This is a genomic window from Burkholderia aenigmatica (genome assembly GCF_048627025.1).
In the GTDB taxonomy this organism is placed as follows: domain Bacteria; phylum Pseudomonadota; class Gammaproteobacteria; order Burkholderiales; family Burkholderiaceae; genus Burkholderia; species Burkholderia aenigmatica.
The window spans coordinates 57,672-114,621 of the sequence record NZ_CP184469.1 but is presented as its reverse complement, the minus strand read 5'-3'; the positions used below and the strand labels follow the sequence as shown (position 1 = coordinate 114,621).

The 56,950-nt window shown below is 66.6% G+C and carries 50 protein-coding genes and 2 pseudogenes (1 of these 52 running past the window's edge); 22 read left to right on the top strand and 30 right to left on the bottom strand.

All coding sequences use genetic code 11. The annotated features are described in order from the left end of the window. The first annotated feature begins 178 nt into the window (after positions 1-178). Positions 179-2,359, top strand: a complete 2,181-nt coding sequence (locus tag ACN8ZM_RS17555; protein ID WP_420211879.1) for a TonB-dependent siderophore receptor — start codon at positions 179-181, stop codon at positions 2,357-2,359. 513 nt (positions 2,360-2,872) lie between these two features. Further along, the gene (locus tag ACN8ZM_RS17550) at positions 2,873-4,075 is read left to right on the top strand and encodes a multidrug effflux MFS transporter (protein WP_420211878.1); all 1,203 of its coding nucleotides are present in this window, start codon (positions 2,873-2,875) and stop codon (positions 4,073-4,075) included. A gap of 33 nt (positions 4,076-4,108) precedes the next feature. Here ACN8ZM_RS17550 and ACN8ZM_RS17545 read toward each other — a convergent pair whose 3' ends face one another. Beyond that, a complete protein-coding gene (locus ACN8ZM_RS17545; RefSeq protein ID WP_043180728.1) occupies positions 4,109-4,984 on the bottom strand; it encodes a LysR family transcriptional regulator in 876 nt (291 codons plus the stop codon). Positions 4,985-5,373: 389 nt separating this feature from the next. On the opposite strand from ACN8ZM_RS17545, the gene ACN8ZM_RS17540 reads away from it, so the two are divergent. Genes ACN8ZM_RS17540 through ACN8ZM_RS17525 form a run of 4 tightly spaced genes read left to right on the top strand, consistent with a single transcriptional unit; the run spans position 5,374 to position 8,896 of the window. Then, on the top strand, positions 5,374-6,165 hold the full coding sequence (locus tag ACN8ZM_RS17540) for a transcriptional initiation protein Tat (protein ID WP_089451898.1): 792 nt from the start codon (positions 5,374-5,376) through the stop codon (positions 6,163-6,165). A gap of 8 nt (positions 6,166-6,173) precedes the next feature. Beyond that, positions 6,174-7,217: a molybdate ABC transporter substrate-binding protein gene (locus ACN8ZM_RS17535; RefSeq protein WP_420211877.1), complete on the top strand. Its 1,044-nt coding sequence runs from the start codon at positions 6,174-6,176 to the stop codon at positions 7,215-7,217. 60 nt (positions 7,218-7,277) lie between these two features. After that, positions 7,278-7,964 (top strand): c-type cytochrome, encoded by a 687-nt coding sequence (locus tag ACN8ZM_RS17530; RefSeq protein ID WP_420211876.1) that lies wholly within the window; start codon positions 7,278-7,280, stop codon positions 7,962-7,964. Then, positions 7,961-8,896: a c-type cytochrome gene (locus ACN8ZM_RS17525; protein ID WP_420211875.1), complete on the top strand. Its 936-nt coding sequence runs from the start codon at positions 7,961-7,963 to the stop codon at positions 8,894-8,896. The genes ACN8ZM_RS17530 and ACN8ZM_RS17525 overlap by 4 nt, the downstream gene beginning before the upstream one ends. A gap of 43 nt (positions 8,897-8,939) precedes the next feature. Here ACN8ZM_RS17525 and ACN8ZM_RS17520 read toward each other — a convergent pair whose 3' ends face one another. Next, positions 8,940-10,862, bottom strand: coding sequence for an SMP-30/gluconolactonase/LRE family protein (locus ACN8ZM_RS17520; RefSeq protein ID WP_420211874.1), 1,923 nt, complete (start codon positions 10,860-10,862; stop codon positions 8,940-8,942). Between the two features lie 59 nt (positions 10,863-10,921). Between ACN8ZM_RS17520 and ACN8ZM_RS17515 the strand changes: the two genes are divergently transcribed. Continuing rightward, the gene (locus tag ACN8ZM_RS17515; protein WP_155291853.1) at positions 10,922-11,182 is read left to right on the top strand and encodes a hypothetical protein; all 261 of its coding nucleotides are present in this window, start codon (positions 10,922-10,924) and stop codon (positions 11,180-11,182) included. 151 nt (positions 11,183-11,333) lie between these two features. Here ACN8ZM_RS17515 and ACN8ZM_RS17510 read toward each other — a convergent pair whose 3' ends face one another. Beyond that, positions 11,334-11,765 (bottom strand): GFA family protein, encoded by a 432-nt coding sequence (locus tag ACN8ZM_RS17510; RefSeq protein ID WP_205824619.1) that lies wholly within the window; start codon positions 11,763-11,765, stop codon positions 11,334-11,336. Between the two features lie 100 nt (positions 11,766-11,865). Beyond that, on the bottom strand, positions 11,866-13,059 hold the full coding sequence (locus ACN8ZM_RS17505) for a porin (RefSeq protein ID WP_420211873.1): 1,194 nt from the start codon (positions 13,057-13,059) through the stop codon (positions 11,866-11,868). Between the two features lie 303 nt (positions 13,060-13,362). On the opposite strand from ACN8ZM_RS17505, the gene ACN8ZM_RS17500 reads away from it, so the two are divergent. The 4 genes from ACN8ZM_RS17500 (at position 13,363) to ACN8ZM_RS17485 (ending at position 16,053) form a co-directional block, all read left to right on the top strand. Next, complete coding sequence (locus tag ACN8ZM_RS17500; protein WP_420211872.1) at positions 13,363-13,995, top strand: LysE family translocator; 633 nt, start codon at positions 13,363-13,365, stop codon at positions 13,993-13,995. A gap of 12 nt (positions 13,996-14,007) precedes the next feature. Further along, on the top strand, positions 14,008-14,544 hold the full coding sequence (locus tag ACN8ZM_RS17495) for a GNAT family N-acetyltransferase (RefSeq protein WP_420211871.1): 537 nt from the start codon (positions 14,008-14,010) through the stop codon (positions 14,542-14,544). A gap of 109 nt (positions 14,545-14,653) precedes the next feature. Beyond that, positions 14,654-15,388, top strand: a complete 735-nt coding sequence (locus ACN8ZM_RS17490) for a metallophosphoesterase family protein (protein ID WP_043180744.1) — start codon at positions 14,654-14,656, stop codon at positions 15,386-15,388. Between the two features lie 53 nt (positions 15,389-15,441). After that, positions 15,442-16,053 (top strand): alpha/beta fold hydrolase, encoded by a 612-nt coding sequence (locus ACN8ZM_RS17485; protein ID WP_420211870.1) that lies wholly within the window; start codon positions 15,442-15,444, stop codon positions 16,051-16,053. A gap of 132 nt (positions 16,054-16,185) precedes the next feature. Here ACN8ZM_RS17485 and ACN8ZM_RS17480 read toward each other — a convergent pair whose 3' ends face one another. Both ACN8ZM_RS17480 and ACN8ZM_RS17475 read right to left on the bottom strand, forming a co-directional pair. Then, positions 16,186-17,508, bottom strand: a complete 1,323-nt coding sequence (locus tag ACN8ZM_RS17480; protein ID WP_420211869.1) for an ATP-binding protein — start codon at positions 17,506-17,508, stop codon at positions 16,186-16,188. Further along, a complete protein-coding gene (locus ACN8ZM_RS17475) occupies positions 17,505-18,245 on the bottom strand; it encodes a response regulator (protein ID WP_043180749.1) in 741 nt (246 codons plus the stop codon). Before ACN8ZM_RS17475 ends, ACN8ZM_RS17480 begins: the two co-directional genes overlap by 4 nt. A gap of 227 nt (positions 18,246-18,472) precedes the next feature. On the opposite strand from ACN8ZM_RS17475, the gene ACN8ZM_RS17470 reads away from it, so the two are divergent. Next, positions 18,473-19,054, top strand: coding sequence for a thioredoxin family protein (locus ACN8ZM_RS17470; protein ID WP_420211868.1), 582 nt, complete (start codon positions 18,473-18,475; stop codon positions 19,052-19,054). Positions 19,055-19,109: 55 nt separating this feature from the next. Here ACN8ZM_RS17470 and ACN8ZM_RS17465 read toward each other — a convergent pair whose 3' ends face one another. Further along, positions 19,110-19,748: an FMN-binding negative transcriptional regulator gene (locus ACN8ZM_RS17465; RefSeq protein ID WP_043180752.1), complete on the bottom strand. Its 639-nt coding sequence runs from the start codon at positions 19,746-19,748 to the stop codon at positions 19,110-19,112. Positions 19,749-19,871: 123 nt separating this feature from the next. Between ACN8ZM_RS17465 and ACN8ZM_RS17460 the strand changes: the two genes are divergently transcribed. Beyond that, positions 19,872-21,383 carry a PLP-dependent aminotransferase family protein gene (locus ACN8ZM_RS17460; RefSeq protein WP_420211867.1) on the top strand — a complete coding sequence of 504 codons (1,512 nt, stop codon included), beginning with the start codon at positions 19,872-19,874 and terminating at the stop codon, positions 21,381-21,383. Positions 21,384-21,687: 304 nt separating this feature from the next. Here ACN8ZM_RS17460 and ACN8ZM_RS17455 read toward each other — a convergent pair whose 3' ends face one another. Beyond that, on the bottom strand, positions 21,688-22,611 hold the full coding sequence (locus ACN8ZM_RS17455; RefSeq protein ID WP_420212632.1) for a LysR family transcriptional regulator: 924 nt from the start codon (positions 22,609-22,611) through the stop codon (positions 21,688-21,690). Between the two features lie 62 nt (positions 22,612-22,673). Here ACN8ZM_RS17455 and ACN8ZM_RS17450 point away from each other — a divergent pair, with 62 nt between their 5' ends. Beyond that, a complete protein-coding gene (locus tag ACN8ZM_RS17450) occupies positions 22,674-22,958 on the top strand; it encodes a hypothetical protein (protein ID WP_420211866.1) in 285 nt (94 codons plus the stop codon). Positions 22,959-23,321: 363 nt separating this feature from the next. Here the strand turns inward: ACN8ZM_RS17450 and ACN8ZM_RS17445 are convergent, their stop codons facing one another. The 4 genes from ACN8ZM_RS17445 to ACN8ZM_RS17430 form a co-directional block, all read right to left on the bottom strand. Beyond that, positions 23,322-24,755: a PQQ-binding-like beta-propeller repeat protein gene (locus ACN8ZM_RS17445; protein ID WP_301769646.1), complete on the bottom strand. Its 1,434-nt coding sequence runs from the start codon at positions 24,753-24,755 to the stop codon at positions 23,322-23,324. Positions 24,756-24,975: 220 nt separating this feature from the next. Continuing rightward, on the bottom strand, positions 24,976-26,052 hold the full coding sequence (locus ACN8ZM_RS17440; protein WP_420212631.1) for a porin: 1,077 nt from the start codon (positions 26,050-26,052) through the stop codon (positions 24,976-24,978). A 23-nt stretch (positions 26,053-26,075) separates the two neighbouring features. Further along, entirely contained in the window at positions 26,076-27,182 is a 1,107-nt protein-coding gene (locus tag ACN8ZM_RS17435; RefSeq protein WP_043180757.1) for a porin, read from the bottom strand. Positions 27,183-27,317: 135 nt separating this feature from the next. Further along, positions 27,318-27,974 carry a response regulator gene (locus ACN8ZM_RS17430; protein ID WP_420211865.1) on the bottom strand — a complete coding sequence of 219 codons (657 nt, stop codon included), beginning with the start codon at positions 27,972-27,974 and terminating at the stop codon, positions 27,318-27,320. Between the two features lie 362 nt (positions 27,975-28,336). On the opposite strand from ACN8ZM_RS17430, the gene ACN8ZM_RS17425 reads away from it, so the two are divergent. Then, positions 28,337-30,622: a TonB-dependent receptor gene (locus ACN8ZM_RS17425; protein WP_420211864.1), complete on the top strand. Its 2,286-nt coding sequence runs from the start codon at positions 28,337-28,339 to the stop codon at positions 30,620-30,622. 245 nt (positions 30,623-30,867) lie between these two features. Beyond that, the gene (locus ACN8ZM_RS17420) at positions 30,868-33,096 is read left to right on the top strand and encodes a penicillin-binding protein 1A (RefSeq protein WP_420211863.1); all 2,229 of its coding nucleotides are present in this window, start codon (positions 30,868-30,870) and stop codon (positions 33,094-33,096) included. 34 nt (positions 33,097-33,130) lie between these two features. Here the strand turns inward: ACN8ZM_RS17420 and ACN8ZM_RS17415 are convergent, their stop codons facing one another. The 12 genes and pseudogenes from ACN8ZM_RS17415 to ACN8ZM_RS17360 all read right to left on the bottom strand — a co-directional run bounded on the left by ACN8ZM_RS17415 (position 33,131) and on the right by ACN8ZM_RS17360 (position 43,339). Beyond that, positions 33,131-35,017, bottom strand: coding sequence for a WG repeat-containing protein (locus tag ACN8ZM_RS17415; RefSeq protein WP_420211862.1), 1,887 nt, complete (start codon positions 35,015-35,017; stop codon positions 33,131-33,133). 48 nt (positions 35,018-35,065) lie between these two features. After that, positions 35,066-35,236 (bottom strand): hypothetical protein, encoded by a 171-nt coding sequence (locus ACN8ZM_RS17410; protein ID WP_420211861.1) that lies wholly within the window; start codon positions 35,234-35,236, stop codon positions 35,066-35,068. 263 nt (positions 35,237-35,499) lie between these two features. Beyond that, the gene (locus ACN8ZM_RS17405; protein ID WP_420211860.1) at positions 35,500-35,862 is read right to left on the bottom strand and encodes a DUF1493 family protein; all 363 of its coding nucleotides are present in this window, start codon (positions 35,860-35,862) and stop codon (positions 35,500-35,502) included. A gap of 3 nt (positions 35,863-35,865) precedes the next feature. Then, a pseudogene (locus ACN8ZM_RS17400) lies at positions 35,866-36,294 on the bottom strand (STM2901 family protein); the annotation flags it as partial. 208 nt (positions 36,295-36,502) lie between these two features. Further along, a complete protein-coding gene (locus ACN8ZM_RS17395) occupies positions 36,503-36,949 on the bottom strand; it encodes a hypothetical protein (RefSeq protein ID WP_420211859.1) in 447 nt (148 codons plus the stop codon). A 232-nt stretch (positions 36,950-37,181) separates the two neighbouring features. Beyond that, a pseudogene (locus ACN8ZM_RS17390) lies at positions 37,182-38,512 on the bottom strand (hypothetical protein). Positions 38,513-38,943: 431 nt separating this feature from the next. Further along, positions 38,944-40,371, bottom strand: coding sequence for an MFS transporter (locus ACN8ZM_RS17385; RefSeq protein WP_420211858.1), 1,428 nt, complete (start codon positions 40,369-40,371; stop codon positions 38,944-38,946). 166 nt (positions 40,372-40,537) lie between these two features. Further along, on the bottom strand, positions 40,538-41,164 hold the full coding sequence (locus ACN8ZM_RS17380) for a hypothetical protein (protein WP_420211857.1): 627 nt from the start codon (positions 41,162-41,164) through the stop codon (positions 40,538-40,540). Positions 41,165-41,243: 79 nt separating this feature from the next. Continuing rightward, complete coding sequence (locus tag ACN8ZM_RS17375) at positions 41,244-41,819, bottom strand: imm11 family protein (protein ID WP_420211856.1); 576 nt, start codon at positions 41,817-41,819, stop codon at positions 41,244-41,246. A 107-nt stretch (positions 41,820-41,926) separates the two neighbouring features. Beyond that, positions 41,927-42,316 carry a hypothetical protein gene (locus ACN8ZM_RS17370; RefSeq protein WP_089451873.1) on the bottom strand — a complete coding sequence of 130 codons (390 nt, stop codon included), beginning with the start codon at positions 42,314-42,316 and terminating at the stop codon, positions 41,927-41,929. A 49-nt stretch (positions 42,317-42,365) separates the two neighbouring features. Next, on the bottom strand, positions 42,366-42,749 hold the full coding sequence (locus ACN8ZM_RS17365) for a DUF2750 domain-containing protein (RefSeq protein ID WP_420211855.1): 384 nt from the start codon (positions 42,747-42,749) through the stop codon (positions 42,366-42,368). Next, entirely contained in the window at positions 42,749-43,339 is a 591-nt protein-coding gene (locus tag ACN8ZM_RS17360) for a hypothetical protein (RefSeq protein ID WP_420211854.1), read from the bottom strand. Before ACN8ZM_RS17360 ends, ACN8ZM_RS17365 begins: the two co-directional genes overlap by 1 nt. Before the next feature lie 90 nt (positions 43,340-43,429). Between ACN8ZM_RS17360 and ACN8ZM_RS17355 the strand changes: the two genes are divergently transcribed. Next, positions 43,430-45,874 carry a DUF3772 domain-containing protein gene (locus ACN8ZM_RS17355; protein WP_420211853.1) on the top strand — a complete coding sequence of 815 codons (2,445 nt, stop codon included), beginning with the start codon at positions 43,430-43,432 and terminating at the stop codon, positions 45,872-45,874. A 28-nt stretch (positions 45,875-45,902) separates the two neighbouring features. Here ACN8ZM_RS17355 and ACN8ZM_RS17350 read toward each other — a convergent pair whose 3' ends face one another. The 4 genes from ACN8ZM_RS17350 to ACN8ZM_RS17335 all read right to left on the bottom strand — a co-directional run bounded on the left by ACN8ZM_RS17350 (position 45,903) and on the right by ACN8ZM_RS17335 (position 48,965). Next, a complete protein-coding gene (locus tag ACN8ZM_RS17350; protein ID WP_420211852.1) occupies positions 45,903-46,316 on the bottom strand; it encodes a hypothetical protein in 414 nt (137 codons plus the stop codon). A gap of 23 nt (positions 46,317-46,339) precedes the next feature. Continuing rightward, positions 46,340-46,747: a VOC family protein gene (locus ACN8ZM_RS17345; protein WP_420211851.1), complete on the bottom strand. Its 408-nt coding sequence runs from the start codon at positions 46,745-46,747 to the stop codon at positions 46,340-46,342. 35 nt (positions 46,748-46,782) lie between these two features. Then, on the bottom strand, positions 46,783-47,187 hold the full coding sequence (locus ACN8ZM_RS17340; RefSeq protein ID WP_420211850.1) for a hypothetical protein: 405 nt from the start codon (positions 47,185-47,187) through the stop codon (positions 46,783-46,785). A gap of 266 nt (positions 47,188-47,453) precedes the next feature. Then, entirely contained in the window at positions 47,454-48,965 is a 1,512-nt protein-coding gene (locus ACN8ZM_RS17335; protein ID WP_043180790.1) for an aldehyde dehydrogenase family protein, read from the bottom strand. A gap of 645 nt (positions 48,966-49,610) precedes the next feature. Here ACN8ZM_RS17335 and ACN8ZM_RS17330 point away from each other — a divergent pair. The 3 genes from ACN8ZM_RS17330 (at position 49,611) to ACN8ZM_RS17320 (ending at position 53,400) form a co-directional block, all read left to right on the top strand. Beyond that, on the top strand, positions 49,611-51,203 hold the full coding sequence (locus tag ACN8ZM_RS17330) for an amino acid permease (protein WP_043180792.1): 1,593 nt from the start codon (positions 49,611-49,613) through the stop codon (positions 51,201-51,203). Between the two features lie 137 nt (positions 51,204-51,340). Then, complete coding sequence (locus tag ACN8ZM_RS17325) at positions 51,341-52,609, top strand: NAD(P)/FAD-dependent oxidoreductase (protein WP_420211849.1); 1,269 nt, start codon at positions 51,341-51,343, stop codon at positions 52,607-52,609. A gap of 116 nt (positions 52,610-52,725) precedes the next feature. Continuing rightward, positions 52,726-53,400, top strand: a complete 675-nt coding sequence (locus ACN8ZM_RS17320) for a TetR family transcriptional regulator (RefSeq protein ID WP_043180797.1) — start codon at positions 52,726-52,728, stop codon at positions 53,398-53,400. Positions 53,401-53,476: 76 nt separating this feature from the next. On the opposite strand, the gene ACN8ZM_RS17315 is transcribed toward ACN8ZM_RS17320, so the two are convergent. Both ACN8ZM_RS17315 and ACN8ZM_RS17310 read right to left on the bottom strand, forming a co-directional pair. Continuing rightward, positions 53,477-55,270, bottom strand: a complete 1,794-nt coding sequence (locus ACN8ZM_RS17315) for a phospholipase D-like domain-containing protein (RefSeq protein WP_420211848.1) — start codon at positions 55,268-55,270, stop codon at positions 53,477-53,479. A 105-nt stretch (positions 55,271-55,375) separates the two neighbouring features. Further along, positions 55,376-56,134: a DeoR/GlpR family DNA-binding transcription regulator gene (locus ACN8ZM_RS17310; protein WP_089451863.1), complete on the bottom strand. Its 759-nt coding sequence runs from the start codon at positions 56,132-56,134 to the stop codon at positions 55,376-55,378. Between the two features lie 208 nt (positions 56,135-56,342). Between ACN8ZM_RS17310 and ACN8ZM_RS17305 the strand changes: the two genes are divergently transcribed. Together ACN8ZM_RS17305 and ACN8ZM_RS17300 are read left to right on the top strand one after the other, a co-directional pair. Next, positions 56,343-56,528, top strand: a complete 186-nt coding sequence (locus ACN8ZM_RS17305; RefSeq protein ID WP_006480515.1) for a hypothetical protein — start codon at positions 56,343-56,345, stop codon at positions 56,526-56,528. Positions 56,529-56,712: 184 nt separating this feature from the next. Beyond that, a protein-coding gene (locus ACN8ZM_RS17300) for a DMT family transporter (protein WP_420211847.1) crosses the window boundary here: on the top strand, positions 56,713-56,950 show its 5' end (the start). It continues 632 nt past the right edge of the window; the window shows 238 of its 870 coding nt (coding positions 1-238); the start codon lies at positions 56,713-56,715; the stop codon falls past the right edge of the window.

Here is a 56,950-nt window from a genome sequence, read left to right as displayed (position 1 = left end):
CTGATTTTGGTCGCTACGGTAGCAGACGGCCGACGGCCCGGCAACCAAGGCCCGCCTGATGCCGATCGCCTCATTACAATTGCAAATGATTCTCATTACATATATGATCCGCACCCTGGCTGCTGCGAAACGCTGCGGCCCGCGACCCGATCCTTAGCACTCCGTCCTGCATCGATTCATGCCCTCCCGTCGAACACCCCGCCGCGCCCGGACCCTGCGTCCGTGGCGCACGAGCCTGCCCGCCCTGATCACCCTGTGCGTCGCCAGCGGCACGCATGCGTCCGCCTCCGAACGCGCCGACGCCGAGCCCGCCGCCTCTGCTTCCGCCACCACGCCCGCCGCGCGCGAACTCCCGGCCATCAGCGTCAGCGCATCGGCAACCGCCGATCCGACGATCGGCTATCAGCCGCGCACCACGAGCATCGCGGGCGGCGACAACCGTTCGATCAAGGAGATTCCGCAATCGGTCGCGGTGGTCAGCAGCAGCGTGATGCAGGATCAGCAGGCCCGCTCGCTCGACGACGTGCTCGGCAACATCAGCGGCGTCACCCAGACCAACACGCTCGGCGGCACGCGTGATGCGTTCATCAAGCGCGGCTTCGGGTCGAACAACGACGGCTCCGTGCTCGTCGACGGCGTGCGCACGCCGGTGCTGCACAGCTATCTCGCGACGATCGACCGGGTCGAAGTGCTGAAGGGCCCGGCGTCGCTGCTCTACGGGATGCAGGACCCGGGCGGCGTGATCAACCTCGTCACGCGCAAGCCGGAAGACACGTTCGGCGGCTCGATTTCCGCGTCGCGCACGAGCCACGGCGGCAGCAGCGCGACGTTCGACCTCACGGGCCCGCTCGGCAAGCCGGGCCAGGTTGCGGGCGGCACGCTCGCGTTCCGGCTAACCGGCCAGTACGACACGAGCCGCTACTGGCGCAGCTTCGGCCGCCAGCGCGATGCATTGATCGCACCCGCGCTGTCGTGGCACGACGCGAACACGTCGATCGACGTCAGCTATCAGTACGTCGACTACACGACGCCGTTCGATCGCGGCACCGTGCTCGTGAACGGCCAGCTCGACGATGCGCTGCGCTATCGCCGTTACGAAGAAGCGTGGTCGCAGAGCACCGGCATCCAGGAGACGCTGCGCGCGCGTATCGAGCACCGCTTCTCCGATGCGTGGCGCGTGCGCGCGACCTACGGCTGGGGCCGCGATCGCTATGACCAATACATCACTCGCGCCACCGCATTCAACAGCACGACCGGCGCACTGACGCGCTCGTCCGATGCAAACCTCGGGCGCAACGATTCCGACCAGATCGCGACGCTCGGCCTGCTTGGCAACGTGACGCTCGCCGGGATGAATCACGCGATCTACATCGGCGGCGAATACGAGCGCCAGCGCAGCTTCCGCGGCGACACGATCCGCGGCAAGGCAACCAAGGGCTTCAATCTTTACGATCCCGTGTACGACCTGCTCGCACCGGGCGGCGTACCCAACCCGAAGCAAAGCGACTCGCGCTCGGTCGTGCATGCGTATTCGACGATCGTGCAGGACTCGGTGAAGCTCACCGACCGCCTCACCGCGGTGGGCGGGCTGCGCTGGGAAAACTGGCAGCAGGAATCGGGGATGGGCCGGCCGTTCGTGTTCGCCGACCGCTCGCACGGCAACGTATGGCTGCCGCAGTTCGGGCTCGCGTATGCGCTCACGCCGGCGCTGACCGCCTACGCGAACGTGAGCCGCTCGTTCAAGCCGAACGTCGCCACGAACGTCGCCGCGCCGCTCGCACCGGAATACGGTCGCGTGCTCGAGGCCGGGCTGAAGTTCAGCCTGAAGCCGGCGATCACCGGCACGCTCGCGGTCTACCAGATCGACAAGCGCAACGTCGCGGTCACGGTCGGCGACCTGACGTCGACGATCGGCACCGCGCGCTCGCGCGGGATCGAACTCGACATCGCAGGGCAGATCACGCGCCATCTGAGCGTGATCGGCAGCTACGCGTATACGAATGCGACCAATCGCGACAGCAACACGCCGCTCGTCAACGTCGCGCGCCACACGGGCAGCCTGTTCGCGGTGTACGACACGGCGATCGCGAACCTGCCCGGCCGCTGGCGCTTCGGCGGCGGCGCACGCCTCGTCGGCGCACGCTCCGGCGACACCGCGAACAGCTTCACGCTGCCCGGCTACGTGACCGTCGACGCGTTCGCGGCCTACGAAACGACGATCGGCAAGTTCCCGACACGCATCCAGCTCAACGTGAAGAACCTGCTCGACAAGACCTACTATCCGTCGAGCAACAACAACCTGATCGTCGCGGTCGGCGAGCCGCGGCTCGTCACGCTGACGACGACGGTGTCGTTCTGAGGTTCTGAGGTTCTGAGGTTCTGAGGTTCTGATGGCCTGAAGGCCTGGTGTGTGCGTGGGCTGGCCGGAAAGCGGCCGCCCACGCGCAAGCCCAAATCGGCGGCTGCCTTCCACGCGCTGCAGCTCCCTCTCCTCAACGCGGCATCCCGGCCGCTTCACGATCGATCGATTGCGGCAAGCCCGCGCGCGCTGTGCCGAATGACAACACGGCGACGAAACATCGTTCGATCATCCGGCGAATCAAGAACGACGGCGAAACGCGCCGTTGCTCACCGCCAACATCGGCGCCAGATTTTTCTTGACCAGCGTCCCGCGCGACACCCGACGCCGTCCTCCACGCGCCTCCCCGGCAACTGCTTTAACGCCCGCAAAAACGCATCCGAGCGATGCAATTCCGCCGCCTCCCGAACCGCATCACGCGCCGTATGATCGCCCCGGCCTTTTCTCAAGGCGGCCCAACGCGCGTCGCCATTGCCCGCCGTTCACGCGCGCCGCCACCACCACCCAGCGAACATGTCCCACTTCTCACTCATCCTCGTCGTCTCCCTGTTGAGCGCCTTTGGCCTGATCGCGTCCGACGTCTACCTGCCCGCGATGCCGTCGATGGCCCACGAGTTTTCGATCGATGCATGGCAGATGCCGCAGACGGTATCGGCCTACCTGATCGCGCTCGCCTGTGCGCAACTGTTCTACGGCCCCCTCTCCGACCGGTGGGGACGCAAACCCGTGCTGACGGCCGGCATCCTCCTGTACATCCTCGGCTCGATCGGCTGCGCAAACGCCGGCGACTTCGCAAGCTTCCTTGGCTGGCGCGTCCTCGAAGCCCTCGGCGCGGCGTCCGGCCTCGTCATCGGTCGCGCGATCATCGCCGACACCTGCGACAAGAAGGCATCCGCGAAGGTCTACAGCATCGTGTATCCGCTCGTGTCGCTGTCTCCGGCGATCGCCCCCGCGATCGGCGGATATCTGGCTGCATGGTTCGGGTGGCGGAGCGATTTCATGTTCGTCGCCGCGTTTGGCGTCGTCGCGCTCGTGCTCGTTCAGCTGCTTCTGAAGGAGACGCGGCCGCCCGTCACGCCGGGGCAACAGCGCGCCGTGCCGCTGGCCGGCTTCGCCGACGTGCTCGGTGATCGGGCATTCATCCGATACACGCTCGTCGTCTGCGCGATCTATTGCGCGTGGTTCGTGTACCTGACGCAGTCGCCGTTCATTTTCTCGGGCCTGGGCCTGTCGGAACAGCAAAGCGGCTGGCTTTACCTGCCGCTGACCGCCGGCATCATTGCCGCCAACATGATCTCGCGCCGCATGCTCGACCGGATGTCCTACGACGCGATCGTCGTGGCCGGCGTGGGCTGCTTCGTGGCCGGCGGCATCGCGTTCGCGCTGTGCGAGTCGTGGCACGTCAAAGGCATCGTCGCGATCGTCGTGCCGATGTTTCTCGTCAGCCTGTCGAACGGATCGTCGCTGTCGCTCGCCGTGTCGGGCGCCATCGCGAGCGAACACGGGCGCGCGGCCACCGCGTCCGGGCTCGTCGGCTTCTTCCAGATCGGCAGCGCGTCGCTCGCGGCTACCGTGTCCGGCGGCCTGCTCGGTACCGGCAGTCACGTGCTGGCGACGGCTATTCCGTTCTTCGCGATCGTCGCGGCAGCTGCGATCGTGCCGCGCTGGTACGCCGCGCGGCGCACGCGCTCGATGCGTGAAACCCGGCCCCGTTGAGCAAGATGTCCCGCCCCGGCAAGATCCCGGCCGCTATCGATAGCGATCGAACGACGCAGCGATCTCGGCGGTGACTGCCCGAACGCGCGCCGTCCGGTTCAGGTCCGTATGCGACACGAGCCAGACCTGATACGGCACGGCACGCGTCCTGTCGGGCCAGATTCGCACGAGCGAATCGTCTTCTTGCGCCATATACACGGGCAGTTCGCCGATGCCGATGCCCGACCGGATCGATGTCGCCAGCATCAGGCTCGAGCTGACTTGCGCAACGATGCGCCCGCGTTCCATCGACTCGCCGCACAGCGTGTGTGCCTGATTGGACGTGATGGAAGGCTGGTAGACCACCAGGTCATGCCCGTCGAAAGCCGATCCGGTCGCGGGCGCACCATGTGCATCCAGATACTCGCGACTCGCGAACAGCCCGACCTCCCACTCGGCCAGCTTCCGGCGGACGAGATCGGGGTTTTCCGGCATCACGGTTCGAATCGCGAGATCCGCATCGCGGCGGGTCAGGTTCAGCACCTGCACGGACGTCGTCAGGATCACGTGTATCGCGGGGCATGTCCGGCGCAACACCCGTATCGCGGGAATGACGAAATCCATCGCCAGCGAATCGGTCGTCGTCACCCGAACCTCGCCTTCGAGCCGGTCGTCCGAGCCGTGGACGCGCCGCTCGAAGTCACTCGCCGCTTGCTCCATCGCTTCCGCGGCCTGCAGCGAATGCTCGCCGATCGGCGTCACGACATAGCCGGACGACGTCTTGAGAAACAGCTTCGCGCCCAGCGCTTTCTCCAGCGCCGTCAGGCGTCGCCCGACGGTAGCCTGATCGACATCGAGCACGACTGCGGCCTCGCGCAGCGTCCCGGCGCGATGAACTGCCAGAAAAACGCGGGCATCGTCCCAGTTCATGGTTAACGTTCTCTCTCGGTAAAGCTTGTTTGCATTCGTGGGGCGAAATTATACAAGTCGATCCTCTACGCCCCATCTCACATAATCAGTCATCCCTATCAACAGGGTGAGCATGTTTGCCGAAGGGAACCAGAGCCGTGCGCTGGAAGCCCCCTCAACAACCCGGCAATCCCCCAAAGGCCCGCTGCAACACGCGCAACGAGGGTGGTCGCAGCGATCACACCGCCGCCGCCCTCCCGCCGAATCATCAGACCCTCGAATATCTCCCATCCGATATCGCGATTTTCCGTATCGGGCGCGCGCCGCTAGACTGGCTACGCATTCGCGACGCCGCATCGTCGTACGGCAACGCGACACGCCCCCACAAAAACGATTCCGGGAGATAAGCCATGTCCGACCGGCATGCGCGCCGCGGCGCGCTCAAGACACTCGGCCTCGCGGCCGGCACTGCGCTGCTCGCCGCCGCGCGCCACGCTCACGCCGCCGCGCCCGACACCGGCGCGCTGCTGCCCGGTGGCGCCACGCACCTCGCCGATCTCACGCGCCGCCTCGCGGCCGCACCGCGACGGCGCGACTTCAAGACGGTGCCGATGATCCTCGAACGTCCCGACCAGTGGGATCACGCGGCGCTGGCCGAAGTGACCGGCTACCGCGGCGGCCCGAAGCAGGTGTGGGACAACACCGAGCTCGGCGGCCCGTGGCTGAACCTGATGCGCAATTCGCTGAACGCGCAGATCTGGTCGTACCGCCATCCGGATTTCCTCGTCGTATCGGCCACGCACGGCAGCGCGCATCTCGCGCTGTTCGACCAGGCCGCGTGGGACAAATACGGCCTCGCCAAATTCGCCGGCGCCGCGTTCCCGACCAACACGCTGCTGGACGCGAAGCCCGCACAATCGAAGGGCGCACAAGACCACGAGTTGCCCGACGGCGCGTTCTCGTCGCACGACAACAGCCTCGCCGCACTGCAGCAGCGCGGCGTCGTGTTCCTGTCGTGCCACAACGCGATCTGGGAACTCGCGGAACGCCTTGACGGCGCGAACGCGAATCCCGACAAGCTGCCGCTCGATGCGCTCGCGGCCGACCTGACCAACCACGTGATCCCGTCGGCCATCGTCACGCCGGGCGCGGTCGGCACGCTGCCCGAACTGCAGCAGGCCGGCTTCACGTACGCAAAATGAGCCCCGCGATGACATCGACTCCCATGCAACCGCCATCGCGCCGCCGTCGGCGCACGCTGCGCGCCGTGCTGGCAGCGTGGCTCTGCTGCACGTCGGCCCTCTCGCTCGCCGCGCCTGCCACGACCGTCTTTCCGCCCTGGCAGGACGGCCGCAACAACGACGCGACGCACCGTGGCCTCGAATTCACGGTGCCGCAGGTCGACGTGCTCGCCGATTTCCACGGCGACCTCACCGCGCCGAAGCTCGTGCTGTTCGTCGGCGGCAACTATTTCTTCGCGATGGCGCCGCTCGTCGCGAAGTTCGAGGAAGACCATCCCGAATACCGCGGCCGCATCTACTGGGAAACGATCCCGCCCGGCCTGCTCGTGAAGCAGATCCAGGCGGGCGGCACGATCACCGTCGGCAACATGACGTGGACGGTCAAGCCCGATGCGTATTTCGCGGGCCTCGGCAAGATCAACGGGCTGATCGCGGACGGCACGCTCGCCGGCCCGGCCGTGCCCTATGTGACGAACCAGCTGGCGATCATGGTGCGCGCCGGCAATCCGAAGCGGATCACGTCGCTGAACGACCTCGCGCGGCCCGACGTGCAGCTTGCGATGCCCAATCCGGCATTCGAAGGCGTCGCGCGGCAGATCCGCGCGTCGCTCGTGAAGGCCGGCGGCGACGCGCTCGCGCGTACCGTCTACGACGACAAGGTCCGCGCCGGCACGACCGAGCTCACGCACATCCATCACCGGGAAACGGCGTTATTTCTGATGCAGGGTCGCGCGGACGCGGGCGTGCTGTGGCAATCCGAAGCGGCGTTCCAGGAACAGGTCGGGCATCCGCTGATGCACATCGACATTCCGGCCGAGCAGAATACGACGGCGATCTATGCGGGGGCGATGGTGAAGGACGCGCCGCATCCGGAAGCCGCCCGCGCATGGCTCGCGTTCATCCGGTCGCCGGAGGCGTTCCGGATTTTCCAGCGCTACGGCTTTGGCCGATACGATGCGGCGACACCGGCGCAGAATCTCGCGCCGGAGCAGAAGCAGCCCGACGCGGGCTGACCGCGCGGCCGCGCCGGCAGTCCGGCGGCGTGCACGCGAACGACAACAAGGAGGGGACACGTGAACGATACGGTGGACACACCGCGACGCCGGTTCGCGCCGCTGCTGCTCGCGGCGGCGGCGCTGCTGGCCGGCCACGCGCGCGCGGACGACGCGACGCTCGGCAAGACGATCGCCACACAGGGCACGACGACGGGCGTCGCCGCGTGCATCGGCTGCCACGGCAGCCAGGGCGAAGGCAACGCGGCGGCCGGCTTCCCGCGGCTCGCGGGCACCCACGCCGCGTATCTGTCCGCGCAGCTTGCCGCGTTCGCGGACGGCAGCCGCCAGAACCCGGTCATGCAGCCGCTCTCGAAAATGCTGACGTCGCACGAGCGCGACGCGGTATCCGCGTACTTCGCGAGCCTGCCCGCGCCGGCCGGCATCGTCGCCGCCGACGACACGTCGATCGATCCGGCGAACACCGGCGCGTGGCTCGCGACGCGCGGGCGCTGGTCGCAGGGCCTGCCCGCGTGCGCCCAATGCCACGGCCCGGGCGGCCTCGGCGTGGGCACCGCGTTTCCGCCGCTCGCGGGCCAGCCTGCCGCCTACATCGCCGGCCAGTTGAACGGCTGGAAACACGGCACGCGCCCGCCCGGGCCGATGGCGCTGATGCCGGCGATCGCCGGCAAGCTGTCCGACGCCGACATCGACGCGGTGGCCGCCTACTACGCGCGCGGCGGCGCAGCACGAGGAGACAAGCAATGATCGACCGCACGACGCTGATCCGCCACGCCCGCACGGCCCTGCTCGGCGCGGCCTGGATGCCCGCGCTCGCGTGCGCGGCCGCCCCGCAGGAAGCGCCGGCCGCCGCTTCCGCACCCGCGCCGGCTGCGATGGCGGCGGCCGCCAAACCCTTCGCGCCTCCCGCCGAATCCGCGATACCCGCCGACGAGTTCGGCAAGACCGTGAAGCTCGGCGAGCAGATCTTCCTGCACACGCCCGAGTTCGCGGGCAAGTACGTCGGCAACAAGCTGACCTGCGCGAGCTGCCACCTCGATGCGGGCCGCCGGCCCGATTCGAGTCCGATGTGGGCCGCGTACCTGCTGTATCCCGCGTACCGCAGCAAGAATGGCCACGTGAACACGTTCGCCGAGCGCCTGCAGGGGTGCTTCCGCTACAGCATGAACGGCAAGGCGCCGCCGGCCGGCGACCCGATCCTCGTCGCGCTCGAAACCTATTCGTACTGGCTCGCGAAGGGCGCGCCGGTCGGCACGAAGCTGCCGGGGCAGGGTTTCCTGAAACTGCCGCCGCCCGCGCAGAAGGCCGACTATGCGCGCGGCGCCGCCGTCTACACGCAGCACTGCGCGCTGTGCCACGGGGCGGACGGCCAGGGGCAGTCGAGCGGCGACAAGGCAGTCTTCCCGGCGCTGTGGGGCGCGCGGTCGTTCAACTGGGGCGCGGGGATGGGCGACATCCGCAATGCAGCCGGCTTCATCAAGGCCAACATGCCGCTCGGGCTCGGCGGCACGCTGACCGATCAGGAGGCATGGGACGTCGCGACCTTCATGGACAGCCACGAACGTCCGCAGGACCCGCGCTTCACGGGCTCGGTGCAGGACACGCGCGCGAAGTTCCACAATTCGCCCGATTCGATGTACGGGCTCAGCGTGAACGGGCGCGTGCTCGGCGCGCCGTGACGCAGGCGCCGTGCCGGCCATCCGGCCCGCACGGCCTGCCCGTTCACGGGTGCCAGCGATACACGATCATGCTCGTGCCGTTGTAGTTGTCCTTCGTGATCACGTATTCGCCGGTCGAGCGCAGATACGCGCGGATCCCGTACATCGAGTCGACGTCGTTGCCGACGTCCATCGCCGACGTGTTCGAGTTGGTCAGCGTCGTGACGAGCGCGCCCGTGTTGAGATCGAACACGTCGACGTTCGGCACGGTGTGCACATAGCCGACGAACAGGTAGTGGCCGGCCGTCGCGATCGATTTCGGGTTCGCGCTGGTCAGGTTGATCACCGGGTTCGGCGCGGTCGTGTTGCCGTTCTTCCAGCCGTGATAGACCTCGATGTGCCCGTTCATCGCGGTCCAGTCCCAGTTGTTCGCGAGGCCCTGCGCGAGAATCATCGTGTCGCTGTCCGCCTGGTAGACGATGCGCGTGGTCGGCGCCACGGTGCTCGGCACGGGCGTCGTCACCGGCTTGCCCCATGACGGCTTGCCGGTCGCGTCGAAGCCCGTCATCGGGTAGCGGGTAATCGCGTTGGAGCCGTTCAGCCCGGCCCATACGTCGCCGTTGCCGTCGATATCGAAACCGGTCGTGACCTGCAACGTCGTGTTGAACGGCTTGCCCGGCAGCGAGCCCGCCGGATTCGCGATGTAGCCGGTCGCCGGCGTGAAGTAATAGAAATTGAAGTTGCCGGGGTTCTGGCCCGACGCGACGAGAATCCGGTTGCCGCCGACCATCACGAGCTGGCCGAAGTGCTGGCCGCGCTGGTAGTCGTTCATGTCGAGGCGCGGATCCTTCGGATAGGTGAACGGATCGACCGTGTTCGCGACGAACGTGCCGCCCGCCGAGCCCGTGTACACGTTGTTGCCGCTGTAGAAGAACGCGCCGTCCGTCGCCGGGTCGGGTGCGGCGATCGCCTCGAAGTTCAGCGCCTGCAGCTTCCATTGCAGCGCGCCCGTCGGGCTGTACGAATGCAGGTCGGTGCTGCCGTTGCGCCCGAGATCCCAGCCGCCGCCCCACGCGTTGTTGAGCACGTACAGGTTGCCGCCTGAATCCTTGCCGATGCCGACCACGCGCGTGAAGCGCTTGTCGCCCACCTGCCCCTTGATGCCCGAGGTCGTGTCGAGATAGCCGCCCTGCACGCCGAACGTGCCGATCTGCTGCGGCAACCCGGCGAGGCTGTAGATCTTGATGTTCATGTCGCGGCCCTGGTCGCCCACCAGCAACTGCCCCGTCGACGCGTCGAAATACAGCGCCGATGGCCGAGCGCCGGCCGCCATCTGGATCGTGTTCATCAGCGTGCCGGTCGCGCTGTACTGCACGACCACGCCCGCGCTCATGCGCGCGACCCACAGGTTGCCCGCGGCATCGAGCGCCAGCGCGCCGGGCCCGGTCACGCCGATGTCGCGCTGCCAGACGCCGTCGGTCGTGTACACGCGCACGCGGTTGCCGTAGAAATCGCTCGCGTACAGCAGGTTGCCGGCCGTCGCGAGGCCGGTGATCACGTCCGGGTTCGGGAGGCCCGTCCACGTGCTGACCGGGATGCGCAGGTCGCGCTTGTTCGTGCTGCGGTTGTAGCGGCCTACCGAGCCGCTGCCGAAGGTGCGGTTGTAGCCGAGCGCGACGAAGATCGACGTCGCGTTGCCGGTAATCGCGCCGCCCTGGAATTCGTCGTGGATGCCGATCGTGCCCATCGGCTGGCCGTTCTGGTAGAGCGCGACGCCGCCCGCGTTCTCGTCCCAGCGCGACGCCGTGTAGATCACGCCCTCGGGCGCGACCCACATCGAGCGCGCCGCATTGCCGACGTGCTGGGCCAGCGTGCCGTACGTGTTCGCGAGCCAGTCGGTCGAGTATTGCACCTGCGCGTGACTCGCCGGTGCCAGCATCGCCATGCACATTCCCAGCAACGCCGCCCGAATTTGTTTCATTGACATGAATAATGCTCCCGAACATTCAATTGTCGACACTGTAAATCGCGGCGCATGAAATATTGGTGATTCCGGCTAAAGCGCATTCGCCGTCACCCCGAATTATTCACGCCGTTCCTTTTGCCGTCCGGCGCTTTTCCGTCAACGATGGTCAAACCCGCTCACCGCGCCGCAACGGCTTGCCGGCCGCACGGTTTCGGTGCTTTTTCCCCGGCATTTTCTTCCGGGCCGCTCAATGCGAATGCGTCATTTTTTCTGAAATGTCCGCATTGCCTTTTTCATTCCCCGGAAATGGGTTCAATGATTACAAATCGAAATTGAAATGAAAGGGAAAAAATATTATCCGGCGCAATCGCGTTGTCGCGATTCAGCGCAGCGGCATATGGCGGAAGAAAGGGAAGAAGGAAGGGAAAAGCGGGGGACGGCAAAGCAAACCAGAACCGCGCGCCGGCCATGCCGGCACGCGGCCGCGATCGTTCAGCTCGCGTCGTCGAGCGTCGGGCCGTCCCAGCCGTCGACGAATTTCGGCAGCGCGTCGACGACGTCGATCACGCGGTGCCGGTAGAACAGGTGCATCGTCGGCTGCAGGTCGCCGGGCAACTGCCCGCCGTGCGCCCGCGCGGCCAGGCTGTTCGGCACGACGCGCATGCCGAGCCGGTTGGTACCGAACACGATCTCGCCGCACGACGCGCAGTACGTGCGCGACATCGACTTCGCCGGATGCGGGAACGTCGCGTGGCCGCCTTCGACGGCCACCTGCTCCGGCGGCCACGCGGTCGCGGACAGCACCGGCGTGCCGTAGAAATCGCGGCAGGTCGCGCAATGGCAGTTCGCGCGCGCCGCCGGTTCGCCGCGCAGCGTCACGGTGACGGTGCCGCACAGGCAACTCGCGGAATGCGTTCGGGTCATGTCGTCTCCTCGAAGAAAGGAGGCGACAGTATAGGAGCATGCGGGCAACGTTGCCGGCATCGCGCGCGGGCAACGTTGCAGCCGCAACGATCGCTGCGCGTCAGAACTTCTGGCGCAGGCCGAGGCTGACGATGGCCTGCGACCGCGAATCGGACGAGTGGCCGTTCGCCTTGTCGGACACCGACGCGGTCGCCGCCACCGGCCGGCCCATCGCGTCGAGCGTCATGCCCGACGCATGCTGGTACGCGCCGAGCAGGTACACGCTGGTGCGCTTCGACAGGTCGTAGACGGCGCCGAGCGTGACGTTGTGATACTGCGCGCGGTCGTCCACGCCATCGACATCGCTGCCGCGCGTGTAGCTGTAGCCCGCGAACAGTTGCGTCTGCGGGCGCACGTTCCAGCGCGTGAACACGCCCACGACGTTGAACGTCGCGTGGCCCGTGAACAGCGACTGGCCACCGCTGCGGTACTGCACGTTGCTGTAGTCCAGGCCGACGACGGCCGGGCCGAAGTCGTAGGTCGCGCCGGTCGCGATGATCTGCTGCGATTGCGCGCTCGCATAGCCTTCGTTGATCGACGAGTTGAACAGCCCGTCGTCGGTGCTCTGCCACTTGCCGGTCGTCGGGTCGGTCGCGCCCGTCTTGCTGTTGTCCGAACGCTCGAAGCCGACCCCGACGCGCAGCGGGCCTGCCGCGTAACCGGCGCCGACGCTCCACGTGTTGCGCTGCTTCATGCTGCCCGGCTGGCTGCCGAAGCCGTACAGCGCGCCGAACGTGAAGCCCGAGTAGTTGGCGCTCGTGTACTTGATCGAGCTGTCGACACGCGCGGTCTGGTCGAGGTCGTCGATATCGCCCGGGTGCGCGCCGAAGCCGCCGATGTACGACGACGGGCCGACCGGGCTCACGAAGTCGTCGAGCGACGTGTACTGGCGGCCGAGCGAGACCGTGCCGTAGCGATCGCTGCCGAGACCGACGAACGCCTGGCGGCCGAACTGGCGGCCGCCCTGGCCCGACGTGCCGTTCGTGATGTCGAAGCCGTTCTCGAGGACGAACAGCGCGCGCAGCCCGCCGCCGAGATCCTCGGAACCCTTGATGCCCCAGCGACTGCCGGACAGGTTGCCGGTCGTCAGCGCCACGTCCGAATGGCCGGTGTACGCGCCCGCCGAGCCGACCCGCTCGTTGCTGCGATAGGTCACGCCCGCATCGACGATGCCGTACAGCGTGACGGAGCTTTGCGCGGCGGCGATGCCCGCGAGCGAGAGCAGCAGCGGGGCTGCGATCAGTTGCTTGTTCATGATTGTCGTGTCTCCGGGCGGTGAACCCGTTGTTCTGGCTGTCAGTTGCGAGTAGCGCGCGGGTGGCGAGATCCACCGGCGGTGCGAGGCTGGTGACGCGCGCGCGACGACGCGGCGGGCATGCCCGCTGCGGCCGTCATGGTAAATGGAACCGGTTCCGGTCGAAAGCGGAATAATGAAAACAGTTTGTTTCCAAAATCGAGATAGTGGAACGGATGGCCGTGTACGCCGTTCGCCGTCCCTGTACAGCCCGGGCGGGCGCAGCCGATAATCGAACGCGCGCCGTCCATCAGGAGAGCCTTCATGCATGAAACGACCTTGCTGATCTTCGCCGCCGTCGCCTTCGTCGGCATCGCGACACCCGGCCCGACCGTGCTGCTCGCGCTGACCAACGGCTCGCGCTACGGCGTGCGCCGCGCGGCCTACGGCTTCGCGGGCGCGATGCTGTCCGACTTCGTGCTGATCGTCGCGGTCGCGCTCGGCCTCGGCGCGCTGCTGATGGCGTCGGCCTTCTGGTTCTCGGTGGTGAAGTGGCTCGGCGCCGCGTACCTCGCCTATGTCGGCATCCGGCTGCTGATGTCGAAGGGGTCGCTCGACGTCGCCGCCGCGCACGACGGCGCGGCATCCGGGCGCAACGCGTCGATCTTCGCGAAGAGTTTCCTCACGGCGGTGACGAACCCGAAGGGCTATCTGTTCTTCTCCGCCTTCCTGCCGCAGTTCCTCGATCCGTCCGCGCCGCTCGCGCCGCAGTACGTCGCGCTCGCAGTCACGTTCGCGCTGCTCGACGGCGCTGTGATGTTCGGCTACGCGCTGCTCGGTGCACGCGCGGTGCGGCTGCTGAAGCGCGCGGGTGCGCTGTGGCTCGAACGTACGTGCGGCGCGATGCTGCTCGCGCTCGCCGGGTCCCTCGCGCTGTACCGGCGTCACGCGGCATAGGAGCGGATCCCGATGAGAATCGCCACGCCGCCCCGCTCCGGCTTTCCCGGCCTGTCGCTCCGCCAGCTCGAACGCGCCGACCTCGACGCGTGGCACGCGTACCTGACGAACCCCGACGTCTTCCGCCACACGAGCTGGAACCTGCGCTCGCCCGACGATCTGCTGCCACTGTTCGACGCCATCGAATCGACCGACCCGGATTCGATCCGGCGCCTTGCCGTGATCGACGACGCATCGGGCGCACTCGCCGGGACGATCGGTCTGCATACCGTGTCCACCGTGAACCGCTCGGCGGAGATCGCATACGATCTCGCGCCGTCGCACTGGGGGCGCGGGATCGCGAGCGCGCTGTGCGCGGCCGTCACCGCGTGGGCATTCGCGGACGGCGGCTTCATGCGCATGCAGGGCGTCGTGCTGACCAGCAACGCGGGCTCCGCGCGCGTGCTGCAAAAGTGCGGCTACCGCTACGAAGGGCTGTTGCGCGCGTACAAGATCGTGCGCGGCACGCCGGGCGATTTCGCGATGTACGCGCGCCTCGCGACCGACTGACGCGCCCCGCGACTTCACGTCAACCCGCTCACGGCTGCGCAGGCGCACGCCATTGGACGGCCTGCGCCGAATTGGGGACAATCGCCGTTTCCGTCCACGACGATCCGCCATGAAAATCGCCGCGCTGTCCGACATCCACGGCAACCTCGCCGCACTCGATGCGGTGCTCGACGACGTTCGCCGCCGCGGTGCCGATGTGATCGTCAATCTCGGCGACATCCTGTCGGGCGCGCTCCATCCGGCCGAAACAGCCGACCGCCTGATCGCGCTCGACCTGCCGACCATCAAGGGCAACCACGAACGGCAACTGCTCACCGGCGATCGCGAGTCGATGCGGCTGTCGGATCGCTGGGCGCACGACACGCTGCGCGCCGATCATCTCGACTGGATCGCCGCACTGCCCGAACGCGCGACACTCGGCGACGACGTGTTGATGGTGCACGGCACGCCGGACAGCGACCTCGTCTATTTCCTCGAAACGGTCACGCCCGACGGCTGCCGTGCGGCCACGCCCGATGAAATCGCGCAGCGCGCGGGCGACGCACCGGCGTCACTGATCCTGTGCGGCCACACGCACATCCCGCGTACGGCAAAGCTCGACGACGGCCGGCTGATCGTCAACCCGGGTAGCGTCGGGCTGCAGGCGTACACGGACGACCTGCCGCATCCGCACCGCATCGAAACGGGTTCGCCGCATGCGCGCTACGCGATGGTGTCGCGCACGGCGGCCGGCTGGAACGTCGAATTCCATGCGGTCGAATACGACTGGCACACGGCTGCGGCCACCGCGGCCACGCGCGGCCGCGACGACTGGGTCGTCGCGCTGCGCACCGGCCGTTGCTGACACGCCCGCCCCATCATCCCGCTTCACTTCGTTCACCGGAAAACCGCACCGCCATGCCCGTTCCGTCGCAACTGCTTTTCCTGCCCGGCGCATCGGGCAGCACCGCCTTCTGGCAACCGCTCGCCGGCCTCCTGACGCATCCGGCCGAGCGCCGGATCGTCAGCTATCCGGGCTTCGGCGACACGCCGCACGATCCGGCCGTCGACGATTTCGACAGCCTCGTGCGCCGCGTGCTGGACACGATCGACCGGCCGATCGCCGTGATCGCGCAATCGATGGGCGGCGTGATCGCGATGCGCGCGGCGCTCGACAAGCCCGAACTGATCACGCACCTCGTGCTGACGGTCACGTCCGGCGGACTCGACATGGCAGGGCTCGGCGCGCAGGACTGGCGTACCGGTTTCGCGGAAGCCAACCCGCAGCTTCCCGACTGGTTCCTGACGTTCCGTGCCGATCTGTCGCAAGAAATCGGCCGCATCGCGCAACCGACGCTGCTGCTATGGGGCGACGACGATCCGATCAGCCCCGTCGCGGCCGGCCGGCGCCTGCTCGAACGGCTGCCCGATGCACAGCTGCATGTCGTGCCGGGCGGCCGGCACGATCTCGCGGCCGTGCATGCGTCCACGCTCGCTCCGCTCGTCGATGCGCATCTGCGGCGCGTGTGAGGTCGCGCGCTTCGGCTTCGGCTTCGGCTTCGGCTTCGGCTTCGGCTTCGGCTTCGGCTTCGGCTTCGGCTTCGGCTTCAGTTTCAGTTTCGACACGCTCCTGAAACCGCGACGCTCACGCGCCGCATCCCATCACACCACATTCCTCAACGTGAGCCGCGCCTCGAGCCCGCCGCCGTCCGTCCGGTTGTTCAGCGTGAGCGTGCCGCCCATCGCGAGCGCGAGTTGCCGCGCGATCGCCAGGCCGAGCCCCGTGCCGCCCGTCTCGCGATTGCGCGACGTCTCCACGCGCCGGAACGGCTCGAACACCGCGTCGAGCTGATCGTCCGGAATGCCGGGCCCGCGGTCGAGCACCGCGATCACCGCGCCGCCGTCCGGCGCGGCGTGCACGTCGATCTCGGCCGCGCCCGCGAACTTCAGCGCGTTGTCGACGAGGTTGCCGACGATACGCCGCAGCGCCTTCGGCCGCGTGACGAGCGCGAGCGGCGCGCGGCTGTGCAGCGCGACGTCCTGCCCCGCATCCGTGTAGTCGCACACGATGCTGTCGAGCAGCGCATCGAGATCGATGCGGCGCGCGGCCTCCTCGGTGCCGTGCAGCGTCCGCGCGTACGCGACGCCCTCCTTCACCAGATGCTCCATCTCGATCAGGTCCTGGCGCAGCTTCGCGCCCTGCACGTCGTCGTCCATCATGTCGGCGCGCAAGCGCATCCGCGTGATCGGCGTCTGCAGGTCGTGCGAGATCGACGCGAGAATCTGCATGCGCTCGGCCATGTACTGCGCGATGCGATCCTGCATCGCATTGAACGCCCGGGCGGCGCGCGCGACTTCCGACGGCCCGCCCTCGTTCAGCCGCTCGCCCTTCAGATCGGGGCCGAGCGCATCGGCGGCTTGCGCGAGCTGCTTGAGCGGCCGCGTCGCGAGCCGCACCGCGAGCCAGCAGCACGCGGCCAGCACCGCGAGCTGCAGCGCGAGCACGACCGGCAGCCAGCCCGACAGCGGCACCGTCGACATCGGATGGATGTCGATCGTCAGCGGCGACCCGTCGGTCAGGCGCAGATGCACCTGCAGATGTTCGCGGTCGCCGGGGATCGCGTTCGCGGTCAGCGGGTAGTCGCCGCCGATGCCGTCGGAGATCGAGCGCTCGACGCGTGCCGACAGCCGCGCTTCCGGCGGCGTGCCGGTCTCGCCGGGCCCGAGGATGAACGCATAGCTGCGCCGCGCAAGGCGCGGCAGCCACGCGGCCCGCTCGGCCGGCGGCAGGTGGTCGAGCAGCGCGACCGAGCTCGCGACCTCGCGCTCGATGTAGCCCATCATCAGGTTGGTGGTCGCCTGGTCGCGCTCGGTCACGGTGAGCCAGAACGACAGCGTCTGCGCAAGCGCGAGGCCCACGCACAGGATCAGCGCGAGCCGCGCGAACAGCGAGCGCGGCCAGTGCCACGGCATGCGCGCGCTCATGGCGTACCGTCGACGGCGGTCACGGCCGACGAGAACACATAGCCCTCGTTGCGCAGCGTCTTGATGTAGCGCGGTTCGCGCGCGCCGTCGCGCAGACGCTGGCGCAGCCGGCTCACGAGCAGGTCGATCGACCGGTCGAACGGGTCGGACTGCCGCCCCTGCGTGAGATTGAGCAACTGGTCGCGCGTCAGCACGCGTTGCGGGTTGTCGAGAAACACGCGCAGCAGCCGGTATTCGGCGCCGCTCAGCGCGACCAGCGTGCCTTCCGCATCGAGCAGGTGGCGCCCGGTCGTGTCGAGCCGCCATTCGCCGAACGCGAGCAGCTCCGCTGTTTCCGTCACCTGCATGCCGGGCGGCAGCATGCGCGCGCGGCGCAGCACCGAGCGGATCCGCGCGAGCAGCTCGCGCACCGCGAACGGCTTGGCCAGGTAATCGTCGGCGCCCATCTCGAGGCCGATGATGCGATCGGTTTCCTCGCCGCGCGCGGTCAGCATCAGCACGGGCACCGTCCGGAACTTGCCGGCGCGCAGGTCGCGGCACAGCGCGAGGCCGTCCTCGCCCGGCAGCATCAGGTCGAGCACGATCAGGTCGGGCGCGCCGTCGTCCAGCACGTTGCGCATCTCGCGGCCGTTCGCGGCCAGCGACACGCGCATGCCGTTCTTCTCCAGATAATCCGCGATCAGTTCGCGGATCGCGCGATCGTCGTCGACGATCAGCACGTGGTCGATCTTGTCCATGAGTCGTTGTCGGTGTCGAGGTGTTCGGGCAGGCGATGTCCGCTTTTATACCGCACGGCGGGCATGCGTTTGTATCCCAATGTATCGCGTCGCCGTGACGACACACAACATTGCACACGCGTGGCTCGCCGGACACATCGCAGATACGTCGGCGCCGCCTAATGGGGCCTGTCGAAACCCGTCCGGCCGCCGCGTTCGAGCGGCGGCCTCCCGCTCAGGAGAACGCCATGCTGCCCCGACTCAAGATCGCCACCCTCGTCATCGCCCTGGCCGCCACGGCCGGGCTCGCCGCCTTCGCGGGCACCCGCGACGACGCGGGCATACCGACTTCGCAGGCCGGTACCACGGCGCCCGATTTCACGGGCATCGACCGCTGGCACAACACCACGCCGCTGACGCTCGGCCAGTTGCGCGGCAAGGTCGTGCTCGTCGATTTCTGGACGTACTCGTGCATCAACTGCATTCATACGATTCCGTACGTGAAGGAGTGGGACCGGAAGTACCGCGACCAGGGGCTCGTCGTGGTCGGCGTGCATACGCCCGAGTATCCGTTCGAGCGCGACGCGGGCAACGTCGCCGATGCGATCAAGCGCTTCGGCATCCGCTATCCGGTCGCGCAGGACAACCGCTACGACACGTGGCGTGCGTACGGCAACCAGTACTGGCCCGCGCTGTATTTGATCGACGCGAACGGGAAAGTCGTCTATACGCGCTATGGCGAAGGCGAGTACGACAAGACCGAGGCCGCGATTCGCGGCGCGCTCGCGCAGGCCGGCGAAAGCGCGAAGGGCACGACGCGCACGCAGTAACGGACCCACGCGCGGGCGTGGCGCTTGCCCGCGCGGGCCCGCGAATCGGGTGCGTTCACCCGCGCTTCGCGTCGGCCGCCTCGATCATCGCTTCCCCGATCGCGAGGTTGCCGTTCGCGACCAGCGCATCACCCGCGCCGCGGATATCGGCCTCGTCCTTGTTCTGCCCGAGCTTGCGCTTGCCGACGAGGCGCGTGATCTCGATCTGCAGCCCGACGATCGACTGCAGCATCGCGTCGAGATAATCCGCCGGCGCGTCGCCCATCTTCCACGGCACCGGCTGCGATGCCTCGTGCGTGCGCGTCAGCCGGGCGACCACGCCGCGCACGAACTTCTCGTCGTCGCGTACCGTGATGCGGCCGTGTGCATGCACGACCACGTAGTTCCACGTCGGCACCTGCCGGTGCGCCACATGCTTGCTCGGATACCAGGTCGGCGAAATATACGCGTCCCCCGCGCGGAAGATCACGAGCACCTCGTCGCCGTTCGCGACGTCCTGCCAGACCGGATTTGCGCGCGAGACGTGCGCGTGCAGTTCGCCGAGCCCGCCATCGCTGGGCAGCAGCTCGAACGGGATGTGGTTCGCGTCGAGCCCGCTCTTGCCGTGCGTGATCAGGCTGCCGAACGGATGCTGCACGATCAGCTCGCGCAGCGCGTCGGGGTTCGGTTCGTTGAATTCGGCGGGGACGTACATGTCGGCTCCACGGTCGTGTGGGGGTTGGAATGGATCAGGCAATGGCCCGGCATGCGGCGATTGTGGCTCCAAACTGGTTTATGCTGTAGAGCCGGTTTGGAACAATTTCAGCAGACCAGAATCATGGCAAGAACCGCCCGGAACGTCGACATCCCGTCGCTCGGCGCGCTCGACCGCGCGGCCGGCGACCTGAGCCGCCAGCTCGCGCAGGCGCTGCGCGAAGCCGTGCGGCGCGGCGACGTCCGGCCGGGCGACGCGCTGCCGTCCACGCGGCTGCTGGCCGCGGCGCTGCAGGTGGCGCGCGGCACCGTCGTCGATGCGTATGCGCAACTCGTCGCCGAAGGCTTTCTCGAATCGCGCGGCGGTGCGGGCACGCGGGTCGCGAACGCGCTCGCGCTCGCGGAGCCGCCGCCCGTCCACCCCGCCGAACCGCCCACCCGCCGCCCGCCGGCGCACGCCGGGCTGCCCGAGCCGGCCGCCACCTTCGCGCGGATCGCCAGCGAATTCCGTCCGCTGCCGGCCATGCCGTTCGCGATCTCGGTGCCGATCGGCCTTACCGCGCCCGACGACATCTGGCGCCGGCTCGGCAACCGCCTGCGCGCACGCGGCGCCGGCGCGCCGTCCGGCTATGCCGATCCGCAAGGCGCGCTGCCGCTGCGCGAGGCGATCACCGACTACGTGCGCCGGTCGCGCTCGGTGCGCTGCCATGCCGGCCAGGTCGTGATCACGAGCGGTACGCAGCAGGGGCTGCATCTCGCGAGCCAGGTGCTGCTCGGCCCGGACGATCAGGCGTGGGTCGAGAATCCCGCCTATCGCGGCATCACCGCGCTGCTCGACAGCACCGGGCGGCACGACGCGATGGTGCGGGTGCCGGTCGACGCCGACGGCATCGACGTCGAGGCCGGCATCCGCGTCGCACCGGATGCGCGTGCCGCATTCGTCACGCCGTCGCATCAGTATCCGCTCGGCATGCCGCTTAGCATGGCGCGGCGCAACGCGCTGCTCGCGTGGGCGCGTGCACGGCACGCGTGGGTGGTCGAGGACGACTACGACAGCGAGCTGCGCTACGAAGGCTATCCGTTCCCGTCGCTGCAGGGGCTCGACCCCGATCGCGTGATCTACCTCGGCACGTTCAGCAAGATCCTGTTTCCGTCGCTGCGGCTCGGCTACGTGATCGCACCCGACGATCTCGTGCCCGCGTTCTGCGGCGCGCGTGCGCTGATGGATCGCCATGTGCCGACCGCGGACCAGCACGTGCTGGCCGCCTTCATCGCGGAAGGCCATCTCGACCGCCACATCCGTCGCGTGCGCGGCGTGTATGCGGAGCAGCGCGCGCTGCTGATCGACACGCTCGGGGCGAGGCTGCCGCGCGAACGCGCGTGGGTGCAGCCGGGCGACCAGGGGATGCACGTCGTGCTGTGGCTCGCGGAAGGGATCGACGATCTCGACGTGGTCGAGCGCGCCGCGCAAGCCGGCGTCGCGGTGCGCGCGGTGTCGCCGATGTTCGCGCCGGGCACGGCCCGCCCGGGGCTCGTGCTGGGCTTCGGCGGATTCGGCCGGGCACAGATGGAAGCGGCCGCGCAGCGGCTCGCGGATGTGGTGTCGTCAGTGGAATCGCAGCCGCGCGTGCCGTAAGAAGTTGCTGGCGCACGCGTGTCGTTTGTCACGACCGCGCCTCGTCGCTCCGCGCGACTGCCGCATTGAGTTCTATCGTGCCGCCTCTCCGCGACGCGTGGCGCCATGCATCAGAGCGCCTGCAACGTCAGCCTGCACGCAGTAGCCGGACTCACGCGAAGCGCGGCGCTAGAGATGGCCGCGAATGGGGTCGACCTTACCTCGTCGAGCACACCACGCGTAAGTAAGTGGGCTCGCCGAAACCCGGGGATGACGTTGTGCAAGCGCAAAGCCGAGATGTCGCGTCCTGGCGATCGACAGATGTTCAGCGCGTGGGCGGTGCCCAGGGCGCGGTCGTGAACTGGTCGGCGAGATAGTCGAGCAGCACCGCGACGCGCGCGGTCCGCAGCATGCCGGGCGGCGTCACGAGGTTGACGTTGATGTCGGCGATCCTCCAGTCGTGCATCACTTCCTCGAGTTCGCCATCCCGTAGCGCATCGACAACCACGAATTCGGGCTGCAGCGCGAGGCCGTACCCGGCGACCAGGGCGGGCAGGATCACGTCGGCGTTGTTGGTGCGGATGCGTCCGTTCACCGGTACGGAAAATTTTTCACCCGATGTGGTGTGCCGAAACCGCCAGCTTCCCGGCGTTGGCAGGTTCGTGTAGGTGAAGCAGACATGTCGCTCGAGATCGCGCGGGTGAGCCGGGCGTCCGTAGCGGTCCAGGTAGGCAGGCGAAGCGACGAGCGGCCGGCGGACTGCGCAGAGCCTGCGGAAGCGCAGCGTCGAATCGTTCAGTTCGGCAATCCGGATCGCGACGTCGAAGCCACCCGGCACGACATCGACCAGATGGTCGCTCAGCATCAGATCGATGTCGACGCTCGGGTAGCGCTCGAGAAACGCGGGCAGCACGGGCGCGAGGTGCCGGAGGCTGAACGACATCGGCGCATTCACGCGCACGAGGCCGTGCGGCTCGAGCGCCTGAGCGGTTGCTTCGTTCTCGATGAGTTCGGCATCCGCGAGCAGCCGGAGCGCACGATCGCGCAGCAGATCGCCCGTCGGGGTCAGCGACACCCTGCGCGACGTCCGGTACAGCAGCATGGTGCCGAGCCGTTGCTCGAGGCGTGCGATGGCCTTCGACACGGTCGACTGCGACGTGCCGATCAGCTCGGCGGCCTTTGCAAACGAGCCGGTTTCCGCGACGCGCGCGAAGATGGCCCAGGCGTCGAGATCAGGAAGGTGTTGCATCATGGGAATTGAATCGATGGTTGTGTGCTGGCGCGCTGGCCGGCTCGGTCCAAACGCGGTCGTTGACTGCACTGGCGGGCCGGCTCGTCACGCTGATTGACGTGCAGGCGGTCGCGCTCATCGAGTCGTTTTTCGAATACTCATCACATGAGGAATTGCTGGCGAGCGCCATCGATTTCGCGCTCGATCTGATTCTTTGCAACGGACACGTCACGACGCTCGACAGTTCGAACTCGATTGACGGAATGTGGGGAAAGTGTCGGCAACCGGCGAGCTCGACGCGACCGCGCCCGATAACCGGCGCTTATTTCATCGGCACGTTCGCGAGCACCGCCTGCGGGGGCTGATCGATGAAGATCGGCTGGCTAAGCTGCGGAGTGGGTACTTCATGTTTTTGATTGCTCATGAAGTTTGCAGTCCTTTGAATCTGAAAATGGGAGCCCGGCCTCGATCGTGCAAGCGATGGAAGCCCAGTGCGCAGTGCGCTGGCATCACGGTGGCCGGGTCAACACATTTGACACGTATTCGCGTCGAAATAACACCAAAGAAACGGAATCAAACCGATTCGATTTAGCGCTTGCACTTCGCGCCAGACGGGTTCGCGCTTGTTCGCTCGAACGCTCGCCACCCGCGCGGACGAGGCCACGCTCGTATCCGAGCGCGGATCTCGACTCGCGCGGGTGGTCCCGCGACACTCGGCAAAGTGTTGCTTACTGTTTCGCTACCGAAAACGCGTAAAGCTTGTGGTTGTCGCCGGCATAGGGCAGCCCGAGAATCTTGGTGTGATAGCCGGATCCCCAATAGACCGTGCCGTCGACGATCGCAGCACCGGACACGACGGCGCCACCGCTCTCGAAGCTCCACTTGATTTCGCCGGTCGACGCATCGAGTGCATACATGTTGGCGCCACTGCCCGCGAGCGAACCGGCATACACCACGCCGTTGGCCTCGGACATCGCAACGGTGTCCATCATCTGCTGCGGATCGGCGGTGCGCCAGAGTACCTTGCCGGTTGCAGCGTCGACTGCGGCCCAGATGCCGCCCTTGGTCGTCTTCGTCCCCGCCGGCGAGTTGACGTCGATGGACTCGTGATTCAGGTTGCCGATCGACACGTAGATGCGCTTGCCGTCGGCCGCCGTTCCCCACAGCATGCCGCCGAGCAGGCTGCCGGGGCCGACCTGGGTATGCCAGACGACCTTGCCCGTCTTCGGTTCAAGTGCCCAGTAGACGCCGCTCTTCTGGCCGGCACCGAGCAACGTGCGCTTGTGCCCGCCGACGGTCGTCGTGTACAGGTTGGGCCCCGAGCCGAAATCGTAGTCCGGGCCGTCGTCGTGGTCGTAGTTCGTCGACATGTCGGCCGACAGCGTACGGGTGGCCCATGCGATCTTGCCCGTCTTCAGGTTCAATGCAACGAAACTGTCGATATGATTGCCCGGTACGGCTGCCTTGCACTTCTCTTGCCCCGGATACCGGCAAACCCCTTCCGGAACGGTGAAGTTGTTGCCGGTCGTCACGTACAGCAAGCCGGTTTCATGATCGACGACCGCCGTGTTGCCCCAGACCGAACCGCCGGTGTAGCCCTCCGGAACCATGTACGTCTTCCACAGCAGTTTTCCGCTCGTCGCATCGAGCGCCACGACGCTGCCGCGATACTGGGGCGTCTCCTTCAGCGCCTCCGCGCGAGACGATACGCCGACGTACACGATCCCGTTGTCGATAACCGGCGAACTCGTAATGATGGCGGACTTGTCCGTGTCGACCTGCGTACGCCACAGCGGCGCGCCGTCTTCGGCCTTGATGCCCAGCATGTAGGCGCCGGTCGGATTGTTGGCAATCTGCGTGCCCTGGCCGATCACCAACGTGCCTTTCCAGTATGCGGGGCTGGTGCGCGACGCATCGTTGGGAATCTGGCTGTAGTCACTGACCTTCTTGTGCCACTTGACCTGTCCGGACGCGGCATCGACGGCCCATAGCGAGCCACCGAAGTCGGGAACATAGACGACACCACCGGCTACCGTCGGCGTGGCGGACACGTTACCGTCCGTCTCGACCGACCAGCGTGGCGCCAGCTTCGCCACGTTGCTCAGGCCGATCGCGCGTTCGCCCGCGGCGCTGCGGGTATTGCGCAGATTCTGCCCGGCCATCGGCCAGTCTCCCGCGCTTTGTGCGGCAGCGGGAGCCGCAACGATGAGGCTGCTGAGGATAGCGACGGCCGTCGCGATAGCCGGGTTGCGCCAGGATAGCGACAAAGCGCGCCGATCCGCGTCTTGCCTGTTGAAGACTCGTTTCATTTTCAGCTCTCCATAAAACAGCGATAGACAATCCCTGCCTTGCCACTACGCTCACTTTGGCGAGTCAGCGCATTCAAAATCGATCGATCATGCCGATCTGCACACCGCGCACCAGCGCACCGGGCCACGATGGCGGGAGCCCGGTTACGTTGACGCCACGCAGCGTGAAGGTCGCGTTGCCACGATTCCGCAACCAGCCCGCACTCGCGTACAGTTGCAACGTCTTCGATAGCCTGTAATCGCACATCGCACTGAACTGGTCCGCGTTGTTGTCCTTGCCGGAACGGTCGCGCACGTACGCATAGCCGAGCGAAGCATCGAGATTCGGCACGAACGCGTAGCGCAGCGATACCGCGAAACCATCGTTGTGATAAATCGGTGCACTGCCGCCCGCCCCGTTGAACCAGTCCGCAAACAAGGTGGCCTTGTCGATCCGATACGACACGCCGGCGAGATTCGCGCGCAATGCCCCGCTGCCGTGTGTCTGCTGGTGTCCGTAGGCGAGCCGCACCGGCCCGACCTGGTACGACACCGTTTCGAAGTTGCCTGCGAGCCCGTTGCCGTCGTTGTCGCTCGCCGCACGCAGCGACATCATCACCGTGGCGTCGAAGCCCGCGATGTTCGGTGACAGGTAGGTGATCGCATTGCTCGCGTAAGGCGTGATCTTCGAGAAGTTGTTCAGCCCGGACGCTATGGTTCCCGCGCCAAATGCATCGATCTCGCCTTTGAACGGGATATAGATCGGCGAGTATTGCCGCCCGACGCGCATTTCCCCCCAGGAGCCGCCCGCACCGATCCAGGCCTGGCGGTTGAACAGCGTGCCTGCCGTATCGAGCGTGCCATTGGCCGAGCCGAATCCGTTCTCGAGCACGAACAGAATGTTCGTCCCGCCACCGATCGGCTCGCTGCCGCGCAAGCCGATCCGCGAACCGCGATACGCCCCCGAGTCCATCCGCGCCACCCATCCCGCCCCCGGGTTCGTGATCTCGATGCTCGTATCGATGACGCCATACAAGGTCACGGATGACTGCGCCCACCCGAGGGACGGCGCAACGAGCAGGATGCCCAACGCACCGCACGCCTGCGCCCGTTGTCGAAAAACCGAACGAGCGCCGTTGCGCCGCTGCCGGAACCGCTTGACGCCGATCATCGCTGCCGTCTTCATCTATCGTTTCAGAACGTGTGCATCACGCCGACATACGTCGTGACCTGCGATTCGCCGTCGAGCGGATTGGTGGTCGGCGTCGCGCCCAGCGGCGTCGCGAATACCGAGAAATCCGAGTGGCTTCCGTTACGCACATAAGCCACCGTGCCGTAAAGGAAGGTGCGCTTGCTCAGGTTGTAGGTCGTGCCGAGCGCGTACAGCATCGCGTGGCCGGCCGGGTCATGCGTCGCGTCGCCATTGCCGCTGCGCACGCGGACGTAGTAGCCGGCGCCCGTCACCGACCATTGGGCATTCGCCTCCCATGTCGCACCGAGCCAGAAATGATCTGCGGTGTCCGCGAGGCCGGCCGGCGTGTCCGGCGCGGAATAGTGCGTCCAGGCCGTCTGAATCGTGAACTTCTGGATTCGCACGTTTCCGCCGACGAAATATTCACGGGAGCTCGTGAAGATGTTGCTGAACTTGCCGGTCGAATCGCGCAATTCGTCGTACATGCCGCGTACGTCGAAATACGGCGAGTGGTAGGTCAGCATGACGCCGTCCGAGCGGCCGAACTCACCCGATGCGCCGTTGTTGAAGCCGCTCGCCTGGTTGCCGAACGCGTATTGCGCCTGCACGTCGAAGCCATGGAAAACCGGGCTGTGGTATTCCACGTTATTGCTGGTCTGCTGCCAGTTGCGCCCGCGCACGAGGGATGCCGACGACACCGCCTGCTGCACGAACGGGTCGAACGCCCACACGCCATCGCTATCGATGAACAGGTTGCGCCCCGCCTGGAGCTGCCCCCACGTATCGTCTTTCAGGCCGACGTAGGCACGCCGCGAAAAGAGCCGCCCGCCTCCCGTCGTACCGTTCATCACTTGCAGCGCGGTTTCGAGATTGAATACCGTGGACAACCCGCCCCCCAGATCCTCGTTGCCGCGCAGGCCCAGCATGCTCGTGCCCCAGTCGCCTCCTTCCGCACTGAAGCGTGTGCCGGTCTGACCCGGTGCCGTCGTGACGTGGTTCAGGTATTCGAGCCCCGCATCGACGCGGCCATACAACGTCACGCTCGTTTGCGCCCACGCTGCCGGCATGAGCCCCCCCAACAACAAAGCAACCGAGATTCTCTTTCTCATCGTTCTCTCCGATGAATGCCGCCCCGACGTTCATCAAATGTTCACAGAGCTATCTTCGGCGACTGATCGCCTTTCATTTCACTTTGTATTACTAATGATCAATGGCATGCCTCTGCTGAAAGATCCGACCTTGAATCAACTGCCTGGAACCGATTGAAACGGCAGACCGAACCGGCCGGCCATGCGGGCAAGTTGCACGCTGTTGTCCGCTCCGAACTTCTGACGGAGTGTCGACTGATGGTTGGCCACGGTCTTCTGACTGATACCGAGTTTCTCGCCGATGGCGAGCAACGTATAACCCTGGATGAGCAGTCCCAGCACCTCGAACTCGCGCGCCGACAGCGCGCTGTCAATATGCCCCTCCTGAAACGCATCGCTCGCATGCAGCGCCTGTGCGACATCGGGACTCAGGAATCGACGCCCGCGCGCCACGGTGCGAACCGCATCGACCAGCACGTCGGGGGCACTGGTCTTGGTCACGTAACCGAGCGCCCCCGCGGCGAGCGAGCGGCGCACGAACATCGTTTCCTCACGGACACTGAATATCAGGATATGCGCTGCGCGCTCACGCGCAAGCATGCGGCGGATGGCCTCGATGCCACTCGGGCCCGGCAGCGACACTTCCATCACGACCACATCGGGCCGCAGCGCGCAGAAGGCGGGATAGGCCTCTGCTGCATGCCTGGCCTCACCGCATACGTAAAGATCGGATTCGAACTCGATCAGTCTTTTATAGCCTTCGCGCACGACCGCGTGGTCATCAACGAGCAATATGGAAAGGCGTGGGGGCACGTGGCGGGCCTCGTGTATCGAAATGTCCGACGTCTTAGCGTTTCGTCTGCACGCGTCACCGATCGCCACAATCTTGCCCCGTTTTTCCCCGGCCGAACATGCGGATTATGGAAATGTATCCATTCCATTCCCCCTTTCAGATCGATGTCGCCCTCAACAGATATCAAGGAAAACGTAATGATTTGCGATGAGGTCCGCTCGCGACGCGTGATTCTGGAGATCTGACTTTTCCTTTCCATGCCGGCGCGCGGCACAAATCGGGAAATCTTCCCGTGTGCAACCCGCGGCGCCTGTGTAATGCTCTTGTCGACCGGGCATCCAGCGATCGTCGCGCCACGCGAATGTACGACAGGGGAAGAACGATGTACCGATGCGAAAACCGCCCGGCCTCGCCGCGCTACCGGCGCCGTGTCTGTGTCGCGCTCTGCTGCGGCACGGTACTGGCAGGCGCATCGCTCGATGTCTCGGCGCAAGCCGCGCCGGCCGCGGCCGACGCAGACACGCTACTGCCGACGATCGTCGTCATCGGTACGACACCGCTGCTCGGTATCGGCACACCGCTTACGCAGGTGCCGGCAAACGTGCAAACCGTCCGCGCGAGCGAAATCGGGAACCAGCATCGTGCGACGCTCACCGACTACTTCGAAAAGAACCTGCAGAGCGTCGATATCAACGAAGCGCAGGGCAACCCCTGGCAGACCGACGTGAACTATCGTGGCTCGACGGCGTCGCCGCTGCTCGGCACGCCACAGGGCCTCTCCGTGTTTCTCGACGGCGTGCGCGTGAATGAGCCGTTCGGTGACGTGGTCAACTGGGATCTCATCCCGCCGGCGGCCATCGACACGATTCAGCTGATCCCTGGATCGAACCCCACCTATGGCTTGAACACGCTCGGCGGCGCCCTCGCGATTTCGACGAAGAACGGTCGCGCGCATCCCGGCGGTGAAGTCGAGATCAGCGGCGGATCCTGGGGGCGCAAGACCGCCCAGATCGAACAGGGCGGCACCATCGGCTCGAACCTCGACTACTACGTGACCGGCAATGTCGCGAACGACAACGGCTGGGCCGACCACAACTCGAGCAGGGTGCGCCAGGGCTTCGGCAAGCTGCGTTACACCGATTCGGATACGACGCTTTCGGTCTCGGCAGGCGGCGCGGACAATACCTTGCAGGGGTCGCAGACGATCCCGCGCTCGTTTCTCGACAACCGGCGCCAGGCCTACACGTACCCGGACCAGAACAAAAACAAGGCTGCCTGGGTCACGCTGTCGGGCGACCACTACTTCAACGACAACGTCGAGTTAAGCGGCAACGTGTATTACCGCCACTACGACAACACCAATATCAGCAGCAATAACAACAACAATTTCCAGCCCACCGATCCGAATTCGGCCGAAGGCACCAACGCGCTTTCCGACATCACGACCGATAGCTACGGCGCAAGCCTGCAACTGACGCTGCTTGGCAAGTTGCTGGCCATGAAGAATCAGTTCGTGCTCGGCGCGAACGCGGACCTGGCGAACTCGACGTATCTGGAGTCGCAACAGGACGCCTACTTCACGGCGACGCGTGCGACTGTGGGCATCGGCAACTACCAGCTCCAGACCAATGCAAAAACGCATAGCGCGAACTACGGGCTGTATTTCAGCGACACGCTCTCGCTCACGCCACAGCTCTCGGCCACGGTCTCCGGACGCTACGACTGGGCACGCGCCAATATCGGCGACGAAAGCGGCCAGCAGCCTGCGCTAGACGGGCATCACACGTTCTCTCGCTTCAATCCGGCCTTCGGCGTGAACTGGAACCCCACGCCGGCGCTGACCGTCTATGCGGCCTACAACGAGGGCATGCGCTCGCCTACCGTGATCGAGCTCGCGTGCGCGGATCCGAACGCACCCTGCTCGCTGCCGAACGACTTCGTCTCCGATCCGAACCTCCAGCCCGTGATCGCCAAGACCGTCGAAATCGGCGCGCGCGGGCGCATCGGCTCGGCGACGACCTGGAACATCGCAGCCTGGCGCACGACGCTTTCCGACGACATACAGTTCGTCAGCAGCGGCGCGAGCAGCCAGGGGTATTTCCAGAACGTCGGCAAGACGCGCCGCCAGGGCTTCGAAATGGGCGCGCACACGAAGTTCGGCCCGGTCGGCATCGGCGCGAACTATAGCTACGTGGACGCGACCTATCAATCGACCTTCGTCGAAAGCAGTCAGAGCAATTCGAGCGCCGATGCGAACGGCAACATCGTCGTGCGATCAGGCGACCGCATTCCCGGCATTCCTGCGAACACGGTGAAGCTGCGACTCGATTACACGCCCGTCTCGCAGGTCGATCTGGGCGCCAACCTCACATGGCGCGGCAGCATCTTCGCGCGCGGCGACGAGAACAACCAGGATACGAACGGCAAGATCGCGGGCTATTTCCTGATCGATCTCGATGCAACGTGGAATGTGACGAAACAACTGCAGCTCTTCGCGACCGTGACGAACCTGCTCAACAAGCAATACGCGAGCTTCGGCGTACTCGGCGAGAATTTCTTCAACGGACCGGGCCACACGTACGACCCCGCGAATCCCGTGAGCGAGCAGTTCGTCGGCGTGGGCGCGCCGCGTGGCGCGTGGGTGGGACTGCGCTATGCGTGGAAGTGACGGCACGGGCCCGCCCGATGCGCGACGACCGGCAGACATCGCGCCGCGCTGGTCGGGCGGCCCCTCGCAACAGCAGGCCGGCCGCTATTCGTCAGTGGAATCGCATCCGCGCGAGTGGCAAAAGGTTGTCGGCGGGCAACAAACGTAATCGTCTGTAAATCCTGCAAGCAAACAGCCATTTTGGCCGGTGTCGCACGTGCGCCGTTTGCTAGGATCGCGCCTCTTCCCTCCGCGCTCCTGCCGCCTTGAATCGCTTCGTGCCGCTTCTCCGAGATGCGTGGCGCCATTGCCGCGCCCGCGTCGTACCGTTCGCCGCCGCCAGCGGCGCGCGCATCCGCGCGCTGGGCGCCGGCGTGCTGCATCGCCTGCGTCATCCGACGCGCCGCGGCGTCGCGCTGACGCTCGCCGCGATACCGGTGCTGGGCCTGCTGGTACTGCTCGCATTCGTCCCGTTCACGCCGAGCATCGGCGACATCCGCAAGGCGCGCATCGACCGCCCCGCGCGCGTGCTGTCTGCCGACGGCCAGTTGATCGCCGAGTTCCGGCCGGTCAACCGCGAATGGGTGCCGCTCAAGCAGATCTCGCCGCACATGGTCGACGCGCTGATCGCGACCGAGGATCACCGCTTCTACGCGCATCACGGCATCGACTGGCGCCGCACGATCGCGGCCGGACTGCACACGTTCTCGGGCGATCGCCAGGGCGGCTCGACAATCACGCAGCAGCTCGCCCGCAACCTGTACCCGGACGAAGTCGGCCGCGCACCGACGCTCACCCGCAAGGTGAAGGAGCTGATCACTGCGTTCAAGATCGAGTCGGTGTACAGCAAGGACGAGATTCTCGAGACCTACCTGAACACCGTGCCGTTCCTGTACAACGCGTACGGCGTCGAAATGGCCGCGCGCACCTACTTCGGCAAGTCGGCCGACCAGCTCGACATCGTCGAAAGCGCGACGCTCGTCGGGATGCTGAAGGGCAACAGCTACTACAACCCGGTGCTGAATCCGGAACGCGCGGTACAGCGGCGCAACATCGTGCTCGACCGGATGGCGCAGATGCGCATGCTGACGCCGCAGCAGCTCGCGAAACTGCAGCGCCAGCCGCTGCGCGTCGACTTCGAGCCGCAGTCGGGTCAGCCCGGCCTCGCCCCGCACTTCGCGGTGCAGCTGCGCAAATGGCTGATCGCGTGGGCCGATCGCAACAACTACGATCTGTACTCGGATGGCCTCGTCGTACGCACGACGCTCGATGCGCGACTGCAGGACATGGCGACGCAGGCGCTGACGCGGCAGACCGAACGGCTGCAGGCGATCGCCGACAGCGCGTGGCGCGGCCCGTCCGGATGCGGGCTGCGCAACGACCTGTTCCGCGGCTTCATCCGTCAGACGCCGGAGTATCGCCAGGCCCGCGACACGGGGCTTGCCGATGTGCCGGCGCTGAAGCAGCTCGGCGCCAATCGGGAATTCATGCGCGCGCTGTGCGAGCACAAGACGCAGGTGCAGGCCGGCTTCGTCGCGATCGATCCGCGCAACGGCGCGATTCGCGCGTGGGTCGGCAGTCCCGATTTCGGCAGCGAGCCGTTCGATCACGTCTCGCAGGCGCGGCGCCAGCCGGGCTCGACGTTCAAGCCCTTCGTCTATGGCGCGGCGTTCGCGGACGGCATGCGGCCGGGCGATACGTTCGTCGACCGCCCCGTCGCGATCCCGGTCGACGGCCGCGCGGTGTGGCGCCCGACCGATGCGGAGCCGCCGACGGGCGAGCCGATGACGCTGCGCGATGCGCTCGCGCTGTCGCGCAACCGCATCACGGCGCAGGTGATGCAGCAGGAAGGTGCCGCGAAGGTCGCGCAGCTCGCGCGTGCGATGGGCGTGCGTGAAAGCCCGCTCGACGCGGTACCGTCGCTCGCGCTCGGCACGAGCCCCGTCACGCTGAAGGAGATGGTGTCCGCGTACGGCACGATCGCGAACCGCGGCGTGTACGTCGCGCCGCAGATGATCACGCGCATCGAGGATCGCGACGGCAAGGTGCTCGCCACCTTCGGCAGCGCGCCGCCCGAACGGGCGCTGCCGGCGCCCGCCGCGCAGACGCTGGTCGACGTGATGCGCGACGTCGTCGATCGCGGCACCGGTGCCGACATCCGCTCGCGCTACGGGATCCGCGTCGACGTCGCCGGCAAGACGGGCACGACGCAGGACAACGCGGACGGCTGGTTCATCCTGATGCATCCGCAGCTCGTGGCCGGCGCGTGGGTCGGCTTCGACGACGGCAGCGTGACGCTGCGCAGCGACTACTGGGGCGCGGGCGCGCACAGCGCGCTGCCGATCGTCGGCACGTTCTACGATGCGGCGCTGCGCGCGCGGGCGATCGATCCGCACGCACAGTTCTCGCCCGACTTCCGGCCGCGCAGCGCGCCGGCGCCGCGGCGGCGCACGCAGCATCCGGGCCTGCTCGACTGGCTGAAGTTGTTCCGCTGAGCGTGGGGCCGTCGGGTACGACGGCCGTCCGCTTTTACTGGCGCGTCGTCGTCGCGCGCCCGTCCGAATACAACCAGACGGCCACGCCATCGTCGCGCCATGCCGCGACCGGCTTGCCGTCGCGCCAGTTTTCCGCGATCGCGGCGCGGCGGACAGGCCACGACATCAGCAACGTGCGCGCGGCGTTGCCGTCAAACAGCGCGTCATCACCGATCCGCGTGTAACGGGCGGGATGCAGCACGGTGCCGTCCGCACGGAACACGGTCGCGCGCACGTCGTCGCCGTCCTCGTCCAGCACGGCGACCAGCCAGCCGTAACCAGAACCGAAGAACAGGCCGGCCAGGTCGTCGCTGCGCCCCAGCGAAATCGTCGTGCCGGCCTTCAGGTCGCAAATCGCGACATGCACCGGTTCCTCCGACAAGAGGCCGACCGCATAGCGCGTGAACAGCTCGCGCGGCACCGCCGCGTCATCCGGCAACCACGGCAGCGCCCACATGTTCACGAAATCGAACGGCGTCAGCGCGCGGCCCAGCCCGTCGACGATTGCGCAACGTCCGTCGCCGCGCCGCACGATGTGTCGAATCGCGCCAAGTTCGGTCACGGTCTCCGTCCGCTCGCCGTCGATCAGCCTGGCGATTTCCGCGTAACGCGGCTCGACGACCGTCCGGCCTTTCAGATCGACGAGGCCGACGTGATCGCCCCGCTGTGCGACGAACGCACCGCATTCGGACGACCATTCGAGCGACGTCCATTCGGGCTGCGCCCGCCATTGCCCGTCGCGATCGACCAGCCCCCAGTGCTCGCCTTCGCACACCGCCACGACGGTGCCGTTCACGAATTCCTGCGCATCGTCGAAACGCGGCGGGATCACCCATGCGCCGTTCGTGTCGACGAAGCCCCAGCGTTCGTCCAAGCTTGCGGACGCCAGCCCGTCGGAAAACTCGCCGAAGTTGTCGAGCAACGGTTCGAGCACCCACGTGCCGTCCGTGCGCACGAGCCCGAATCGCTCGCCAACACGCACGCACGCGATGTCACCCGTGAAGTCCCATACTTCGTCGAATGCCGGCTCGCGCACGACTCGCGCACCCGCCTCATCGGCGAGCAGCAGGCCGACCTGCCCGTCGCGTGCCACCCACAGCAACCGGTCGTCGTGCGCGCCGCTGCGCCACAGGTTCGTCCACGCCGGCGGCACGATCACGTCCCATGCGTCGTTGTTCTCACGTCGGACGCCCCACAGCCCGTTGCGCCCGCGAAAGCTGAACGTGTCGTAGTCGAGCCGGCGGCCATGTACCTCGCCGGCATCGAACATCTCGGCAAACGTCACGCCGCGCGGCGGCGCCTGACGGGCGAAATAGTGATGCGACACGCCGCCGAATCCGAAGCCCCACGCCCAGTCGCGCCAGTCGGGACGCACTTCGATCTCGAGCGCATCGCGCACGCCGCGCACATCGCGGAAGTCCATGCAGTTCGCGACCTGCCACCACAGGCGCGTGCAGGTGTCGCGCTCCTGGTCGATGAATTCGTCCGGCTCGCCACCATCGAGCCACGACAACTCGTCGAGATTCGCGGAAAACCGTGGCGCGCCATCCGCATCGCCGAGCGCGTCGATCGATTCGCCGAGATGGCGTACGAGCGCATCGAACTGGCGCGCGAGCGCCGGATCGTCACCGGGCAGCGGATACGCGACGACGAACGATGCGAGCCGGCTGAGGCGCGCATGCGCGGCCCGCGCATCGCTGGCGAGATTCGGCGTGCCCGCGTCGCCGAACACGCGCTGATCCGTAATCGCGTCGCCCGCGCCGCCGTCGGCGAGCAGCACGCGCCACAGCAGCGGAAAGTGATTGTTGGATTCCGCGAACTCGATCGTCCGCGCGTCGTCTCCATCACCGGCCTGGAGATACAGCCATGCTCGATTGCCCATCGGTCGAATCGCCCTCGTTGTCGTTGTATGGCGTCGGTTCGCTTGCCGTCAGTGTGCGGCGGATGCCTTCAGCAGCCGCAGGATCTCCGGCGTATCGGCGGCGTCCGCCAGCACTTTCGCGGACGGCGTCACGCCGGCATCGAGCAGGCGCTGCACGCCGTCGACACGACGCGCGTCGTCGCTCGACGTCAGGCTGTCGCCGACGATCTCGTCGAGCACACGAACGCGCGCTGTCGCACCGGTTCGAGTCCGGCAAAGTCCTTGTGCACTCGCGTTGCGCAACGCGCAACAGGTTCCGGCAGCACATCGAAGTCGGCCTGGCTCATGTCGAGCAAATGGTGGCCCGGGCTGAAGCCGCGCGCGATAAATGCACCGGCTCAATCGCAATAAATAGGTAGGTGGAAAAATTTCACGTGGCGCAATTATATTTCCGCCAATGAAAAAGACCGGTCCGCATAGTCGACCGGTCCTGCCAAACACGATCACTTCCCTGCAGCAGCCTCGATCGCGTCCGTGTCCCACTTCCCGCGCCGCGTTGCCTCGGCCAGCATGCCCAGGGTCAACGGGTGGCGTTTCGGTGGCCGGAGCCGCTTCACGAACAGCCCGATAAGGGACGACAGCAGTTCCTGACCTTCCGGGCCGAAATAACGCCGGTACGGGAACCCTTCGGCGTCGACGTTGAATGTCTTGGCCCAGTTGTCAATAAACTCGACACCGTCGAGGCCAGTCACGCCGAGATCCTCCTCAAGCCGCGTTTCCGGCTGGAGATTCAGCTTGCCGAACAGCGGCCGGCCAAGCTCCTTGCGAGTGAAGGCTTCAAAATGCTCCCAGGTATCGTCTTTCATGGCTCAGAACACCCGGTCTTCGGGCTTCACCGGTCGGTTATAGGTCGTCACGGTGTTGCGCATGATCAGGTAGGCATCGCGCGCCAGGAACACCTCGCCCACGATGGGAATCGTCCGGCCGACCCACGCACCGAGGCGGTGAGTGAACGAGATCCGTATCCCGGACAACCCGACGCCCGTGATCATCGGCAAGCGAAACGGCAACGTCTGGGGAAACAGTTTGCGGGCGGCAAGCGACGCGACGGAAGTGCCCGGCGTAGCCCCGACGAACTTGCCACCGACAGGGACGTCACCCTGACCGAGCAGCATTGCCGACGCGGCGGCCAGATCATCCAGGCCGAGCTGCTTGCGCGTCTCGTCGAACGCTACTAGGGCGAAGACGTCGACAGGACGCAAACTGTGCCAGGTCCCGTACGTGTATCGATTTTCACTCGTTCATTTTTCGCCTGAACCAGCAAGGGCGCTGCTCTCTCAGCGTGTACCTCCTGGGAGGGCGATACTTTACCGCATCGCCTAGAACAGCCCGGCCGGCACCTCCGCTCGGTCCCAGCTGTACACGATCAGTTCGCCGCACGCGGTATCGCGACCACCCTTACCGGGCACGGGCCCGCATCGACGGTCTCCCGGCCCGCCAGCGCCTTCACGGGCTCGGCGGCGAATCGCCGCTGCGCGCGACCGGATACAGTTCGATCCCGTTGACCTGGAAGCCCTGCATCGTCAGCATCACGACACCCGTCTTCGAATGCTTCGTCTCGAAGTTGCTGCCGGTAATCGACGTGACCTGATAGGGCGCGCCGATCGGCATCTTGATCAGCTCACCGCCCGGCACGTCGAGCACGCAGGCGCCCGGCGGCGCCTTGTCCGGGCCCTCGGTTTCCAGCTCGGCCTCGTGCGTCGGCGCCGTTTCGACACTCCATTGGCCGGCGTCGCGCACGCGCAGCACGATCTCGCCGCCCACTTTCTCGACGCGCAGCGTCGCGGGTTTGCCGGCCGCCGGCGCGTAATCGCCGAGCAGGGTATCGCAGCCAGTGCCGGCCCGCACGGACAGCGACGCGAGCAACAGCAGACAGAACAAGGGGGTACGCACGGCTGAAGCCTCTCTCTTCGAATTGTTGTGGGAATGTCCGGCGCGACGGCGCACGGCGGCGGCGACACGACCGATCGCCACCGGACGCCAATATAGCGAACACGGGCGACGTGCGCCAGCCGGCGCGGGCACATGCGACAGGCTGGGGAAACGGGAAGGTGTGGTGTGGCGCGGCGCGTGCCGGATGGGTCCACCCGGGCGAAGCGGAGCCGCTGCGTGCTGCGCCGCGCCGTCAGTCCGCCGTGTCGCCGCCCTTCGGCACCTTCGACCATGCCTTGCGCCCCGGCAACGGCGACCACCCCGGGCGGGTCTTGCGGGCGCTGTCGATCACGACCAGGTAGCGGCCCGCGATCGGCGTGATGTCGCGATCGCGACGCAGCACCCACAGCGACTTGCCGGCCTCGACGCGCGCCTGGTAATCGTCGTCGAGCAGGCCGTGCCGGTCGAAGAACGTGTTCAGCGACGCAGGAATCCGCACGCACCCTTTCGAGTGCCGGATGCCGAGCAGCGATTCGAGGCGATCGGGATCGGTCGCATGCATCTGGAAGCGCATCGGCGACACGCCGCCCTTGCCCCAGCCGCGCTCGCCGTCCACCCAGCCGAAGTCGTAGATGCGCATGTCGCGGCGGCCGTAGCCGCGAATGCCGTTCTCGTTCGTCGTGCCTTCCGCGCGGAAATCCATGTTGTCCGGCGAGTGATGGAACACGCCGAGCGGTGTCAGGAAATGGTCGTACTTGCCCGGCAGCCCGGTGCCGACCGGCGATGCACCGATCATCATCCACGCGTTGGCCGGCGTCGCGCGGAAGTAGATGAACAGCGCCTGCACGGTCGGCGCGCGATCGACCATCGCGATGTATTCGCCCGCGAGATCGCCGAGATCCGCATCGGCGAGCGCCTTCTGGAGCCGCTCGCCGTAGGCGCGCTGCTCGCTGGCCGGCACGTTCAGGCGCCGCGTGACTTCCTGCGTGAAGCGCTTGCGCATGTCGACCGCACGCGCCGTCGCATTTTTCGCCGCCTCCGCCGACAGTGGCGGATGCCGGCGCGGCGGTGTCGGCGCGGGGGGCCCAACCTCGCTGGCGGGTGTCGCGGAAGCGGCCGATGCAGGTGTCGCGGCGGAAGCGGCGGAAGCAGCGGAAGCGGCAGAGGCCGCCGATGCGCTCGATGCGCTCGATGCACTCGATGCACTCGATGCACTCGATGCGCCCGACGCTGGAGTGGCAGGTTGCGCAGGATGCGCACGCGATGCGGCAGGCGCGGATTGCGCCGCCGCGGCTCCCGACGATGCATGCGCCGACGCAGCGGCATGCGCACGGGAAGCCGCCGATGCGGGCGACTCGATTGATGAGGATGACGTAGCGGCAGGCGACGATGCGTCGGACGCTGCAAAGGCAGGCCGCTCGACCAGCACGGCGATCGGCAGCGCCGCCGCGAGCCAGATACACGCAGCGGCGACACGAGCAAGACAACGCGGCTTCGCAAATCGCCGCGTGAAGCTGAAAGGCATCATACGTTCGAAGCCATCGGCCGATCCGGCCGCCGCATGCTGCTGTGCGAGCGGCGCATCTTCCGCGCGAGCCATCGACACGTCCGGCGCACCGTGTGCGCCCGGCGCCGACGCCTCTTCGCGGCGGAGCCGTTCGCTGATGCAACGCGTGCGGTCCGATGGCGGCTAATGAGTCGTCAGGCCCTTCATTTTACGCGTCCGCGCAAGAATCGGCAGCGACGCCAATTGCGGTTTGACCGTGGATTTGCGCTTCGTCACGCTTTGTTTCAACTCGTTGCCGCCCGCTGGTTCGTTACGTGGCAATGTTGTTCGTTGGGCATTCGAGATCGATACAGGTAGCCGTGTGCTTCGCCAACGCGCGTGGCATCTTCAAATCGATTCGTATGCCAGATCATTCCCGATGCGCGGCACACGCCGTACGCACGATGCAATCGCCACCGCATCGCACGCATGCCGCACGAACCGTGCGACACGCGTACACCACCGCCGCCTACTTCGAGATGGCTTCGAGCGCGATGCCCTTCGTGCGCGGCCCCATGAGCCCGATCGCGGCCATCACGATCACCATCGCGCCCGCGATGAACGCGAACACGCCGAACGTGCCGAAGCCCTTCAGCACGGCCGCGATCACGAACGACGAGAAGATCGCCGAGAAGCGGCTCCACGAATAGACGAAGCCGACCGCCCGTGCGCGGATCGACGTCGGGAACAGCTCGGCCTGATACGCGTGGAAGCTGTACGACATGATGTTGCTGGCGAGCGTGAGGCCGATGCCGAGCACGATCAGGAAAGCACCCACCGTCGTCTGGCTGAACAGCAGCCCGCAGACGACGATCGCCGCCGCCATCGCGACGATCACCGACTTGCGCTCGAAGCGGTCGGCGATCACGAGGCCGATCAGCGGGCCGATCGGCGCGGCGAGCGCGATCACGCTCGAATACATCAGGCTCGACGTGATCGTGATGCCCTGCTTGATCAGCAGCGTCGGCACCCAGTTCGCGAAGCCGTAGAAGCCGACCGTCTGGAACACGTTGAAGATCGTCATCATGATCGTGCGGCTGCGATACGGCTGCACCCACATGTCGCGGAAGCTGCCGCGCGGCGGCACGGGCTCGGCGGGCGCGGGCGGCGGCAGCGGTCGCCCGTATTCGGCTTCGACCTTCGCCTCGAGCGCGCGCATGATGCGGTCGGCTTCGTCGACCCGGCCCTGCTGCGCGAGCCAGCGCGGGCTTTCCGGCAGTTCGCGGCGAATCCACCACACGAACAGCGCGCCGTGCGCGCCGATCAGCACGACCCAGCGCCAGCCATCGAGGCCGAACGGCGCATGCGGCACGAGCAGGTACGCGAGGAACGCGACCACCGGCACCGCGACGAACCCGACCGCCTGCTCGCACGCGAACGCGCGGCCGCGGATCTGCTTCGGGACGAGCTCGGAGATGTACGTGCCGATCGTCACCATCTCGACGCCCAGGCCGAGACCGACGACGAAGCGCCAGAAGTTCAGCCCGGCGGCGGTGTCCTGGAACGCCATCACGACGTTGGCGGCCGTGTACCACAGCAGCGACCACGTGAAGATCGCGCGGCGGCCGAAGCGGTCGGCGAGGAAGCCGCACGCGATCGTGCCGATGAAGAGCCCGGAGAACAGCGCGGCGATGAAGCTCGCGACGCCCGTGGTGCCGAACAGGCCGTGCGTCGTCGCCGACAGGATCCCGCTTTTCACGAGGCCGGGCGCAACGTAGCCGCTATAGAGCAGGTCGTAAAGCTCGAAGAAGAAGCCGAGGCTCAGCAGGACGACGAGCTTCCAGACGGTTCGTGTAGGCGGCAGGCGGTCGAGGCGGGCCGAGATGGAGCCGGGGTCGATCGCCGCGGGGCGGGCGGCGCCCGCTGCGGCGAGCGGGTCGGGCTGGGTGGATGCCATGGTGGCAAGTCTCCGGATGCTTGATTGTCCTGGCGCTACCAGAGCGGTGCTGGCGAGCGGCTTCGCGCATTTTAGCGAGGCGAGCGGCGGAACACATCAGTCGACTGACACACGGGAGCGGCTGTGATCCAGCCGGGCCGCCCTCACTGGCGAATGGAGCACAACGTCATACGGGCTTCACGGCAGGCCAATCGACGCTTTCCACGTCCAGAAATTCGACGCCCTCGATGCCACGCCTGATAGCCTCGTCGCGAAAATCCCCGGAGCAGATCAGCGAATTGCTGCTTCCAACCATGCCGACCAGCTTGAAGACCGGGCATGAAAAATCGCCGGAAACAACCAGCTTTCTGATTCTCTCGATGCCGCCGAACTTTCCGATCACAAACGCCGACTCGCCGCCATCCACCTCTTCGGATTGAAAGCTCGGGAAGATCGACACGCAATAGTCCCTTCCGGAAACCCGCTCTCCCGCCAAAGACAGAATCTCGACCGGCGCGACATCAACCATCGGGACGCTCAGCGCGGAGAGGACAGCCCCGAATCTCTCACTGATCAGGTAATAGAAACCCAAGTCGCTGCGAACGTCAAAATCGCACCGAGCCTCTTCGGTGATGAAAACCACACCGTCGGGAAACGGTTCGTGTGCCTTCCTGCGCGACGGATTGGCATACCACGGGAAATATCCCACTTCGACGCGCTTGGCATCCGGATAGTACCGGTCATACAACGCCCCATTGAGCATGCCGGCCGGGCAGCCTGGCGCTGAACGTTGAGACAGAACGTAATACTTCACGATGGATCGCCCCTTGCTTGGCACACTCGGGTGTTGCCGATCTCCGGTATCGCCGACAACACGCTTGCTTGATCTGGCCTCAACCGGCCGGCGGGACACCCGGCGTGAACCGGACGCCTTTCTTCGCGGCGCGCAGGACGGCATCGGCCAGTTGATCCCCGACGACAATGTAGGTCGGGGAATCGGATTGCCGACCGATTCCGATGGCCGGGAAATCGGGGCGCAGGACCATCTTTTTGAAGCCGACCTTGGCGTCAGGAAACCCGTGGATTTTCACCATGATCGGCTCGGAAGCATCGTGATCGACCGCATCGACTTTCCGCAGCGGGTTGAGCAGAAAGTACGCGCCATCGATAGCGCCGCCGCTCGAGCCGATGACGGCCGGGATGAACTGAACATCGTCGTCGTTCACCAGCGCCTCGATCGCAACACGCACCGCCTCACTGACGAGCGGAATCAGGATGTCCGACCAGATGACGCCGTAATCCCCGATCTTTGACCACCCGCTTCGTGGTAGCTCGAACGATAAAGGGGCTGGCGTTGCGACGCGCTTTCCCGCCTGCCACTCGAAACGATCCACGCCGTTTTTTGCGTCGTCGTAGCGTGCCATCCGGCTTTCCGGATAGTCCGCCTCCGTGGTCCAGATTTTCGTCATCTTTCACCGTATCCGTTTCATGCGGATCGATCCAGTGCATGCGCCGACCGGGCATCCCTGCTCGCTTTTCTCCAGCAAAGCAAAATGCTTCGTGCAAGCGCCCCGATTCAATCGATACCGAAGCCAGTCATATTCAGCGCTACCGGCGACAGGATGAACGACGTGCCATCCGCGTCCTGCTTGACGTGCCAGAGAGCCAGACCATACGTCCACAATTTGCCGGCGATCGCCAGGTACTCGTCCGCTCCGTTGGCAAGCATTCCGCCCAATACAAACGGAGGAAGCCACATCAGCTCGATACGGCCATCTCCCCTCCAGCCTTCCTGAAGGAACCGCTCGCGTGCGAGTTGTTCATACGGCGCCGGATCGCTCAGGAATTCGCTGGCAGGGCGACAGAAATTCAGGTTATCCACCCACTCGTACGCATAGCAAAAGAAGTTGCCCAGCGCGTCCGGGGGATACGGAATGACATCGCTTTTATTGATGGAATAGCCCATGCATCACACCCTCAACCTGATTCGAGTCCCGAAGCGAACGCGTTTCGCTTCACTCATATTGCGTCAGCTCCAACCGGATCGACGCCAGCAGATCCCGCGGCAATACAAGCTGCCCGTTGTCTGCCGGCGCCGGAAAAACCGCGCATAGCCTTTGATCTTTCTCCATTCCGGGCAGCCAGCGCGACAAGAACGCGTCGAGCGGAATCGCTTCCGCATGAAAGCCCGTCCATGCGTCATCGGCACATAGCGCCGCGAAGTCCTGCTCGGGCCAAAACGGAATCGCCATGCGGCCCTCTGCGGTTGCGGTCGCCCACCCCGTATCGAACAGGCCCCAGACGACTTCCGAGTCGGCAATCTTGCGAATGAAGTAATCGAGCCGTGCCTGAGCATCGAGCCGCAGAACGCTTTCGATCTTCTGTGGATGAAGCGCCATCACTCGCCTCCGTCTCGACGTCGGGTCTGACGGACATCGGCCGCGAGCTTGCCCGGGTGCGGAATCGCGTTAGCCACCGGCACCGGCCGGCTGACGTTAACGTCGCCGCGCGCACTGAAACCTTCGCCGAACGGCACGACATCGGCCGGATCCGCATCGGACGGCCACGGCGGTGTCGACTCATCCGCCGCGCTCGAAGGAAGGGTTTGATCTGCCACGCTCTCAGGATGCTTTTCGTTGTTCGTGTTTCGACGCTCGGCGAATGTGCCGCGTCTCGTGCTCCGGACGACCTGCCGGTGACTCGCGGGATTGTACGACGACCGGACGGCCGGACAATGTCCGGCCACCCGTTCCCCTGCATCTGGCAGCGACTCATGCCCCGTTTGTCCGGTTCGACCGCGCGCCGGCTTTATGTAAATTTCGTAACCGTCTGTCCCGCCGCCGGCCATCGCCCGCGGCCAAAAATGCACCCGTTCCGGCGCAATTCGGTCGACACACCCGCCGTAAAACGGTGCAAACAGCCCATCCCGCCGTGTGTCCCCCTTTTCGGCCACCGCGACACCACAGATGCACATTCGGGAGTCGTTCACCTCCGCGCCCCGGTAACATGCTACCGGGCCAACCACCGGCTTCCGGGCGCCTTTCGGCGACCGGCATTGTCGGCCAATCGTAAGCATTCCATGTCCATACAACGACTATCCCTCTACACGCGCCGGATCGCGCTGATCGCGCTGCTGCAGTTCGCGGCGATCGCGACCGCGTCGGCGTTTCCCGGGGCCGCCTCGGCCCCGATGGCGAGCGGCGTCGGCGCCCCCGTCCCGGCCATCTCGTTGAGCGACGCCATCGCGCAGCTCAAGCAGATGCAGGCCGAGCAGGACCGCATCAAGCAGCAGACCTCGACCGCATCGAGCAGCAAGGAGCTGGACGCGCTCGGCGACGCGGCGCAGGAGCTGAGCACCGACGTCGAGAAGCTGCAGAGCGATCTCGTTCCGCAACGCGCGCAGGTCCAGGCGCAACTCGACGTGCTCGGCCCCCCGCCTGCCGAGGGCGCCGCGCCGGAAACGCCGGCCGTCGCGAAGCAGCGGGCAACGCTGAACGCGCGCAAGCTGCAACTCGATGCGGCGCTGAAGCAGACCGCCGACCAGAAGACCAACCTCACGAACCTGAACGAACAGTTCGCGAAGCTGCACCGCGGCCTGCTGAAGAACCAGCTCGCGTTCCGTTCGGGCGGCATTTTCAGCGCGCAGTTCTGGCTGCCGCTGTTCCATGTTTCGCCGGACGACGCCCAGCGGCTCGGGGACTTCGACGAAGAAATGCTCGACATGCTGCGCTCGTCGTGGGTGCCCGGACAAAAGACGATCACCACGCTGCTGCTGATTGCCGCGTTCGCGGCATGGCTCGGCGGCCGCCGGCTCATCGAGCGCGGGCTCGCCTGGTTCTGCGTGAACCGCCTGCCGGCCACCCGCCTGCGCCGCAGCGCGCTGGCGTTGTCGACCGCGCTGTCGACCCTGCTGGCCACCGCCATTGCCGTTCAGATCTTCTACCTCGCCGTGGCGCGCCATTACGAACTCACGCCAGGCCTGACCGATCTGTGGGACCAGTTCGCGAAACTTGCCGCGACCTGTGCGCTGATCGCGGGGCTCGGCCGTGCGCTGCTCTGCACGAAGCATCCGTCGTGGCGCCTGCCCGCGCTCGCCGATCCCGTCGCTCGCGCGATGAAGCCCTTCCCGGGCATCCTGGCCGCGCTGCTGCTGATGTCCGGCACGCTCGAATCGATCAACCGGATCGTCGACACCAGCCTGTCGGTCACGCTGTTCGGCCGCGGTATCGTGTCGCTCGTCGTCGCGCTGACGGTCGGCGCGTCGCTGCTGCGCTCGAACCGCGCGCGCAGCGCGCTCGCGGCCGCCGGCGAAGCGCCCGAGCAGCGCTCGACGCTCGCCGGGCTGATCCATGCCGCCGTCACGCTGGCCATCGTCGCGGCGCTGATCGCGCTCCTGATCGGCTACATCACGGTCGCGCGCTTCATTACCTACGAGCTCGTGTGGTTCGAGATCGTGCTGGGCGCCACCTATATCCTGATCCAGTTGATGCGCGACGCGAGCGAAAGCCTGTTCTCGTCGAGCCTGTCGACGGGCCAGCAGATCAAGCACCTGTTCGCACTCGAAGACCGGCACCTCGACCAGGCCCGCACGGTCCTGTCGGGTTTCAGCACCAGCCTGCTGATGCTGATCGCTGCCATCGCGCTGCTGACGGGCGGGTTCGGCACGACGCCGGGCGACCTGCTCGACAGCGCGGTCGCGATGATCGGCAGCCAGCGGCTGCAGAGCCTGAACATCATGCCCGACCGGATCATGAACGCCGTGATCGGGTTCGCGATCGGCTTCTACCTGCTGCGCTCGCTGCGCCGCTGGCTCGACAGCGAGTTCATGCCCGCGCTCGGCATGGATACGGGGATGCGCGTGTCGCTGATCACGCTGTTCACCAACGTCGGCTATGTGCTGCTCGTGCTGATGACGCTCGGGCTGCTCGGCGTCAGGTGGAACAACCTCGCGTGGATCGTCAGTGCGTTGTCGGTGGGTATCGGTTTCGGCCTGCAGGAGATCGTGAAGAATTTCGTGTCGGGGCTGATCCTGCTGACCGAGCGCCCGGTGAAGGTGGGCGACATGATCAGCATCTCGGGCGTCGAAGGCGATATCCGCCGCATCAACGTGCGTGCGACCGAAATCCAGCTCAGCGACCGCTCGACCGTGATCGTGCCGAACTCGCAACTGATCTCGCAGAACCTGCGCAACGTGACGATGGGCAACAGCACGCAGGGCGTCGCGACGCTGGTGCTGACGTTCCCGCTGAACACCGATCCCGAGCAGGTGCGCGACCTGCTGCTCGATGCGTATCGCTCGCATGACGCGATTCTCGAGAAGCCGGCGCCGTCGGTCACGTTCAGCCAGCTCACCCCGGACGGCATCACGCTGAGCGTGACGGGTTACGTGTCGAGCCCGCGGATCGCCGGTTCGACGAAGAGCGATCTGCTGTTCGAGATCCTGAAGCAGTTGCGCGCAGCGGGGATCACGCTGTCGAGCCCGCAGATGCTGGTCGTGCAGAACATGCCGGTGGTGGAGCCGTGATGCACGTTCCGCGCCGCGCGCGTTCGCGCTAGGCAAGCTGTCCGCGGTCGATGCGCAGGTTCGCGACATCGTCCCCGGACACCACCCATTCATGTCCGGCCTGCGTCATGAATGCGATGGCGCCGCCCGCGCGCCGGGCGGCGACGAACGGATCCGACGTCGTCGACATCACGACCCAGTCGACGCGGTGTCCCGTCCGCTTGTAAAAGAAGCCGTACGACCCGTGCGACGCACCCTCGCCGCCCGCATAGGTCGCCCCGTCGATCTCGATCGAAAATCGCTCGAACGCATCGGTGACCTCCGATGGGTCGATCTCGATTGCCTCATCCAGATCCAGCCGCGAACCGGCTATCGTGTAGCCGATCACGCGTGTCCGGCTGAACGCAATGCAATCCGCTTGAAAGAGCGATTCATCCCGTATCAGGTCGGCGAGCGTATCCATTCATCTTCCCCGTCTCGATCCGGTCAGTCGATCGTGACCGTCTCCGGCCAGCCATAGACGATCTCGTCGTTCTGCACGTCATCCTCATCGCACCGGATCGTGATCAGGTTTCCGCTGGGATCCAGGACGTGCGCTGCGTAGCCGGCCCGCATGCGCGCGATCTCCGTGAACGTCGCACCGATCTCCTTCAGATGCCGGCAAAAGACACCAAAGTCCTTTTCGACCCAGATCTGCAGGATCGAGATGCCGCTGACCGGATCGCGCTTCTCCCGATAGACGAACAGGCCGGCTCCGGCGTCGCCCCCGAACAAGACTTCGTGGTCGTCTACGACCTGAAAGCCCAGGCCACGCCCATAGAAGTCCACCATGGCCCGGATGCCCTTCGGCTTCACCGGAATGACAAACCTGACCTTGCTCTTGATGTCGCCCATCTCGTCTCGCTTGCTTGCAGTTGGTTTCGCGGTATTCAACCCGATGCCGATCGACCCGACACCTTCGTCAATGGCGGCAACGGAATCCCGCGCTGCTCCAGGACGGCGATCGTCTCGCGAAGAAAAGCCAGCGGCCGATCGGTTCTCGCGCCGTACAGATCGACGATCCCGACTTCGACGACGGCTTCGACCAACGCCATGAACCTTGGCAACTCGCCGTCCGGCAGTGCCGATTCGACGCCTGGCGGCACCGGATCGCCTCTGCCGTTCAGTTCGAGCAAGGCTCCCTGGCTCGCCCACTCGGGCAGGCTCCGGGCGACCGCGATGGCATCGAGATGCGCGAGGAGGGCATCGATGGCCGCGTGCGAAACCCCGTTTGCGTCGCAATAGCGACGCAAACACGCAGACGCATAGACCTGCAGGTCGACCGGCGACCACATCGCCAGTCTCGCGAAAAGCTCGTTTCCGTTCACGATCCCGATACCGTCAGCCAGCGCCGGTCGATCCGTTCGCCGGGAAGCGCATCTGTCGACGTGTCGCCCGCGCGCGTTCCCGGCCTGTCATCCAATCCCCCGCGCCCATCACCCCGATCGGCGCCAACGCGCACGATACCGCATTGCGCCGCCCCAAAACACCAAGGGCCGGCACCGCAACGCGGCAGCCGGCCCTTTCTACTCACACGCAGCGCCGAAACCGGCGCGCCGCATCAAACGTCGAACTTCACGCCCTGTGCCAGCGGCAGCTGACGGCTGTAGTTGATCGTGTTCGTCGCGCGGCGCATGTAAGCCTTCCACGCATCCGAACCCGACTCGCGGCCGCCGCCCGTTTCCTTCTCGCCGCCGAACGCGCCGCCGATTTCCGCGCCGCTCGTGCCGATGTTCACGTTGACGATCCCGCAGTCGCTGCCCGCTGCCGACATGAACTGCTCGGCCTCGCGCATGTCGTTCGTGAAGATCGCCGACGACAGGCCTTGCGGCACCGCGTTGTGCAGTTCGATCGCGTCGTCGAAGTTGTCATAGACCATCACGTACAGGATCGGTGCGAACGTTTCGCGCTCGACCACCGCCGATTGCTTCGGCATCCGCACGATGGCCGGACGCACGTAGTACGCATCCGCGTGACCGACGTCGACGCGCTCGCCGCCCTTCACCTCGCCGCCCTGCTCGCGTGCATCGCCCAGCGCCTTCTGCATCGCGTCGAACGACGCGCGATCGACCAGCGGGCCGACCAGCGTGCCTTCTTCAAGCGGGTTGCCGACCTTCACCGACGTGTAGGCCTTCTCGATGCGCGGCAGCAGCTGTTCGACCAGGCTGCGGTGCACGATCAGGCGACGCAGCGTCGTGCAGCGCTGGCCGGCCGTACCGACCGCCGCGAACGTGACCGCGCGCACCACGAGATCCAGATCCGCGCTCGGCGCGACGATCATCCCGTTGTTGCCGCCGAGTTCGAGGATGCCGCGCGCGAGACGCTGGCTCAGCACCTTCGCGACTTCCTGGCCCATCCGCACGCTGCCCGTCGCGCTGACGACCGGCACCTTCTTCGACGCCGTCAGCACCTCGCCGACATCGCGCATGCCGAGCACCAGCTGGCTCAGGCCCTTCGGCGCGACGCCCGGATGCGTCTTCTCGAACTCGCGAATCGCCTTCTCGAGCAGCACGTGGCACGCGATCGCGGTGAGCGGCGTCTTTTCGGACGGCTTCCACACGACCGAATCGCCGCACACGAACGCGAGCGCCGCGTTCCAGGCCCACACGGCGACCGGGAAGTTGAACGCCGAGATCACGCCGCACACGCCGATCGGGTGCCACGTTTCCATCATCCGGTGGCCCGGGCGCTCGGACGCGATCGTCAGGCCGTACAGCTGGCGCGACAGGCCGACCGCGAAATCGCAGATGTCGATCATTTCCTGCACTTCGCCGAGCCCTTCCGACGTGATCTTGCCGGCTTCGAGCGTGACGAGACGGCCCAGTTCGGCCTTGTGCTCACGGAGCACGTTGCCGAACACGCGCACGAACTCGCCGCGCACCGGCGCCGGCACCGTGCGCCACTTGAGGAATGCGTCGTGCGCAGCGTCGATCTTGCGCTCTGCGTCGGCCGGCGTATCGACAGCCAGCGTCGCGAGCGTCGCGCCGTCGAGCGGCGAACGCGCGGTCAGTGCATTGCCTTTCCACTGGGCGAGATCGATATCGAGCGCAGCAAGAATGTCGTTGAATTGCATCACTTCCTCTTCAGGGACAGATTAATCGGTGCGGCGGCAGCGCCGCCCGCGTGATTCGATTGGAGCGCGTTCGCGCGCCCTGTGCAAGCGGATGCGCCGCGCGGCGGGCCCGGTGCGCCGTCCGGCGCATCGCGCTGCGCCGCCGCCGGAAACCCGGCCGGACGGCGCGCACCCGCCTCGCAAGGCACGATCCATGAATGACATTGTCGGCGGCCACAAGTCGGGCCGCTATTGATATTAACTCACGACTTCATTCCGAAAACGCAATACCCCGGCGAGACAGATCCCCCTCGCCCCCGGCCGCGCTGATACATGTCTCAAGCTTGACCCGCAGGCCATCGGCGCGCCCCGGCAGCCGCGTCGGTCAGCTTGCGAGTTGATGACAAAGTTGCATCACCCTGTTCGGAAATATCGTTTGCCGCCCGCGCCACGGCCCCACACAATCGGGGCGCGTCGAGGTGCACCGCACCCGGCGCGCCGACGGCCGCCCGAATGCGGCCGGACGACAGACGAACGCGACGCGCAACGCGGCCCGGTTCCCCCGAACCCGGCCCGCACGGCACCGCCGCCGTCCGGCCGGCGGCCGGCGACGAGTTGCGCTTCGTAGCCAAAAAACAATCCGGAGACAGCGCCCAGCCCTCGCCCATGCATTCTGATGCTCGCCCCGATTCCCCCGACTCGTCCGGCTCGCGCCCCGCGAAGCCGTCCCTCCACCGCAGCCTGCAGGCGCGCCATCTGCGGATGATCGCGATCGGCGGCTCGATCGGCACGGGCCTGTTCGTCGCGTCCGGCGCATCGATCTCGCAGGCCGGCCCCGGCGGCGCGATCGTCGCGTACATGCTGATCGGCCTGATGGTCTACTTCCTGATGACGAGCCTCGGCGAAATGGCGGCGTTCATGCCCGTGTCGGGCTCGTTCGCCACTTACGGCTCGAAGTTCGTCGACGAAGGCTTCGGCTTCGCGATCGGCTGGAACTACTGGTACAGCTGGGCCGTCACGCTCGCGGTCGAACTCGTCGCCGCGCAGCTCGTGATGAACTACTGGTTTCCGCACGTGCCGGGCGTCTGGTGGAGCGCGCTCTTCCTGACCCTGATCTTCGCGCTCAACGCGCTGTCGGTGCGCGGCTTCGGTGAGGCCGAATACTGGTTCGCGCTGATCAAGGTGCTGACGGTGGTCGCGTTCCTCGGCGTCGGCCTGATGATGATCTTCGGCATTCTGAAGGGCGGCCCGAGCGCGGGCTGGACCAACTTCACGATCGGCGACGCGCCGTTCGCGGGTGGCTTGCCGGCGCTGATGGGCGTCGCGATGATCGCCGGCTTCTCGTTCCAGGGTACGGAAATGATCGGCGTCGCGGCCGGCGAATCGGAAAACCCGCGCAAGACGATCCCGCGCGCGGTGAGCCAGATCTTCTGGCGCATCCTGCTGTTCTACGTGCTCGCGATCTTCGTGATCGGCGTGCTGATTCCCTATACCGACCCGAGCCTGCTGAAAAGCGACGTGACCGACATCGGCGTGAGCCCGTTCACGCTGGTGTTCCGCCACGCAGGCCTCGCAGTCGCGGCCGGCGTGATGAACGCGGTGATCCTGACGGCCGTGCTGTCGGCCGGCAACTCGGGCATGTACGCGTCCACGCGGATGCTCTACAACCTCGCCGTCGAAGGCCGCGCGCCGAAGATCTTCGCGAAGCTGTCGCGCGGCGGCGTCCCGCGCAATGCGCTGTATGCGACGACGGCCATCGGTGCGCTCTGCTTCCTCACGTCGCTGTACGGCGACAAGACCGTGTACCTGTGGCTGCTGAACACGTCGGGCATGGCCGGCTTCATCACGTGGCTCGGCATCGCGATCAGCCACTACCGTTTCCGCAAGGGCCTGCTGAAGCAGGGCTACTCGCTCGACCAGCTGCCGTACCGGTCGAAGTGGTTCCCGTTCGGGCCGATCTTCGCGTTCGTGCTGTGCGCGGTCATCGCGCTGGGCCAGGACTACCAGGCGTTCCTCGGCGACAAGATCGACTGGGCCGGCGTCACCGCGACCTACATCGGCGTGCCGTTCTTCTTCGTCATCTGGCTCGGCTACGCGCTCGTGCGCAAATGCCGGCTGGTCCGCTACGAGGACATGGAGATCGCGCCGTGGATCGAACGCAACGCGAAGGCCGCAGCGGCCGAGGCCGCCGAGGCGCAGGCCCATGCCGAGCAACCGGGCTACATCGCCCGCCCCGCGAACCCGACGTCGGGCGCGTGACGAAACACAGCGAGCCGGCGGCCGACTGAACAGCGCCGCCGGTTCGTCCTGACAACCTCCATTCGACGCGGCGCGCGCGTTCAGGCAAGATCGACGCGCCGTCCGTTTTTTTCGCCGTTTACGAGTCACCGAATCACATGCAGAACTTCTACGAAGCCACCGTTACCCGCCAGCCCTATCCGCAACTGACCGGCCCGATCGACACGCAGGTGTGCGTCGTCGGCGGCGGGCTCGCCGGCCTGTGCACGGCACTCGGCCTCGTCGAGCGCGGCATGCGCGACGTGGTCGTGCTCGACGGCGAACGGGTCGGCTTCGGCGCGTCCGGCCGTAACGGCGGCTTCGTGTTCGGCGGCTACAGCCTCGACAACGCGGACCTGCTGCGCACGCTCGGCCGCGACGAAGGGCGCCGGCTGTACCGGCTCACCGTCGACGCGGTCGACCTGATCCGCGCGCGGATCGCGCGCTACGGCATCGACTGCGACATCGTCGACCAGGGCGTGATGCTCGCCAACTGGTTCGACGATCCTTCCCGGCTCGACGGCGTGCGCACGCTGATGAAGAACGAACTCGGCGTCGACTGGGAGCCCGTCTCGACGAACGCGCTGCGCGAGCGGCTGAAGTCGCAGCGCTATTACGGCGGCCTGTTCGAGCCGAACGCCTTCCACTTCCACCCGCTCAAGTACGTGCTCGGCGTCGCGGCCGCTGCCGCGCGCGGCGGCGCGCGCATCTACGAACGTTCGGCCGCGCTCGGCATCGCGCGCGAAGGCGCCGGGTACGTCGTGCGCACCGCGCAGGGCACGGTGCGCGCGAAGGATGTCGTGTTCGCCGGCGGCGGCTACGCGCGCGGCGTGTCGCCGCGTATCGAGCGCGCGGTGCTGCCGATCGCGACCTACGTGATCGCGACCGAGCCGCTCGGCGAGCGCCTGCCGGACGCGATCGACGCACCGTACGCGATCTACGACACGCGTTTCGCATTCGACTATTACCGCCCGCTGAAGGACACGCGCATCCTGTGGGGCGGCCGGATCTCCGTGCTCGACCGCGGCCCCGACGCGATCGCGCGCCTGCTGCGGCGCGACCTGCTGCGCGTATATCCGCAACTGGAAGGCGTGAAGGTCGACTACGCGTGGGGCGGGTTGATGAGCTACGCGCGGCACAAGATGCCGCAGATCGGCCGCGACGCGGACGGCGTGTGGCACGCGATCGCGTTCGGCGGCCACGGGATGGCGCCGACCACGGTCGCCGGCGAAGCGCTCGCGGCCGCGCTGGCCGAAGGCCGGCCGGTGCCGGAAGGCTTCAACGCATTCGGCCTCACGCGCACGTTCGGGCTGGCCGGCCTCGCCGCCGCGCAGCTCACGTACAGCGCATACCAGGCCCGCGACGCGCTCGCGTCCTGCCGCCGCTGAGCGGCGGCCACGGCGGCCGGAACCGCCCTGCCGATTAGAGCGCGAGGTCGGCCGGGCGGGGATTTCCCACATGCTAGAATGGCTTTTCCAAGCCGCCGAAGCCACAATAAAGTCACATGAAAGCAGGAAGCAAGGCCGCCACGTCCGCCCCCCGCGCGCTTCCGTCCGATGCGCGGCGCAAATACGATCCCGAGCAAACCAAGCGCAACATCCTCGACGTCGCCACGCAGGAATTCTCCGCGATGGGCCTCGCCGGCGCGCGCGTCGATGCCATCGCCGAGCGCACGAACACGACGAAGCGGATGCTCTACTACTACTTCGAAAGCAAGGAAGGCTTGTACGAGGCCGTGCTGGAGAAGGTGTACGGCGACATCCGCGCGCTCGAGCAGGAGCTGCACGTCGGCGACATGGAACCGCGCGAGGGCATGCGCCGCCTCGTCGAATTCACGTTCGACTATCACGACAAGCATCGCGACTTCGTCCGCCTCGTGTCGATCGAGAACATCCACGGCGCGAAGTATCTCGAACAGCTCAAGTCGTTCAAGAACCGCAACGTCAGCATCATCAAGACGCTCGAGGAACTGGTCGAGCGCGGCGCGGCGAGCGGCGCGTTCCGCACGGACATCGACGCGTTCGACCTGCACCTGCTGATCAGTTCGTTCTGCTTCCACCGCGTGTCGAACCGCTACACGTTCGGCGCCGCGTTCGGCCGCGATCCGTCGGCGCCGCGCCTGCGCGCGCGGCATCGCGACACGATCGCCGACGCCGTGCTGCGCTACGTCGCCGCATAAGCGGCGGCGCTAGTCGCTTCCCCCTGCCAGCCACACCTCGGGCGCGCGACATCCGCGCCCGTCGTTCTCCCGTGCGTCAGTCCGTCGGCGCGGTCGACGCCAGTGCGATCCGCGCCTTCGCTTCCGGGCTTCCCGCCACGTAATACTTCTTCGCCCAGCTCGAATCGGGCGCAAGCGCGAGCCGCGCATGCGCGCCCGTGCCGGCGTCCGTGCCGTGCTGCTTCGCGTTGATCGACAGCGCCCGCGCGCGGTAGTGCTCGTAAAGCCGCAGGAATTCCGCGAGATAGATCGCCGCGATCCGCGGGTCGCGGATCTCGAGCAGGTTCTCGTCGTTGAACTGCTCGGAGTTGCGGCTCATGTTCGCCGAGCCCGTATAGACGACCGGATTCGCGCCTTCGGCATCGATCACGATGAACTTGTGGTGGATCACGACGGGCGGAAAGGCCGGCGCCGGTTCCCCCGGGAACAGGCGCAATTCGGGCTCGAAACCCTGCGGCACGGTAGCCGGCGAGAAATACGCGGCATCGATCACGTCGTGGTTGTCGCGACTGCGGTGGTACAGCTCGAGGTTCGCGAGCGTCGCCGCATCGAGCGTCTGGCCGGCCTGCTGCTCGGCATCGGCCTTCGTCGCGCTGCCGACGTTGATCTTGTTCACCAGCCCGAACATCATCAGCCCGCGGTCGCCGGCCGCGAAGCACGCGTCGCGCAGCGCCGCGTCGGTCGGCATGAACAGGCAGAACGACACCGAATGCTTCGCGGCCGCGATCGCGGCGACGATCGTGTCGATCTCGGTGCGCTGCCCCGCCGGCTCCGGCGAAAACGCGACACGCACCTGCGCACTGCCGATCGTCATCGGTTCCGACCAGCCCGGCGACAGCTTCGCCGTCTCCGCGATCGACGGATTCCCGGCCAGCGCATGCGCGCGATCGTTGTACAGCGCGGCAAGCGCGGGCGAATCGAACGCGTGCAGCACGTTCGCCTGCTCCGTGAGTCCCTCGGTCGTGAAGTTCGCGGAGCCGGTCAGCACGCGCGCGGGCACCGGGTTCGACGACGCATCGGTCACGATGAACTTGTCGTGCATGATGTGCGTCTTGTCGCGCGGCGCGAGCGTCGCGAGACCCTGCAGCGCGTCGACGGCCGGCTGGTTCGGCGACGGCAGCGGCGGCTTGCCCTTGCGCGCCGTCGTGTGCGCGTCGTAGACGATCGCGAGCGACGCTTCGCCGTGCTGACGTCCGAACGCTTCGAACGCGGGCAGCGCCCACAGCGTGTCGGTCAGGTGATAGACCGCCGACGCCGCGCGCGACGCGGGGTCGAGCATCTCCGCGAACACCTGCTCCATGTCGTTCGCGAGCCACGTGCGCAGCTTCAGCGCCTGCGCGTCGCTCGGCGCCGCGTTCGGCGCGAGGCCCAGCGCCGCGACCTGCTTCGCGAACGCCTGCGAGCTGACCACCGCGCGATTGAACCACGTGCCGATGCCATCCTCGATGTGCGCGGGCAGCACCACGTCGCACACGCCGGCTTGCGCGTCGAGCACCTGCAGGTTCGCCGGCGTGCCGACGACCGGATACACGTCATAGCGGAACGACGCGCCGCGGTCCTGCGGATCGATGCGCGCATCCCACCACATGAATTTCTGGATCGGCGCCTGGTCGGTCGGCGCGTCGCCCTGCGTGTGCGCGGCCGGGCCGTCGAAGGTCAGGCGGTTCGGCAGCCAGCTGTCCGGCGCGCGCGTCTTGCCGTCGGCCGACCAGAAGCCCGGCGTGCGCCGGATCGCGAAGCCGAGGAAATCGGACCGCGACGCCGCATCGGGCCAATCGAAGGCCAGCAGGACCAGGGTAGGGGAAAGATAGCTGCGCACGCTGACGGTCATTCGTTGCTCCCTGGCCTTGCGGCCGGTCGAGATGAATGGGTCAGTCTTGACGGCGCGTCTTCCCGCAGGATGACGATTCGATGAACCTTGTATGTCGGACGCGCGTCAGTCGCACACGAGCAGCTCGATCCCGCGCGCGGTCAGCGCACGGCGCACGGCCTTGTCGGGCGCGCGTTCGGTCACGAGATAGCGGGCGGCGGCCGTGCCGTTGATCCGCACGGGCGTCACGCGGCCGAATTTCGAATGGTCGGCGACGATCATCGCGGTGCCGGCCGCCGCGATCATCCGGCTGCGCACCTCGGCCGCGAGCCGCGAGTAGTCGGTGCATTCGCCGTCGGGCGTGATGCCGCCGGCGCCGACGAACGCGAAATCGACGTGGTACTGCGCAAGCTGCTGGATCGTGTCGAACCCGAAGGTGGCGTCCTCGTCGTCGGACAACTCGCCGCCGAGCAGCGTCACGCGGTTGCCGTTGCGCCGGGCGAGCACGAACGCGGTGCGCCAGTCGTTCGTGTAGATCGACAGCCGGTGCCGGTCGGCGAGCGCGAGCGCAACCGCATGCGGCGTGCTGCCCGAATCGATCAGCACCGACGCATCGTCGGGCACGAATTCGGCCGCGCGCCGCCCGATCGTGCGTTTCGCTTCGGCGTTCGCGGCTTCGCGCTCGGACAGGCTCGGCTCGCGGCGATCGGCCGCCAGCGCGCCGCCGTGCGTCATCACGAGCAGGCCGCGTGCGGCCAGTGCGTTCAGGTCGCGCCGCACGGTCTCGCGCGACACGTCGAGCGAGCGGACGAGTTCCGCAACCGACAATGCGCCCGACCGTCCGAGCTCCGACAGGATGAATTGATGACGTTGTTCCGCCAGCATCGCGTATGCGCCCGAGGCGACTGGTAATGGGTAAGCCGACCATTGTATTACGGCCGTTTGACCGGCATTTGACTGCGCCGCGAAACCGGGCCGGCCGAGTTTCCCGAAAGCGAAATTCTGTATTGCCTGACGCGCGCGAATCGGCGCGGCGCCGGTTGCTACACTTTGCGCTTCGCCGAACGACAGACCAAGCAAAGGGGCTCGCGCCATGTATCGCAAAGGCAGTGTGATCGAAATCCAGTTTCCGCCCGAACGACTCAACGACGCGGCCGGCGATCCGTACTGGATCGATCTGACGCTCGATGAGGCTCGCCGGCTGTACGAACAGCTCGCCGCGCGCTTCGCGACCGACGCTCGCGCCAACCAGCCGCTCGACACCTTCTCGATCGACTGACCCTCGCGGCTTCACGCTCGCCCGCTCCGCCTGCGGGGCGGCGCCCCTCCCCTGCCCCGCCCGGCCCGACGGCCGCATGCGCGGCACGCAGCATGAGTGCAGGATTCGACAAGACGCCGGAATCGCTTCCCCCGATACTGGCTGGCTTTACGATTCTGTCCGGCCGCCTCGCGGCCCGCCACGCATGCTGACCTCGATCGTCGCCGCCGCCTTCGTCGCACTCTGGTCCACCGGCTTCATCGTTGCGCGGGCAATCAAGCCCTACGCCGATCCCAACCTGTTCCTGCTCGCGCGTTTCGCGGGCACGGCCACGCTGTTCGGCGCGGTGGCGCTCGTCACGCGCGCGCCGTGGCCGGCCCGGCGCGAATGGCCGCGTCACCTGATCGCGGGCGCGCTGCTGCAGGGCGTCTATCTCGGCGCGA

Excerpts from the sequence above, each read along its gene's own strand:
- ACN8ZM_RS17525 (WP_420211875.1), top strand. The coding sequence starts at position 7,961 with ATGATCGACCGCACGACGCTGATCCGCCACGCCCGCACGGCCCTGCTC.
- ACN8ZM_RS17480 (WP_420211869.1), bottom strand. The coding sequence starts at position 17,508 with ATGAGCGCGCGCATGCCGTGGCACTGGCCGCGCTCGCTGTTCGCGCGG.
- ACN8ZM_RS17490 (WP_043180744.1), top strand. The coding sequence starts at position 14,654 with ATGAAAATCGCCGCGCTGTCCGACATCCACGGCAACCTCGCCGCACTC.
- ACN8ZM_RS17370 (WP_089451873.1), bottom strand. The coding sequence starts at position 42,316 with ATGGGCTATTCCATCAATAAAAGCGATGTCATTCCGTATCCCCCGGAC.
- ACN8ZM_RS17415 (WP_420211862.1), bottom strand. The coding sequence starts at position 35,017 with ATGGGCAATCGAGCATGGCTGTATCTCCAGGCCGGTGATGGAGACGAC.
- ACN8ZM_RS17540 (WP_089451898.1), top strand. The coding sequence starts at position 5,374 with ATGTCCGACCGGCATGCGCGCCGCGGCGCGCTCAAGACACTCGGCCTC.
- ACN8ZM_RS17435 (WP_043180757.1), bottom strand. The coding sequence starts at position 27,182 with ATGAGAAAGAGAATCTCGGTTGCTTTGTTGTTGGGGGGGCTCATGCCG.
- ACN8ZM_RS17455 (WP_420212632.1), bottom strand. The coding sequence starts at position 22,611 with ATGCAACACCTTCCTGATCTCGACGCCTGGGCCATCTTCGCGCGCGTC.
- ACN8ZM_RS17325 (WP_420211849.1), top strand. The coding sequence starts at position 51,341 with ATGCAGAACTTCTACGAAGCCACCGTTACCCGCCAGCCCTATCCGCAA.
- ACN8ZM_RS17545 (WP_043180728.1), bottom strand. The coding sequence starts at position 4,984 with ATGAACTGGGACGATGCCCGCGTTTTTCTGGCAGTTCATCGCGCCGGG.
- ACN8ZM_RS17440 (WP_420212631.1), bottom strand. The coding sequence starts at position 26,052 with ATGATCGGCGTCAAGCGGTTCCGGCAGCGGCGCAACGGCGCTCGTTCG.
- ACN8ZM_RS17510 (WP_205824619.1), bottom strand. The coding sequence starts at position 11,765 with ATGACCCGAACGCATTCCGCGAGTTGCCTGTGCGGCACCGTCACCGTG.
- ACN8ZM_RS17475 (WP_043180749.1), bottom strand. The coding sequence starts at position 18,245 with ATGGACAAGATCGACCACGTGCTGATCGTCGACGACGATCGCGCGATC.
- ACN8ZM_RS17445 (WP_301769646.1), bottom strand. The coding sequence starts at position 24,755 with ATGGCCGGGCAGAATCTGCGCAATACCCGCAGCGCCGCGGGCGAACGC.
- ACN8ZM_RS17500 (WP_420211872.1), top strand. The coding sequence starts at position 13,363 with ATGCATGAAACGACCTTGCTGATCTTCGCCGCCGTCGCCTTCGTCGGC.
- ACN8ZM_RS17345 (WP_420211851.1), bottom strand. The coding sequence starts at position 46,747 with ATGGGCGACATCAAGAGCAAGGTCAGGTTTGTCATTCCGGTGAAGCCG.
- ACN8ZM_RS17305 (WP_006480515.1), top strand. The coding sequence starts at position 56,343 with ATGTATCGCAAAGGCAGTGTGATCGAAATCCAGTTTCCGCCCGAACGA.
- ACN8ZM_RS17315 (WP_420211848.1), bottom strand. The coding sequence starts at position 55,270 with ATGACCGTCAGCGTGCGCAGCTATCTTTCCCCTACCCTGGTCCTGCTG.
- ACN8ZM_RS17485 (WP_420211870.1), top strand. The coding sequence starts at position 15,442 with ATGCCCGTTCCGTCGCAACTGCTTTTCCTGCCCGGCGCATCGGGCAGC.
- ACN8ZM_RS17470 (WP_420211868.1), top strand. The coding sequence starts at position 18,473 with ATGCTGCCCCGACTCAAGATCGCCACCCTCGTCATCGCCCTGGCCGCC.
- ACN8ZM_RS17365 (WP_420211855.1), bottom strand. The coding sequence starts at position 42,749 with ATGGCGCTTCATCCACAGAAGATCGAAAGCGTTCTGCGGCTCGATGCT.
- ACN8ZM_RS17375 (WP_420211856.1), bottom strand. The coding sequence starts at position 41,819 with ATGACGAAAATCTGGACCACGGAGGCGGACTATCCGGAAAGCCGGATG.
- ACN8ZM_RS17460 (WP_420211867.1), top strand. The coding sequence starts at position 19,872 with ATGGCAAGAACCGCCCGGAACGTCGACATCCCGTCGCTCGGCGCGCTC.
- ACN8ZM_RS17550 (WP_420211878.1), top strand. The coding sequence starts at position 2,873 with ATGTCCCACTTCTCACTCATCCTCGTCGTCTCCCTGTTGAGCGCCTTT.
- ACN8ZM_RS17555 (WP_420211879.1), top strand. The coding sequence starts at position 179 with ATGCCCTCCCGTCGAACACCCCGCCGCGCCCGGACCCTGCGTCCGTGG.
- ACN8ZM_RS17520 (WP_420211874.1), bottom strand. The coding sequence starts at position 10,862 with ATGTCAATGAAACAAATTCGGGCGGCGTTGCTGGGAATGTGCATGGCG.
- ACN8ZM_RS17495 (WP_420211871.1), top strand. The coding sequence starts at position 14,008 with ATGAGAATCGCCACGCCGCCCCGCTCCGGCTTTCCCGGCCTGTCGCTC.
- ACN8ZM_RS17405 (WP_420211860.1), bottom strand. The coding sequence starts at position 35,862 with ATGAAAGACGATACCTGGGAGCATTTTGAAGCCTTCACTCGCAAGGAG.
- ACN8ZM_RS17350 (WP_420211852.1), bottom strand. The coding sequence starts at position 46,316 with ATGGATACGCTCGCCGACCTGATACGGGATGAATCGCTCTTTCAAGCG.
- ACN8ZM_RS17505 (WP_420211873.1), bottom strand. The coding sequence starts at position 13,059 with ATGAACAAGCAACTGATCGCAGCCCCGCTGCTGCTCTCGCTCGCGGGC.
- ACN8ZM_RS17385 (WP_420211858.1), bottom strand. The coding sequence starts at position 40,371 with ATGGCATCCACCCAGCCCGACCCGCTCGCCGCAGCGGGCGCCGCCCGC.
- ACN8ZM_RS17335 (WP_043180790.1), bottom strand. The coding sequence starts at position 48,965 with ATGCAATTCAACGACATTCTTGCTGCGCTCGATATCGATCTCGCCCAG.
- ACN8ZM_RS17320 (WP_043180797.1), top strand. The coding sequence starts at position 52,726 with ATGAAAGCAGGAAGCAAGGCCGCCACGTCCGCCCCCCGCGCGCTTCCG.
- ACN8ZM_RS17330 (WP_043180792.1), top strand. The coding sequence starts at position 49,611 with ATGCATTCTGATGCTCGCCCCGATTCCCCCGACTCGTCCGGCTCGCGC.
- ACN8ZM_RS17465 (WP_043180752.1), bottom strand. The coding sequence starts at position 19,748 with ATGTACGTCCCCGCCGAATTCAACGAACCGAACCCCGACGCGCTGCGC.
- ACN8ZM_RS17425 (WP_420211864.1), top strand. The coding sequence starts at position 28,337 with ATGTACCGATGCGAAAACCGCCCGGCCTCGCCGCGCTACCGGCGCCGT.
- ACN8ZM_RS17535 (WP_420211877.1), top strand. The coding sequence starts at position 6,174 with ATGACATCGACTCCCATGCAACCGCCATCGCGCCGCCGTCGGCGCACG.
- ACN8ZM_RS17355 (WP_420211853.1), top strand. The coding sequence starts at position 43,430 with ATGTCCATACAACGACTATCCCTCTACACGCGCCGGATCGCGCTGATC.
- ACN8ZM_RS17340 (WP_420211850.1), bottom strand. The coding sequence starts at position 47,187 with ATGTGGTCGCCGGTCGACCTGCAGGTCTATGCGTCTGCGTGTTTGCGT.
- ACN8ZM_RS17310 (WP_089451863.1), bottom strand. The coding sequence starts at position 56,134 with ATGCTGGCGGAACAACGTCATCAATTCATCCTGTCGGAGCTCGGACGG.